This window comes from Methylocystis rosea SV97 (assembly GCF_000372845.1).
Lineage (GTDB): Bacteria > Pseudomonadota > Alphaproteobacteria > Rhizobiales > Beijerinckiaceae > Methylocystis > Methylocystis rosea.
The window spans coordinates 2,490,325-2,545,188 of sequence record NZ_KB889963.1 but is presented as its reverse complement, the minus strand read 5'-3'; the positions used below and the strand labels follow the sequence as shown (position 1 = coordinate 2,545,188).

Sequence of the window (54,864 nt, the reverse complement as noted above, 5' to 3'; positions counted from 1 at the left end):
TCCTCAAAAAGCGAGCGTCCGCTCGTCGGAGCGGACGCTCTTTTTTAGCTCCGCGGGCGAACTCTACGCGGCCCGGCGGATTGCTAAACTGATCACCACCAACCACCAAACAGGCCGCTTCCGAGACCTGCGCCGAGGCCAATGCCCGCGCCAACGCCGGCGCCGAGACCGCCCAATCCTGCGCCAAGCAGGCCACCGCCGCCATAGCCGTAATAGCCCGGGCTTCCGCCCCAACCATACGAACTGCCATAGGTCGGCCAAGTGGAGCCATAGCCGGCGCCAGAATAGCCATAATAGCCCGGACGGTAGCAGCGGGAGTAGCGCATCGGACGATACGCCGAACCCCAATAGGTGGGTCGCGCCGCGTAGCCCCAATAGCTGCGCACCGGACGCGCGTAACCCCAGTTGGTTCCGCCGCAGTGGCGATGCCAGCCGTAATGGGCACGGCAGTAATGCCTCGCCTCGGCGATGCTCGTGGAGCCGATCACGGCCGTCATTGCAATCGCGGACGTAAACGCCAAGGCCTTAATTTTGTTCGACGCCATTTTCACCTCCATACAGTTTAGACCGACAGCAACCTCAACCTGGACGCTAATTACCTCTTCGCCTTAGCCATAATTCTATTAAGCTCAAGATATGGCGTCGTCGGGGAAGCAACGATCTGCAGTGCCAACTTGTATCTATCGAGATCGTGTCAAGAGGGACGTCAACGAATTCTTAGAAATTTAATGGAACTATCTTTAGCGTTGCATTATTATACGTGAATTTGACGAAACAGCTAAGAATGATTGGTGTAAACCCTTTTCCAATCACAATTTTCGAACTTCCCGCCGTACGGCGGTATAAGCTCCGTTCCGCCGCTGAGAAGTTCAACGGCGCGGCTTTCTTGCGCAGGGAGTTCGCATGCGCGTTTTGGGCATTGAAACCACTTGCGATGAGACCGCGGTCGCGGTCGTCTCGGAGCGGCTGGGCGGCGAAGGCGGAGAGATCCTTTCCAATGAGGTGTTGAGCCAAATCGCCCGCCACGCCGCCTATGGCGGCGTCGTTCCGGAAATCGCGGCGCGGGCGCATATCGATGTCCTCGACCGGCTGATCAGACGCGCGCTGGAGCGGGCCAAGACCGAGGCGAAAGATCTGGATGGGATCGCCGCCGCGGCTGGTCCGGGACTGATCGGCGGCGTTCTCGTCGGGCTCACGGCCGGCAAGGCCATGGCGCTTGCCTTGGGCAAACCATTCATCGCCGTCAATCATTTGGAAGCCCACGCGCTAACCGCGCGTCTGACCGACCGCCTGGACTTTCCTTTTCTGGCGCTCCTCATCTCCGGCGGGCACACGCAAATCGTCGCGGTGAAGGCCATCGGCGACTACCGCCGCCTGGGCTCCACCGTCGACGACGCTGCCGGCGAGGCCTTCGACAAGGTCGCCAAAATGCTGGAGCTGCCATATCCCGGGGGACCGCAGATCGAGAAGCTCGCGCTTGAAGGCGACGCGCGACGATTCGACTTTCCGCGCCCGATGCTTGGCCGGGAAGGGGCCGACTTTTCCCTCTCTGGCCTCAAGACCGCGGTGCGGCAGGAAATCCTCAGACTGCCGACTCTGAGCGAAAAGGACGTCAGGGATCTTGCGGCCTCTTTCCAAGCTGCGATCGTCGACGTGATCGTGGACAGGGTGCGCTCCGGCGTGCGCCTCTTTACGGCAGGCGAGGGGCGAGCCCCGCAAGGCCTTGTGATCGGCGGCGGGGTCGCGGCCAACGGCGCCATTCGCCGCGCGCTCATGCGGCTTTGCGCCGAAAGCGGGCTGCGGTTCATTTCGCCGCCAGCGGCGCTGTGCGCCGACAATGGCGCGATCATCGCCTGGACCGGTCTCGAACGCTTAAAACGCGGATTGACCGATGACCTCGACTTTGCGCCGCGGCCGCGATGGCCGCTCGACGCCGCGCCGAGCCGATCACACCACGGCAAGGCCTAGGGCGGTTCGATGCGGCTCCTTTTTTCTGCGGCGCTTGCGGCCATGACGCTTGCGCCAACGCCGCAGCCGGCCGGACTGCTCGCCGAGGAGCCGACCTTCGCGGGCGTGCGCGTGTTCTACGGGCCCGGCGACGGTTTCGGCGCGGTCGATGGGCGGCTGATTAACGACGCGCGCCGCTCGATCGACATGGCCGCCTATGTTCTGACCGACCGCTCTCTGACGACGGCGCTCGGCCGCGCGGCCATGCGCGGCGTCAAGGTGCGGATCTATCTCGACGGGGAGGAGATGGGGCGCGGCGCGTCTGTGATCGAGGAAATCGCCGACGCCCCGAACGTCGAAGTGCGCCGCAAAGGCCGCGCGCGCGATCTGATGCATCTGAAATCATATCAGGTGGACGGTCGCGTCTTGCGCAGCGGCTCCGCCAATTTCAGCGTCTCCGGCGAAATCTATCAGGACAATGATTTGATCGTGATCGAGAGCCCACAGGCCGCCGCGCGGTTTCATCAAACTTTTGAAAGGCTATGGTCGCGTCCCGACAATCAGCGGATCGGCGTGCGATGACGCGCGCGACTGTCGCTGTTCTCGGCGCCGGCGCTTGGGGCGTCGCCCTCGCCAATGTCGCCGCGCAAGGCCGCGCGCGGGTGCCCTTATGGGCGCATGACCCTCAATCCGCCGACGCCCTGGCGCGCGACCGCGAGAATACGCGCCGGTTGCCGGGTCTGCCGCTTGCCGCAGCCGTCGCCCCGACGAGTGACATTTCCGTCGTACGTGAGGCGGACATCGTACTCGCCGTCACGCCCGCACAAGCGATCCGCATGACCGCGCGCGCCGCGCGGCCGCATATGCGCGAGCGCGCCGCCTTTGTGATTTGCGCCAAGGGCATTGAACGCGACCGGCGCATGTTCCTGAGCGAAGTCGCCAAAGAAGAACTGCCCCAAGTCGATGTCGCCGTGCTCTCGGGACCAAGCTTCGCGGCGGACGTGTGCAGAGGATTGCCGACGGCGGTGACTCTCGCGGCGCATGACGAAACGCTGGCGCGGCGCTTGAGTGAAGAGCTTTCGACGAAGACGTTTCGGCTTTATCGCTCGACCGACGTGCGCGGCGCCGAGATCGGCGGCGCAGCGAAAAACGTTCTCGCCATCGCCGCTGGAATGAGCCACGGCCGTGGGCTCGGCGCGAGCGCGCAGGCGGCGCTCATCGCACGCGGATTTGCCGAACTGATGCGTCTTGGGCGCGCGTTGGGCGCGCGTCAGGAAACATTGATGGGGCTTTCCGGATTGGGCGATCTCGTGCTCACCTGCGGATCGGCGCAGTCGCGCAACTTTGCGCTCGGACAAGCGCTGGGGCAGGGACAGTCGGTGGAAGACGCCACGCATGGCAAGCTTGCGGAAGGCGCCTTCACGGCGCGCGTCTTAGTTGAAATGGCGCGCGCGCATGACGTCGAATTGCCGATCGCTGAAGCCGTCGACTCCATTCTCTCCGCGCGGCTGAGCGTTGACGGCGCCATCGAAGCGCTGCTGATGCGCCCCCTTAAAGCCGAAAACTGATGGTCAGCGCCGCAACGAACGCTCGCTACTTCGAGTCAAGGATGTCGCGCATCTTTATCGCCAGCTGCTCCAAAGTGAACGGTTTGGTGAGCAGCTTGACGTCCTTGTCAAGAACGCCGTTGTGCACGATCGCGTTGCGCGTATAGCCGGTGATGAACAGAACGCGCAGGCTGTGTCTGCGAAACACCGCCTCGCGCGCGAGACGGGCGCCGTCCATGTCGGGCATAACCACATCCGTGACCATCAGCGCGATGTCGGCGCGACGGCGAATGATGTCGATCGCCGCGCGTCCGTTCTCGGCCTCCAGAACCGAGTAACCCAATTCCCGCACGCCTTGCGCGGTGACGCGGCGCGCCGTGTCGTCGTCTTCGACGATCAGCACAAGCTCTTCCGGTCTTCCAAGCGGAAGTTCGAGAGGTCTCGGACGCGGTAGGGGCAGTTCGGCGGCCGGTTCTACCTGATTGAAACGCGGCAGATAGAGCTTGATGCAGGTTCCGCGTCCCGGCTCGGAATAGATTTTGACCTGGCCGCCCGATTGTTTGACGAATCCATGGACCTGCGAAAGGCCGAGCCCGGTACCCTTGCCTGCGGGCTTGGTGGTGAAGAACGGATCGAACGCTTGCGACAAGACTTCGGGCGGCATGCCTTGTCCGGTGTCGGTCACGGCGATCATCACATACTGGCCAGGGTTCACTTCCATGTTTTCGCTGGCGTAGGCGTCATCAAGATAGCAGTTGGCCGTCTCGATCGTCAGCTTGCCGCCGTGGGGCATGGCGTCGCGCGCATTGACCGCGAGATTGACGATGGCGCTTTCCAGTTCGTGCTGATCGATTTTTGTCGCCCACAGGCCGCCGGCGAGCACAGTTTCGAGTTCGATCTTTTCGCCGAGGGCGCGGCGCACCATGTCTGAGACGCTGGAGACGAACTTATTGGGGTCGAGCGGGCGCGGCGACAAAGGCTGGCGGCGCGAGAATGCGAGAAGCCTGCGAACCATGGCGGCGGCGCGATCGGCGCCGTCCATCGCTGAATCGATCAGCTGAATATAATCGTCGCTCGAGTTCGCAAGCTTTCGCCGCAACAGATGCAGACTCGCGACGATGACGCCGAGCATATTGTTGAAGTCATGCGCGATGCCGCCGGTCAGGTGGCCGAGCGCTTCGAGTTTTTGCGACTGCCGTAACTGCGACTCGAGCGCTTCCCGGCGTGTCGTTTCCCCAATCAGCTGGTCATAGGCGGTCTTTAATGAGTCGCGTGACGTTTGCAGCGCGTGCATCTGCTTTTGCGCATTCAGAAATGAAAATGCGCCAAGCGCGAAGATGATGCCGCCGATCGCCCACACGGCCGCGTCGAATTCGCCGCCGGCGGCGTTGACTTCACGCTCTCGCGCATCGAACAAGTTTTGCTCATTTTCAATCATCGTGTCGATGATGGCGTGGAGCCGGTCCATCAGCGCCTTTCCGCGCCCGGACTTGACGAGCTGCACGGCCTCGTCGAGCCGGAGCGCGCGCGTATCGGCGATCGCCTCATTGATGATCTCGACCCTTTCGCCAAGCAGCGGCCGCATCTCCGCGACGATCTCGAGCTGCTTGGGATTGTCTCTCACGCGCTCCGAAAGGCGGTCGACGACGGCGGGCAATTTGCGCGTCGCTTCGGAGGAGGCATCCAGATAGCGTTCGTCCTGGGTGATGATAAAACCGCGTTGACCGCTCTCGGCGGCCTGCAGCAGTCCGTAAAGCTGATAAAGATCGTTTTGCACTTGAATGGTGTGGCGCAGCCATGCGCCAGCTTCACGGCGCTGCAATTCGGCGCGCAGGGCGACATAGCTGGCGAGCGCAAGCACCGCGAATCCGAGCGCTATGCCAAACAGTCCAGAAGCGACGAGTTTACGTGTCGGAGACATTTTGTTCCGGCGACTGGATGGACGCGCGCCACTCTACGACGCACGTCCCAAATGCGAAAGTTCAGGGGACCTGTCGCACCGCGCCTTTGGCCGCGCTCGTCGTCATTGAGGCGTAGGCGCGCAGCGCCGTGGTGATTTTGCGAGGCCGTGGCTTGGCCGGAGCGAAGCCTTTCGCGGATTGTTCGGCGCGCCGCGTCGCCAGTTCGTTTTCGCTAACGGCGAGCGTAATGCTTCGCGCCGGAATGTCGATTTCTATTCTGTCGCCGTCCCGGACCAACGCGATCGCGCCGCCCTCGGCCGCTTCGGGAGAGACATGGCCGATCGAAAGCCCGGCCGTGCCGCCGGAAAATCTTCCGTCCGTCACCAGCGCGCAGACCTTGCCGAGTCCCTTCGATTTCAGATAGCTCGTCGGATAGAGCATTTCCTGCATGCCGGGTCCACCGCGCGGGCCTTCGTAGCGGATGACGACCACCTCGCCAGCCTTTACGTCGCCCGTCAGAATGCCCGACACCGCCGCGTCCTGACTCTCATAGACCTTGGCGGGGCCGGCGAATTTCAGAATCGAATCGTCAACGCCGGCCGTTTTCACGATGCAGCCGTCGATGGCGAGATTGCCCGTGAGCACGGCGAGGCCGCCATCCTTGGAAAAGGCGTGCGCCGCGTCGCGTATCGCGCCTTTTTCGCGGTCGGCGTCGAGCTCCTTATAGCGGCGGTCCTGGCTGAACGCGACTTGCGTCGCCACGCCGCCCGGCGCGGCGCGAAAGAACGTGCGCGCGGTTTCGCTCTGCGTGACGGCGATGTCCCAGCGCGCCACGGCGTCGCTGACCGAAGGACTGTGGACGGTCGGAAGCTCGCCGTGCAGCAGACCGGCGCGCAGCAATTCTCCGAGAATGGCGAAGACGCCGCCGGCGCGATGCACGTCTTCAAGATGAACGTCGGGCGCGGAGGGCGCGACCTTGCACAGCACCGGCACCCGCCGCGACAGGCGGTCGATGTCGGCCATGGTGAAATCGACCTGCGCCTCGTGCGCCGCCGCGAGTAGATGCAACACGGTGTTCGTCGAGCCGCCCATCGCGATGTCGAGCGTGATGGCGTTTTCGAAAGCTTCAAAACTCGCGATCGAACGCGGCAGCACGCTTTCGTCGTCCTGCTCATAGTAGCGGCGCGCGAGATCCACGATGAGATGCCCGGCTTCGACAAACAGCCGCCGGCGATCCGCATGGGTCGCGAGGGTCGAACCATTGCCGGGAAGCGACAGCCCCAGGGCCTCGGTCAGGCAGTTCATACTGTTCGCCGTGAACATGCCGGAGCATGATCCGCAGGTCGGACAGGCGGAGCGCTCGATCGTGGCGACGTCCGCTTCGCTGACCGAGTCGTCCACGCCGGCGACGATCGCATCGACAAGATCGAGCGCGTGCTCCTTGCCGGCGAGCACGACCTTGCCGGCCTCCATCGGGCCGCCGGAAACGAACACCGCCGGAATGTTGAGGCGCAGCGCCGCCATCAGCATGCCGGGCGTGATCTTGTCGCAATTCGAAATGCAGACCAGCGCGTCGGCGCAATGCGCGTTGACCATGAATTCGACGCTGTCGGCGATGAGATCGCGCGAGGGCAGCGAATAGAGCATCCCATCGTGGCCCATAGCGATGCCGTCATCGATCGCGATGGTGTTGAACTCTTTCGCGACGCCGCCGGCCTTTTCGATCTCGGCGGCGACGAGCTGGCCGAGATCCTTCAAATGCACATGGCCGGGAACGAATTGGGTGAAGGAATTGGCGACCGCGATGATCGGTTTGCCGAAGTCCTCCTCCTTCATGCCTGTCGCGCGCCAGAGGCCGCGCGCGCCAGCCATGTTGCGGCCATGGGTCGTGGTGCGTGAATGATAAGGAGGCATTGAACTCTCGCCGTCGCGAAGGCTCGTCATTCGAGCCTTTCCAAAGACGACTATCGCAGCGAACGAACCGCCGCAACTGTGGTTGGAGCAGCCGAAGCCGCGGCTTTCGTGGTGTTTAGCCCTGCGCGTGCGCCGGGCGGGACACGATCAGCGTGGCCGCGAGTTTGGCGTAGATCCTACCTAAAACCCGCGCTGCTTAAGCGGCGCGGCGCTCCGCCGACGGCGCCAATTTGCTGACGCAGTCTCGAATGGCGGTGATTGAAGCGAAGCTTTGTCGCCGGAGCATGGAGACCGGGAACTCGACGTCGAAGGCTTCTTCCAGCGCGAGCATGGTGCGGATCGCGGCAAAGGGCGTCAGCCCTGCGCTGTAGAGATCGTCCGAATCCGACAAATGTTCCACAGGGGTATGCAGACGGCCGTGCTCTTGCAGCAAACGGCGTATCGTATCAATCATTGATCCAACTCCAGGAGCTCCGCCGTTGAGGCGGGCTGCAGCGTTGTTGTCGCGATAAGCGCGAGGGTTTCCTAACAACCTTAACTAGCGCGCAAAGGATTCGGGCGCCTCGCCTGAACGCAGGATGAATTCGCCGCGCGTGCGTCGAGTCGTGGCTTACAAATGGTTAATCTAATTCTCCGCTGCGCGCGGCGCTGTGGCCGTTTCTATTGATCTGCGCTATGTTAGCAGCAATGCGAACGCCGCTGCTTCTTCCGCTGACGATCGTGGTCTTTCTTGGAGCCCTGCCGGCCGGAATCGCGCTGGCTCAGGCATCGGAGACGCCTTCGATCGAATCATTGGGCGAGGAGGAGGGCGATTTCCTCTTCATCCCAGGGATCGGAAGGATTCCGCTGCCGCCTGGGACCCGCGCGCTCGGCCCGGGACAGGGCGGACGCGATGTTGATCCCGAGCGGCGCGCGCCGGCCGCCGCAGCGCCACCCCCACCCAAGGACCCCGCCCAGCAGCGCGCCGAAGAGATGGCGCGGCTTTATCTTCGCCTGGAGCAGGCCGAAGACGAGCGGGAGGCGAAAGGCGTTTCGGCGGCGATCCTGAGCCGCTGGGCGCATTCCGAGTCGGACACGATCAATCTGCTTGCGGCGCGCGCCCTCGCGGCGGATGCGGCCGGCGCGCCGCCTCTCGCCCTGAAGCTTCTCGACTATGTGGTCGCCCTCTCGCCGCAATGGACGGAGGGCTATGTTCAGCGCGCCAAGGTGCGGGCGGAGCAGGGGGACGACAGCGGCGCGATCGCCGACCTCGAGACCGCGGCGACGCTTGAGCCGAAGCGTTTTGACGCGCTCGCCGCTCTTGGCGCGCTCAAGGAGAAGACTGGCGACAAGAAAGGGGCGCTCGCGGCCTATCGAAAGTCGCTCGCCATCTCGCCCCAGCAGGAGTCGCTTCAAAAGATCGAGGAGCGCCTGCATATTGAAGTCGAGGGGCGCGACATCTGAACTTGCGGGGAATGCGATGACGACGACCGACAGGCAGGCCGCGAGCGCGGTTGCGCCCGAAGCGCTGGAGCAGCTCTTTACGGGCGCGCGGACGCACAATGGCTGGCTTCCCATAGAAGTGCCGGACAGCCTGCTTGAGCTCGCCGTGGACTACGCGAAATGGGGGCCGACAAGCGCCAATTGCTCGCCGATGCGCATCATTTTCGTGCGCTCGCCGCAGGCGAAGGCCCGGCTCGCCCCGGCGATGTCGGACGCCAATCGTCCGAAAACCATGGCCGCGCCCGCCACTGCAATCGTCGGCTATGATCTCGATTTCGCGGAGACTCTCCCGCACCTTTATCCGGCGACGGACGCGCGTTCCTGGTTCGTCGGCAATCAGACGTTGATCGAGGAAACGGCCTTTCGCAACGGCTCGTTGCAGGGCGCCTATCTTCTTCTCGCGCTGCGCGCGGTGGGTCTCGATTGCGGACCGATGAGCGGTTTCGACAGGGCGAAGGTCGACGCGGAATTCTTCCAAGGAACGCGGATAAAGTCCAATTTTCTGATCAACATCGGATACGGTGATCACGCAAAGCTCTATCCTCGCGGCCCGCGGCTCGCTTGTGAGGAGATCGCCAGTATTCTTTAGGAGGCCAATTTATGACTCTACGAATCATTCCCCAGCGCTTCGCCCCGCACGCCCAAGGGCTGCTGCGCATCGCCGCCGCTTTGCTATTCATGCAGCACGGCGCCGCCAAGCTTTTCGGCGTTCCACATGTCGCGATGTTCGACGACCTGAAGCTGTTCTCGCTCTTGGGCGCGGCTGGAGTCTTAGAGCTTTTCGGCGGCCTGCTGCTGCTGCTCGGCCTCTTCACCCGGCCGGTCGCCTTCATTCTTTCGGGCCAGATGGCGGTCGCTTATTTCTTTTTCCACGCCGGCCAGGATTTGTGGCCGCTCATCAACAAGGGAGAGCTCGCCGCGCTCTACTGCTTCGTATTTCTGTTCTTTGCAGCAGCCGGACCCGGCGCTTTCGCGATCGACCGAGAGTGACTTCGCCCTCCTCAAGCGAATCCCGGCGGCGACGCCCTTTCTATTGACATTGGGGACGGGGGACATATTCCCTTGCGGTATGTCCCAGACGGCCCTCACCGCCAAGCGTCGGTCCCAAGCCTTGGCGCTGCCTAATCTGCTGACCTATGGTCGCATGGCCGCCGTCCCCGTGGTGGCGGGGTTGCTCCTTGGCTTTACGGAGCACTGGGCGCGCTGGGGCGCGCTCGGCATTTTTATCGCCGCCGGGGTGACGGACTTTCTCGACGGCTATTTCGCCAGGATCTGGCAGCAACAGTCGCCGCTCGGGCGGATGCTGGACCCCATCGCGGACAAATTGCTCGTCGCGACGACCCTGATGGCGCTTGTCGCCGATCGAACGGTCGCTGGCTGGACGATCTGGGCGGCGATCATCATCCTGTGCCGCGAAATCCTCGTGTCCGGCCTGCGGGAACATCTGGCCGAGCTCAAGGTGCGCTTGCCCGTCTCCGCGATCGCCAAGTGGAAAACAGCGGCGCAGCTCGTGGCGCTCGGCTTTCTGATCGCCGGACCGGCCGGCGAAGTCGTTCTCCCCGGCACGGTCAAGATCGGCGCGGCGCTCTTGTGGGCCGCGGCGATTCTAACGCTGTACACCGGTTTCGACTACCTCCAGTCGGCGTGGAACCACTTTGGAGAAGACGAGGCGGCATGAAGGCGCTGTATTTCGCTTGGGTGCGCGAGCGCATCGGTCTGGCGGAAGAGGAGATCGCGCCGCCGCGTGAAGTTGTCACGGTCCGTGAGCTGATCGACTGGCTGTCGGCGCGGGACGAGGGATATGCGGCCGCTTTCGCCAACCCGGCGACGATTCGCGCGGCGCTCGACAAGACGCATGCGGCGCCTGACACGCCAATCGGCGCAGCAAGAGAGATCGCCTTCTTCCCGCCGATGACGGGCGGCTGAGATGGCGCCGCGGCCGACTCCGGCGGTGCGCGTGCAAGCGGAGGATTTCGACCTCGGGCGGGAACAGGCGCTGCTGACGCGGGGGCGGCGTGACATCGGCGCGCTCGTCAGCTTCGTGGGCCTCTGCAGGGACGAGGACGGCGCGCTCGAGGCTTTGGAGCTCGAACATTATCCCGGAATGGCCGAGGCCGAGATCCGTCGCGTCGCCGATGAAGCGCTCGAACGATGGCCCTTGCAGGCCTTGACCGTCATTCACCGCTTCGGCCGCATCCAACCGGGCGAACAGATCGTTCTAGTGCTCGCGGCGGCGCGCCACCGCGCGGACGCTTTCGCCGCCGCGGCGTTTTTGATGGATTTTCTTAAAACCCGCGCGCCCTTTTGGAAAAAGGAACGGCGCGCGGATGGCGCGCCCGGCGACTGGGTCAGCGCGAAATCCGAGGACGATGCGGCTGCGGACCGTTGGCGCTAGATCAGCTGCTGCGGCGCGATCAGATGCACGACCCACCCGTGGAGCGCGACGGTCGCGACGACCAGAAACAGCGTCGCGAGCGTGAAAACGTCGAGGTTTTCCCGCGGCACGCGCATCATCGTCGGCAGTCCGACGGAAAAAACATAGATTCCATAGAAGCCGAGCACGTCCAGCCATCGCAGGCCCGGAATCAGGCCAAACAGCGAGGCGAGCCAGACCGGCGTGTACGAATAGGCGGTCAGCATCAGAGCGCGGCGGTCGTCGGTCTTCCCGTCGAAATGCGGCGCAATGGCCGATATGACGAAGGCGACGATAAAAAACGCCGGCAGGCTCAACAGATACTGAACGAAGGCGCGATAAAGCCCGCCCGTGAACGTCGGGTGCATGATTCCCTGCGGGCCGTGGGAAAAGCCGAAAAGCCATGAGCTGAAGAAGCTCGCGAAGGGCGGAAGAAGCGCCAATATCGCAATATAATTGCGATAGAGATCGAGGACGGACGTCCCCTCTTCGGAGATTTTTGCCCATTCGCTCTGCGGCGCGAGGATTAAGCCCTTGATCCGCGATAGCAACTGCATTCCGGCCTCCATTGATTTGCCGCAAGCGCTAATTACCGAGGCGGTCATGGAGCCGGGCTTGCGGGCGCCGGGTCCTCCATGCGAGGGAGAGTGCGGCCAGCTGCGGCCGGTTTGATGATCGACGGTGAAATCTAACGCGACGGGCCGCATGAGAAAACTGCTGGAATATTTTTGGCCGCTCGTCGGCCTTGTCGCGGTCGTCGCCTCTTTTTTCCTTCTCTATCACGAATTCAAAGGAGAATCGGTCGGCGCAGAGGTTTGGGCCAATCTTCAGGCCATTCCGACGAGCCGCTATCTGTTCGCTGGCCTGTCGACGCTTGTCGCCTATGCGGCGCTCGCCTGGTACGATCGCATCGCGCTCCTGCACCTGGGCGTCAAACACATCAATTGGGTGTTTATCTCGGTTTGTTCGTTTACAACCTACGCCCTGTCGCACAACATCGGCGCAAGCGTTTTCTCGGGCGCCATGGTGCGCTATCGCGCCTATTCCACCAAGGGACTGACGGCGACGCAGGTCGCCACGCTGGTGGTGTTGTGCTCCTACACGTTCGGCTTCGGCAATGTGCTGCTCGCTGGCCTTTTGCTGACCTATGACCCCGCGATCATGCAAAGACTGTCGGGCTTCCTGCCGGACATCATTACAAACCCGAACACCGCGCTCGTCGTCGGTCTGTCGTGCCTGGCCTTCGTCGTTATCTACATTCTCGGATCGCTCATGCATTTTCGCGCGATCCGGCTGTTCGGGCGGTTCGAAATTCTCTATCCGCGCCCCGGCATCATGCTGCGCCAGCTCTTCGCGGCTCCCTTGGAGTTGATCGGCGCCGCCGGCATCATCTATTTCGCGCTGCCGGAGCAGGGCAATCCTGGCTTTCTCGTCGTGCTCGGCGCGTTTCTCTTGTCCTTTTCAGCGGCTTTGGTGTCCCATGCGCCGGGCGGGCTGGGCGTCTTCGAGCTGCTGTTTATCAATGTCATGCCGGATGTGCCGCGGCTGAAGGTCCTCGCTGCGCTGCTCGTCTGGCGCCTCTTCTACCTCATCGTCCCGCTGCTGATCGCGCTCGTCGTCGTCGCGCTTTTCGAACGCAAGAAACTCGTCGAGCGCTGGCGCCGGATAGAGGAACAGCCTCAAAAATAAAACGCCGGCCATCGCGGACCGGCGTTTCGAACGTCTCGGCGTCTGTCGCCGCGTTCACATACGATATTGCTGAAGGCGCGTGGTCCGCAGTCCGGCGAGGCCGTGCTGGTCAATCGACATCTGCCAGCTCAGGAATTCGTCCACCGTCAGCGTGTAGCGACTGCAGGCTTCGTCGAGCGAGAGCAGGCCACCGCGCACCGCCGCCACCACTTCCGCCTTACGCCGTATCACCCAGCGTTTGGTCGAAGCGGGGGGTAAATCCGCAATAGTCAGCGGACTGCCATCGGGACCGATGACATATTTGACACGGGGACGGTGCGTCTCGGTCATCTCACTCACTCGCTACTCAAACAGCCACGTTGTAGCGTCTTTATAAAGGCGCCGCTTTAAGAATTGCCTAAACGGATAGCCTCTATAAGCAATGGAAAATAAACTAAATTTTAGGAATATGCGGCGTTCAGAGACTTGGCGCGCCGCCCGCTCACCCGCCAATACCAGAGCCGCTTACGCTTTTGCCTGGGTTTGCTTGCATCGAGCGTCTTGCGCCTGCTCGGCAAGGTTAGCGTCTCGAGCATCGACCGTATTGATTTGTCGAAGCGCTAAAAACGCGTCGTTAACTGCGTCAACCATTCTGGCGAAGCCGTGACAAGCGCCGTCTCCAACGTCTTGTCGTAGCCCGACACGATCAACGCGCCAATCAGGACGAGCGACGCGCCGAGCGCTTGCTTCGCCTGTTTTCCAACGGTCAGCAGCCGGTCCCGCCAACGCGCCATCGCTTGCCGCGAGAGGGCTCCAAGCAACATCAGCGGCGCGGCCGCGCCGAGACCAAACGCGGCCATCGTCGCCGCGACGGCGCTCAGGTCTTCGCCGCGCGCCGCGAGCACCGATGCGGCGCCAAGCGTCGGACCCACGCAGGGGCTCCATACCGCGCCGAGCAGCAGACCGACGCCAAACTGACCGAACATTCCGCCGCGAGCCCCCTCTCCAAAGGCCGCGCTCAACCTGTCGCTAATCGGGCCCCCGGCGGCGGCGACGCGCGTCTGCAGCTCAGGCGCAAGCAGGATCACGCCCATTGCGATCAGCAAAGCCGCCGCGACGAGCCGCAGCGAGTCGCCATCGAGGCCGACGGCGAAGCCGATCGTCGCCATGAAAAGGCCGATCGCGACGAAGGACAGGGCGACGCCCAGCGCCAGAAGCGCCGGCGCGTAGCGATGCTCCGCCGCCGCGGCGCCGAGCACCAAGGGCAAAAGCGGGAGGACGCAGGGCGACAAAATCGAGAGCAGGCCGGCGACAAAGGCGACGCCGAAGGCGCCAAGCGCGCTCGCGTCCATCGATTTACAGAGCCTTCGAGAGAAGCGCTGAAATTTCGCCCGGATCGGTCACCCCGACAGAGCGCCCAACTTCCTTATCGCCTTTGAAGACGATGATTGTGCTTTGCCGGTTGGCCTTCAGCGTGCGGAGAGCGCTCTTTTGGCCGTCGAAATCGACGCGGAACATGGCGACGTCGGCATATTTCGGCTCGGCTTCGACGCGCTGCATCGCCGGCTCCTGCGCGCGGCAGGTCGGACACCACGGCGCGTAGACATGCACGATGATCGATTTGCCGGCCGTTTGCGCGGCGGCGAAGGCCTGCGGCGTAAAACTCTGTTCGGCGGCGCCGGCGGGCGCGGCCGAATAAAGGATCGCGGAAGCGAAAAGAAAGGCGGACACGGCGAGTCGGCGACGCGAGATCATGTGCTTCCCTCGAAAGGCTGCCCCTTGCGCGAGCGGCGCTCAGGATTATGAACGAACATAATGGCGCCCCTCATTGAAACCAAACCGGACAGCGCATGAACGACTGCATCGGCGTCATCCTCGCCGGCGGGTTGGCGCGGCGCATGGGCGGGGGCGACAAGCCGCTCGTCGAGATCGCCGGCCGGCCGATCCTTCAGCATGTGATCGACCGCCTGAAGCCGCAGTGCGGCCTTCTCGCGATCAACGCCAACGGCGACCCCGTACGCTTTTCCGCTTTCGGACTGCCCGTCATCTGCGACAGCGTTGAAGGTTTCGCGGGGCCGCTCGCCGGCATTCTCGCCGGCATGGACTTTGGCGCCGCGAAAGGCGCGGCGCATGTGCTAAGCGCGCCGGGCGACACCCCGTTCCTGCCCGCCGATCTCCGCTCGCGACTTCAATCCGCTCGGGTGAGTGCAGGCGCGACGATCGCCGTCGCCGCGTCGAATGGGCGAACCCATCACGCCGTGGCGCTGTGGCCGGTCGCGCTGCGCGAGGATTTGCGGCGCGCGCTCGTTGCGGAAGACGAGCGCCGAGTGTCGGCCTTCATCGGGCGTTATGCGAATACGGTCGTCGATTGGCCGATCGAGCCCTACGACCCTTTCTTCAACGTCAACCGACCGGAAGATCTGGCGCGCGCCGATGCGATAGCCAAGGAGGAGTCGCGCAGCTAAATTGACGCGCAGCCAAGGCTGAAGAGACCGGCGCAGGATGGGACATGAGCGAGCAGACGAAAAAGGGATTGACGAGCAAGGTGAAGGAGGAAGCCAGGGCCTTTTATCCGGTGTTCCTCTACGTGTGGTTCCTGCTCGCCGTGCTCGGCGTGCACAAATCGGTTGTCCTGTCGCAGGCGCATATCGTGCAGCATCAGGGCTTCGCCGCCGCCAAGGCGCTTGCTTTCGCGAAGGTGCTGTTTGTCGCCAACAAGTTTGGCATCTGGCGCGTCTTCGACAAAAAGCCGCTGATCGTGCCCATCCTGGCCAAGTCGCTGCTGTTCGGCCTGCTGCTCATCGGCATGGACGTCATCGAACAGGCGCTGCTGGAGCATTTTTGGCCGGCCCATGCGGACCATGACCCCGTGGACCTCCACAATCTGCGCACGCTCCTGTCGGTCGGATTGGTCACCTTCGCCGCGCTGATCCCGTTCTTTGGCTTCCGCGAATTCGCCAAGCTGGTCGGGGAGGCGGAGCTGCGAAAGGTGCTCTTCGTGCGTCGCGAGAATTTCGTACCGCAGCGCGAAGCCGAGCCTGCGGCGTCGCCCGCGCCCGCGGAACCCCTAGAGAGCTAAACAAAGCCTGGGTCCATCGCGACGGCGCCTTCGAGCCAGGGCGGCGTCGGCAGGTTTTGGCTGCGCAGGAAGTCGGCGTTGAAGAGCTTCGAAGCGTATCTTGCGCCGCCGTCGCACAGCACGGTCACGATCGTATTGCCGGGCCCCATATCGCGCGCCAGCCTGATGGCGCCGGCGATGTTGATTCCCGAAGAGCCGCCCAGCAACAGGCCCTCCTGCTCGGCGAGATCGAAAACGATGCGCAGCGCCTCGTCATCGGGGATGCGGTAGGCGACGTCGACCGGCGCCCCCTCGAGATTGGCGGTGATCCGGCCCTGGCCGATCCCTTCCGTGATGGATGAGCCCTCACCCTTCAACTCGCCGGTCGTGTAATAGGAATAAAGCGCCGCCCCGAAAGGATCGGCCAGCCCGATCTTCACGTCCGGATTTCTCTCCTTGAGCGCCATGCCGACGCCGGCGAGCGTGCCGCCGGTGCCGCAGGCGCAAATGAAAGCGTCCACCGCGCCCTCCAGCGCTTCGTAAATCTCGGGTCCGGTGGTGGTGAGATGCGCGACGCGGTTGGCGACATTGTCGAATTGGTTGGCCCAGACGGCGCCGTTCGGCTCTTCCCTGGCGAGGCGCTCGGCAAGACGCCCGGAAACCTTCACATAATTATTGGGGTTGGCGTAGGGAACCGCAGGCACTTCGACGAGCTGCGCGCCTTGCAGGCGCAACATGTCCTTCTTTTCCTGGCTCTGAGTCTCGGGAATCACGATCACCGTGCGAAAGCCGAGCGCGTTCGCGACGAGCGCCAGTCCGATGCCCGTATTGCCGGCGGTGCCTTCGACGATGACCCCGCCCGGCTTCAACAATCCTTTCGCGCGGGCGTCTTCGACGATGGACAGGGCCGCGCGGTCTTTCACGGAACCGCCCGGGTTCATGAATTCGGCCTTGCCGAGAATGCGGCAGCCCGTCGCCTTAGAGGCGCCGCGCAATTCAATGAGCGGCGTGCGCCCGATGGCTTCGATGACGCTGGAGGCGACGACAGTCATTGATGATTCCTGGCGAGTGGCGGATCGTTCCTAGCCGACCGGCGGCTCCCGCTCAAAGGCGAAAATCGCGCCATGCCGCGCCTGCGCGCCCGGCGCCAGAATTCGCATCGAGGGCTTTTCATAGAGGTCGCCGTAAAAGTCGTCCGGATCGCCATGGCCTGTCCATGGCTCTATGCACAGATAAGGGGCAGGCGGCAGCATCCAAAATCCGACATGGGGGAAATCGTCGAGCGTGACCGAAAGACGCGCGCCTTCGCCATTGTCGAAGACGAGGCTGTGGCTCGCAAGATTGAGAAAGCACAGCGCATCGCTCGCGAACATTCCTGGTTCGAGCGGCAGTCGCCGGCCGACAAGCGGCGTTTCGCGGATGGGTTTCGAGAAAAGCCCGCCCGGTCCGATGATGGGAACTTCGGCGCGCTCAGCCCTCTCGAATATGATCGCATGCGACGAAGAAGAGCCGGCGAGCGGCCAGCGAAAGGCGGGATGCAGTCCGCAAGCGTAGGGAAGGGGCCGCGAGTCGGCGTTGGTCACGATGAGAGCATTTTCGAGCGCGCCGGCGCGCAGCTGGAATTCCACTTCAAACCGGAAGGCGAAGGGATACAGCGCGCGGGTCTCGGCGTCGTCGACGAGCGCGAGGCGCAGATAGTCGTCACGCCGCTCGGCGACGTCGAAGCGCTTTTTCCAGGCGAAGCCATGGAGCGCCAGCGGATAGGTCTCGCCGTCGATGCGCACGCGGCCGTCGCGCGTCCAGCCGACGACAGGAAACAGCACGGGCGCGGTCTGGTCCCAGACCTTAGGATCCTTCGCCCAGATCATGTCGACTCCCCGCGCGCGCCAGCTCGAAAGCTCCGCGCCGAAAGCCAGGATCTCCGCGCCGTCGCCAGAGGAATGGGTGAGCTGAATCGCGTCGGTCATGGGTCAATTCCATTGTCGGACACAAGTCCAAGCGAAGCTTCGAATTCAGCGCGTTCCTCCAGTGCGGCGCTTGAGCGGCGGCGCCCGCCGCAATAAGGTCGCGCCGCCACGCCGCAGCACCCGCCACGCATGTTCGCGCAGCGCATCGCCAATGAGAAGGCCTTATGAACAGTAGTCTCGTCTCGGACATCGGCGCCGGAGCTTTCAGAACCGAGCTGACGCTCTTTTTCTCGACGTTCACGACGCTGCTCGCGGTCATCAATCCTTTTGAGGTGCTCCCAGTCTTCCTTCTGCTCCTGCGCGAGAAAAGCAACCAGGAGCGCGGTCGCGTGGCCTTCATGTCCTGTCTCTATGCGCTGCTGCTGATCCTCTTCTTCTTGTTCTTTGGCGCGGTGATCTTAAAAATCTTCGGCGTCTCGCTCAGCATGGTGCGCATCGCTGGCGGGATCGTGCTGATGAAGATCGGCTTTGAGCTTTTTTTACCCTCGTCGGACGGCGACGGAACGCCGGCGTTCGCCAGATCGACGGGCAATATCGCCTTCATGCCGCTTGCGATGCCGCTCATGATCGGCCCTGGCCCGATCGCCACCGTGCTCGGGATGATGGCCACCGTTGAGCACTCGTCCCATGAGGCGCTGGCGTTCGGAGTCATTCTCGTCGCGATCTTTCTCGCTGTGGGCGTCACTTACGCCTGCCTCGCCTTCGCGACGCGGTTGACCACAACGCTCGGGCCGCTGGGCATTGACGCGGCGACCAGGATCGTCGGCTTTTTCGTCTCGGCGATGGGCGTGTCGCTGATCTTCAACGGCGTCATGGACGCGCTGCGATCACAAGGTTTTGGCGGCATGCATTAGCCTTGGTCCCCGGTCGGGCTAAAGGCTGCGCAAGGTTTCGCCGAGCCTCAGATAGATCTCCCGATGCGCGTCGCGCAGTCCGGGCACCCATGGTTTGAGCTGCGCGCCGACGACAGCGTCGAAATGGTCGAACCGCTGGCCGATGGCCTTGTCGAGATATTCGTAATACCAGCGCCCCGGCTTAAGTCTTTGGCGTTTAAAGACGCCTTCGCCTCCCACCGGCTCTTCCCGCGCCGTGAAGGGATATCTTTGCGAGATGACGCTCACTGCGCCGTCGTTGGGCCGCCACTGCGGCAGCGAAAGGTCGCCGCCGCCCCAACCCACGATCGGCGCCTTGGCGAAGTTGGCCTCAAGTGCCTGATAGAGCGCCGGCTGCCAGAGAATGGGATGGATCGTCGGGTCGGGCCGCCAGGTCCTGCTGAAAAAGCCCGAAGCCCGAACATGCGTGGCGTTGGTCACCAGCGACAGATAATAGGTGCCCGGATGTGATCTGAACCGCGCGTTGGCGTTGCGGCAGCCCTGCAGCGTCATGTCGAAGGCGAGATTGTCCTCGCCCGCGACGAAGGCGCCGGCGTCCAGACGCGCCATCGCCGATTTCGCATCGGCTTCGCCGTTGGTCCATTGGTCGAGATGGAGATCGAAGGGCTTGCGCATGGCGCTCGGCACGCCGGCGGCCATTCCAAGAAAGTTGAACGACTCCGCGATAAGCCGGCTTGGTTTGCGGTTAAGCCGGCCATTTACCCGGTCGCATCCAAAGCCATAGGGAAGCAACGAGCCGTTGATGGCGCCGGCGACGCTGACCACACCTTCGACCCAGCCAGCGTTTGTCCCTTGCCCCCAGAAATCGCTGGCGAGCAGCGCCTGCAATTGCATGGCGGTCTGGGCGCCTGCGCCATGGCCGATAAGGATCACCGGGTTTTCCGCCGACCATTCCGGCGCAAAAGGGTCAGCGTATTCCCGCGAATAGCGGGCGTGGCGCGCCTCGCTGCTGTGCTGCGCGCCGTAATCGACCCTTCCGCCGGCAATCTGAGCGAAAAGCTCGCAGGCGCGATCATGGAACGAGCTGACCGGTCCCACCTTCGCTTCATGGACCGCGAAAGGTTCGCCGATCTGATCGAGCGCATCGCCCCAATAAGGAAGTCCGAATTCCTGAGGACCCCAGCCGAAGAAATCATGCACGAAAATAATATGAGTGGATTTAAGCGCCATCGCCGATCCGAATTCAATTGAAAATCAATAAGCTTTGGCGCTCAGGCGAGCGCGTCATATTCGTAGATCGCGCTGACGTCGAGCGTCTCGCGCGGCGTCGCGCTGCGGCCGAGCGGCGAGCTGATCGGATCGTCGATGCGATGACCTTTGAGATCCGCGCCAGCCGTCATGTCGGGAACGTAGACGCGCCCATTTCGGGACATCCAACTCTCCCAAAGGCGATCGATGTTGCAATGATTGAGAAAAAAAACCGGATCGTTGGGCGAGGAGCCAAGCAACATCTCTCCGCCAATCCAGACGTGGACGAGATTGTGCAGCCAGGTCGCGGAAACGCCGTCGTCGTTCATCCACCCTTCGATCCGATTACGGAAGCTGTTCGTGTCAGCGTCCCAGTCGGGCGAATCATAGGGCGACAGCGCCAGCGCATTCGTCACATGCGCCGTTCTCGGCAGCGCATCCGTGCTGACGCCGAAGGCGCGTCGGAGGCCGCGGTTCACCGAACGCAACTCTCCGGAGATATTCGTGGAGATGCGCACTCTGAACGCGGACGGATCGCTCGCGTGAAACGCGAAAGGGCCGGTAGCGACCGGATTTCCCTCGCCGCCCATGCAGTCCGCCCCCCAGATGGCGGCCGAGCTCTGCTCCTGCGGCGGCAGGTCGCCGTCTTCCGCCCAATCCCAGTAGGGCAGACCGAAATTCGCGTCGTTCAGAACCCGCTGGAGGTTCTGCTCGAAGACCATCAGCATCACGCGATGCCATGGCGCGAAAATTGGTCCGCGGTGCGCCGCGTTCCGCTGCGCGGGATTTCCTGGCGGCGTCTCGATCATCATTGCGGTGACATGCCAGACCACGAAAAGATCGTAGGTGCTCACTGAACGCGCCGCGCCGGGAATGCCGAATTCATCGGTCGTTCGGCCGGACGCCTCTTTTTTCAATAGTTTGACGCCCTCAATATATTGATCGCGAACCCCTGAATTCGTTGAAATATTGCTTCGGACGACGGCCATCGTCTCTCTCCTGAAAATCAATGTTCGCCTGAAAAATCAATGCTCGTGTTTTGAGCCTTTCTTCGCTGCGGGCTTGCTTTTGCGAGCAGGAGCGGGCCGGCGCTTGTGGCTTGCTGGAGGGCGGCTCTTGCTCGGCGCCGGCTTTCGCTCGAACTCCTCCGGAAAGCCGTCGATCAGCGCCCGCACCATGTCGACCGCCGACGCGGTCTGGTAGTTCGGCAATGAATGACAATGAACCTGGCCGGACGCGTCGACGCCGAGCGGCGCGCGAATCTTCTTTCCATCGACCAAAATCTGGTAAGTCGTGACGATTTCTATCTCATGGTCGCGGTAGCTGTCCTTGCGCACGGACTGTGCGCCGCCCGCGCCATGACCCGCATGCGCTGGCGCTTTATCGCGCGCGCGCGTGAGATAGTCGCCGAGTTTGCGAGGGGCGGCGCCCGTCTCGAGCTTCTTTGACTCCATAAGCTCTCCGCTCAATTTCTTTTATGCAGTCTGCTGCAAGGCGCTGGCTAAATGCACGAAAAATCTAAAGACTTCAGTCGAACGTTCGCCTCATCAAAACGGATTGGATCGAAGATTTTCCACCGAGAATATGACGTCGCCAATGGACAGAGATGTCAAGTGAATTCCCAGCGGGTCAAAAATTGATCGGCTGTTGCGCCACTCGGGCATTCCCGCCGTCATGGTCATCGAGCAGCTTGCGTCGCTCGCCGCCTACGCTTAGCGAATCTTTTGAGGCATCAATGTCCGATTCGATGGTTCCCGCCTTTCTTGGGGTCGAGCGCTCCGTGCTCGGTCGACGTTGGCGCGGGCGGCTGGACGCCAGAGGCGAGGCGCAGGCGCTTGCGCTGACCCAGGCGCATGGCATCGACGATTTTCTTGCGCGGGTGATCGCCGGGCGCGGCGTCACGGTCGCCGACGCCGCCGGCTATCTCGATCCCAAGCTCCGCGATCTTCTCCCCGACCCCTCGTCGCTGCGCGACATGGACGCCGCGACGCACCGGCTCGCAGACGCGATTGAAAAGTCCGAGCAGATCGCCGTTTTTGGCGACTATGACGTCGACGGCGCCTGTTCCTCGGCGCTGCTTATCGACTTTTGGCGCGCAGCCCGCGCGCCGGAGCCCTTGCTCCATATTCCCGACCGGATCATCGAGGGCTATGGGCCGAATGTTGAGGCGATCCGCGATCTCGCCGCGCGGGGCGCGACTCTGCTGGTCACCGTCGATTGCGGGACCTCGAGTCACGACGCTTTCGCCGCCGCAAACGCGCTAGGCGTCGATGTGATCGTCCTCGACCATCATCAGGCGCCGGAAATCCTGCCGGACGCGCTGGTCGTCAATCCCAACCGACTCGATGATCTTTCGGGGCAGGGGGCGCTCTGCGCGGCCGGGGTCGTTTTTCTTGTCCTCATCGGATTGTCGAGGACGCTGCGCGCGCGCGGCTGGTGGAGCGATGATCGACCGGAGCCGGACCTTCTCGCCGCGCTCGATCTCGTCGCGCTGGCGACAGTCGCCGACGTCTCCCCGCTGGCGCGGCTCAACAGGGCGCTCGTCGCCAAGGGTCTGATGGTGATGGCGGCGCGATCCCGTCCGGGGCTTGCCGCGCTGATGGACGCCGCCCGTTTGGATGGCCCGCCGCGCGCCTATCATCTTGGTTTCGCGCTAGGGCCGCGGATTAACGCCGGCGGGCGGATCGGCGACGCTGGCCTCGGCACAAGGCTTCTCACCCTCGCCGACGGCGTGGAAGCGCGTGGCATCGCCCTCGAGCTGGACCGGCTGAATGGCGAACGACAGGTCGTCGAAAGGATGATTCTGGAGCAGGCGGTGGCCGAGGCGGAAGCGCAAATCGCGGGATCCAATCGACTGTCGTGTCTCGTCGTGCATGGACAGGATTGGCATCCGGGCGTTGTCGGACTGATCGCATCACGCTTAAAGGAACGCTTTAATACTCCAGCATTTGTAATTGCTTTCAATGGAGAATATGGAACAGGTTCAGGTAGGAGTTTAAGTGGCGTCGACCTTGGAGCCGCCGTGCGGCGCGCGGTCGAAATGGGCCTGGCGGTCAAGGGGGGCGGGCATCCGATGGCCGCCGGCGTGACTTTGGCCCGGGGCAAGATCGACGAGTTTCGCGCCTTTCTCGATGAGGCGCTGGAGGCGTCCGTCGAAGCCGCGCGTCTCGACGATGCGCTGGTTGTCGATGCGGCAGTCGCCGGACGAGGAGTCTGTCTTGAACTGCTGCGACGGGTGGAGCGAGCCGGTCCATTCGGGCAGGGCAACCCCGAGCCCTTGTTTGCTCTCCCTGAGCAGCAGGTCACATTCGCCCAGACGGTTGGGGCCGATCATGTGCGCGCCCGCTTGCGTTCGCGCGACGGCGCGACGGTCGACGCCATCGCCTTTCGCGCCGTGCAGTCGCCGCTCGGCGAGGCGCTTTTGAGAGGAGACGGCGCACAGCTTCACGTCGCGGCGAAACTGTCACGCAATGTCTTTCGCGGCATCGAGCGCGTCGAGACGCGAATCGTCGACCTGGCGCGCGTTCAATGAAGCCGAGCAGACTGTGGCGCCCAGGCCACATCTGTTTTCAATCTCGATGAGCACACGCTTTTGGAGGGCATGTGTCGCATTTTGGTCTCATTCGCGACGCCTGCTGACGCCAGCGTAACTGCGTTTAACGACAACTTCACACATCAACGAGACACTCCGCAGGTTGTACCGCGCGGCGGCTCAGGTCGCGTCGAAAATGAAGGAAGCGCCGCCGCTTGTGGGGCGGGCTTCAGTGCAGTCGGCGGCGGATCGAAGTTGGTGGCAAGGACCGTCTGGATGCGATTTGTCGTCTTTAAAAACGCTGCTCATGCGCCGCGTCCGCTCGTTCGCTCCTCAATCATCCTTTCCAAACTGCTGCCTCTCGTCTGTCTCGGCGCACTCGCCGGATGCTCTTCGACCACGGGATCGCATAGAAGCGCCGGCCTCGGCGGATTTGGACAGATCGACCCGCGTTACGGGGTGCGTCCCAGCCCGCGGGTCATCGCCGATGGCGAAGAAGTGCCGAAGGGCGGCGGCGCCTATATGGTCGGCAAGCCCTATAAGATCGCCGGCCGAACCTATTACCCGAGCGAGAGGCCCTATTCCTCGGTCGGAACCGCTTCCTGGTATGGTTCGGATTTCCACGGACGTCGCACCGCCAACGGCGAAATATTCGACAGGGCGTCGATTTCCGCCGCCCACCCGACAATGCCGCTCCCCAGCTATGCGCGCGTCACCAATTTGCGCAATGACCGTTCCATGGTCGTGCGCGTCAATGACCGTGGCCCCTATCACGGCGGACGCGTCATGGACGTTTCGCAGCGCGTTGCGCATGCGCTTGATTTTCATGGCGTCGGCACAGCGCGCGTCAAGGTCGAATGGATCGGCCGAGCCGATCTTGCCGGCGACGACGACGAAAAACTGCTTGCGACCCTGCGCGACGATGGCCAACCCGCGCAGATCGACGCCCCGGTGATGACGGCGGCGAATGAGGATCCGGCGCCTGCGGCGCGCTATGATGAAAGGGCAGAAGTCGCCGAACTCGCGGCGCGCGTCTCCAATGAGAATGGGCAGGCGTCAGATGATCAGATGCGAGCCTATGCCAGGCAGGAGAGCGACGCGCCCCTGCCTCCCTCACGACTGCAAGCCAGCATAGACGAGGAACCCGTCGCTTCGACCCAGAAGGTTAGGAAAGCTGCGGCGCCGCTGCCGCCAGTGCGGCCCGCGCATCTTGGCGGCGCCCGTCAAGCTTCCGCTCACAACGCCGTCCGACAGGCGCTGAACTCCTCGGTTCGGACGAACTGAGCGGCCTCACGCCGCGATTGCAATTTTCGGCGTCGCGCGCCATCTTCTCCCGGCTTGCCGCGCTGCGGCGTAAATACGGGAGCGCGTCTTGCCGAAATTTCCCGGGCTTCACTTTATTCTGACGCTTTTCGCATTGTGTGCGCTTGGGGCAGCGCCGTCGCGCGCCCAGAATTTTCAAACAAGCGTCCCGCACGCCATCCTGATCGACGCTGGCACGAACACCGTTCTGTTCGAGAAAGGCGCGGACGACTACGCCAAGCCCGCGTCGACCGTCAAAATTCTGACGGCGGAGCTGATCTTTCAGGCTTTGGCGGAAGGAAAACTGAAGCTCGACGATGAATTCACCGTTTCCGAGCACGCCTGGCGCACAGGCGGGGCGCCGGCTGGCGGGTCGGCGATGTTCCTCGCCCTCAACAGCCGCGTTCGGGTCGAGGATCTCATCCGGGGCTTGGTGATCCAGTCGGGCAACGACGCGGCGATTACGCTCGCCGAAGGCCTCGCGGGCGCAGAAGAATCCTTCGTGACGCGGATGAACAAGCGCGCCGCCGAGCTTGGCCTTGTCAAATCGCGCTTCGGCAATCCCTGGGGCATGGACGGTCCTGACCAAAAGGTGACGGCGCGCGAAATGTCGAAGCTCGCGGCGCATATCATCAAGACCTACCCTGAGTATTACCGCTATTTTGGCGAGAAGGAGTACACCTGGAACAAGATTCGCCAACAGAACCGCAATCCGCTGCTAACGATGAGCATCGGCGCCGACGGATTGAAGACCGGCAATATCGATAAGGACAGCGGCTACGGCTTGGTGGGTTCCGCCACGCAGGACGGCCGACGCCTGATCGTCGCCGTTTACGGCGCGAAGAGCGCGAAGGAGCGGGCCGAAGAAGCGCGCAAATTGCTGCAATGGGGATTCCGCAACTTCGAAGAGAAGGAGCTGTTCAAGGCCGGCGAGCCGGTTGGGCCGGCGCAGGTCTATGGCGGCACGCAGGGCTCCGTGGAGCTGGTCGCCAAGGAAGACGTCAAAGTGCTCCTGCCGCGCGGCGCCAATGAGAGGCTGATGGGCAAGATCGTTTACGAAGGCCCGGTGCTGGCGCCGGTCGAGGCGGGCGCACCGGTTGGACGCCTCGAAGTGAAACGCGGAAACTCCGTCGTGCTCGAACAGCCGCTGCAAACTGCGGAAGCGGTCGAGCAGGGATCGCTGCCGCGGCGCGCCTTCGACGCTATTTACGAATCCGCCGCCGCGGCGATTCACCAGAAACTCTCCGGCAAGAAATGACCTTCCAGGCGACGCCCGAAAAAGGCCGCTTCATAACCTTCGAAGGCGGCGAGGGCGTCGGCAAGTCGACGCAGCTTGCGCGGCTCGCCGAGCATTTGCGCGATTGCGGTTTTGAGGTGGTGACGACGCGCGAGCCCGGCGGCACGCCAAAGGCCGAGAACCTGCGCGCGTTCCTGCTGTCAGGCCGCGCCGCGTCGCTTGGTCCGCTCGCCGAGGCCGCGCTGTTCTCGGCGGCGCGCGCCGATCATGTTGAAACCTTGATCGCGCCGGCCCTGAAGCGCGGCGCATGGGTGCTGTGCGACCGCTTCGCCGATTCAACCCGCGCCTATCAGGGCGCGCGCGGCGGCGTCGACGCCAAGACTCTGGCGCTGCTCGAAAGAGCGGCGGTCGGCGATACGCGGCCGGATCTGACGATCATGCTCGACCTGCCGGCGCAAGAAGGCCTCACGCGGGCGGCGTCGCGGCGGCATGGCGAAGAGGTCGATCGTTTCGAAAGCGAAGCGCCGGCCTTTCACGAGGAGCTGCGGCAGGCCTTCCTCGACATCGCCGAGAGCGAGCCGGAACGCTGCTGCGTGATTGACGCCGGCATGTCCATCGACGACGTCGCGCGAGCGGTGCAGCGTGTCGTTCACGACCGCTTCCTGGCGCACGCCGCACAAGCCGCGCAATGAGCCGCGAAGAGGGGAATCCGGAAAGCGATCGCTACGACGACGCCCCGCATCCGCGGGAGACCCTGGCGCTTTTCGGTCATGCCGAGGCGGAGCATGAATTTCTCGACGCCTACCGCCGCAACAAGATGGCGCAGGCGTGGATCATCGGCGGGCCGGAAGGCGTCGGCAAGGCGACGCTCGCCTGGCGCCTGGCGCGGTTTCTCCTGGCGCATCCCGAACCCGCCGCAGCGGCGGTTCAGTCCGCGGAGAGCCTCGCGGTGCCTGCGGACCATCCGGCGGCGCGTCGGATCGTCTCAATGGCGCTTGCCGATATTTTTCTGCTGCGCCGCGCCTGGAACGACAAGACCAAAAAGCACTTCACCGAAATTCGCATCGAGGACGTGCGGAAGGTTATTCAGGCCTTCCATCAGGCGTCAGGAACCGGCGGCTGGCGGATCGCCATCGTCGACTGCGCCGACGACCTCAATCGCGCCAGCGCCAACGCCCTCTTAAAGCTCATTGAGGAGCCCCCGCAACGCTCGCTGTTTCTGCTGATCGCACATCAGCCCGGCCGCATGCTGCCGACAATCCGTTCGCGCTGTCGCAAGTTGATGCTCGGCGCGCTATCGCCGGAAGACACGATCGCCGCCGTGAAAAATCTTGGGTCCCCTTGGTCCAACGCGCCTGAATCCGACCTGCTCGTCGCCGCGGCCCGCGCCGAAGGCTCGGTGCGGGAGGCGCTGCGGCTGCTGGGCGATGACGGCGTCGCCTTCGACGCCGCCGTGCGCCGGCTTTTCGACAGGTTGCCGCAGGTCGATTGGCTCGGCGCGCATATGCTGGCCGACAAGCTTACCTGCCGCGACAATGAAGCGGCCTACGAGACCTTCATGCGCGCGACGCAGCGCCATCTCGACTCCCGCGTCCGCGCGCTCGCGCAGTCCGGCGCCGCGCCTACGAGACTCGCCCGCTACGCGAGCGCCTGGGACGCCATTCGCGACGCCGCCAGGGAAACCGAGGTGTTCAATTTCGACAAGCGCGCGCTGGTGCTGGGGATCTTCGATCGGCTTGCTCAAGCCGAAGCCGGCTAGATCACGCTGCATTTGGGCGGCATCGCCCACATGCAGATAACGTGATCATTCCCAAAGTTTAGAGCGCGCTCTAGGCGAAAAAACCGGTTCCCGCTTTTTCGCAGCGCGCTCTCGTGGCGGGCCCTAGCGCGCCTCCCGGCCGCTGTTCGCCATGGCGTTTTCAAGAAGCTGCAGAACGACTGCGGGGTCGCGCGGGAAGCCGGCGCGTATCCATTCAGCTTGCAGCGTTCTAAGCGCGTCGCCCAATTGCTTGCCCGGCGCGACGCCGCGCGCGATGAGATCCGCGCCCTTAATGGGGAAGGCGGGCGTCGGCGTTTCCTCGAGATAGCGCGCCGCCTCCCGCCAATCCTGATTGTCCGCCGCCGCGGCGCTTTCCGCATGCGCCAGCGCTAGCGCATCGGCCGCCGCGCGCGCGCCGCACAGGAACAGCATCTCGCGCAGATGGGACGGTGGTGGCGGAGCCTCGCGTCCATGCAAAGGCGCAAGCGTTCGCGCCGCCGCCGCAAGCCGCGCGAATTCGTCGTTGGAGAGCCGCAGCCGTTCGCGCAGCCGCTCGGCGTCTTCGGCGGTCAGCACCGAAAGGGCCGCCAGCCGCAGCACCGCGTCCGCCGATTTGCCCGCAGCCGCTTCGCGGTCGGCGAGGCGCTGCAGTCGATAGGGATAGCCGATGCCGAGAATGACTTCGATGACGCCGGCGTGCGACATGGCGCGCAGCACGTCCGGCGACCGGCGCGCGAGCAGCAGCTTCATCAGTTCGGCGCGGATGCGCTCGCGCGACAGACGCGACAGATTTTCCCGCGCGACGATCGACTCATGCAGGCCCTCGCGATCGAAGGGCCCTTCGCCATGAGAGGCGTTGAAACGAAAGAAGCGCAGGATCCGCAGATAGTCCTCGCGAATCCGCGTCGCGGCGTCGCCGATGAAGCGGATGCGCCGCGCCTCGATATCGGCAAGGCCGTCCGTATAATCGTGAATCTCGCCATCGAAAGAGAGCGACAGCGCGTTGATGGTGAAGTCGCGCCGCTTCGCGTCCTGCTCGAAATCGCCGCCAAAGCGCACCTTCGCGAAGCGGCCGTCGGTCTCGACGTCCTCACGCAGCGTCGTGACTTCAAAGGGCGTACCCGCGACGACGATGGTCACCGTGCCATGTTCGATGCCGGTCGGCACGCCTTTCAGGCCGGCGTCGCGCGCGGCCGCAAGGACGGCGTCGGGCAGCGCCGTCGTCGCGAGATCGATCTCGTGAGGCGGCAGACCGAGCAGAGCGTCGCGCACGGCGCCGCCGACCACCCGCGTTTCTGCGCCCGTCTTCGAGAGAGCCGCAAACAGCGTCGCCAGCCGGGGATCGTCAAGCAGTCTCTGCGCCGCATTCATTGGAAGCGGCCCGGCTGCAATTTTCCGTTCTCCATGTGGGCGGGCACATAAGCGCCCTGGTGAAGCCGGCTGAAGCCGAGCGTCACGACCCCGATAATGGCGATGAGGAGACCCGCGATCGTCAGCAGCGATACGACCCTGCCATGCCAGAGCTCGCGCACGAAAGGCCAGCGAAGCTGCAACGAATGGAAAAGCGCATAGGCGACGAAGGGCGTGAGGAAGAGCAGGGCGGTTTCAACGATTGCGCGCCACATGGGCGGAAACGCCTTTCGTGAGGAGGAGTCCGACGAATATACTCCGACGAATATACATGGCGTCCGTCGAAGGGCGTTTAATGCGGGATGCATGAACAAACTGTCACGTCCAAATTGCGGTTTTGGCGGTAAAATGCCTCCCTAACGCGCCGGTTGCGCTTGAATTGCAGCGGCGGAGAGACGAAGATTGCGATTGGCCCTAATCCCCGCCGCTTCGCTTTTTATGCGGAGCCGAATGGCGCGGGGGCTTTGAATCGCGTGCGGCGAAACACGGCAGCGCCGCTACGATGCGCCGGATCCTCTTCATAGACAGGCTGCCTGAGCACGCTGAAATGACTTCATTCGACACCAGGACAACCTCGCTCGAATCAGCCGTCGTTCAATCCGCCGAACGCGCCCTCGACCATATCGGTCGCGCTCGCGCCGCGATCGGCGCCGTCATTTTTGGCCAGGACGAGGTCGTCGAACAGGCGCTGGTGACGATCCTCGCAGGCGGCCACGGGCTCCTCGTCGGCGTGCCTGGCCTCGCCAAGACCAAGCTTGTCGAGACGCTTGGCCGCGTGCTCGGCCTGGCGGAGCAGCGCGTTCAGTTCACGCCGGACCTGCTCCCCGCCGATATTCTCGGCTCTGAAGTGCTTGAAGAGGGGGCTGACCGCTCGCGTTCGTTCCGCTTCATCAGGGGGCCGGTCTTCACCCAGCTGCTGATGGCCGACGAGATCAATCGCGCCTCGCCGCGCACGCAATCGGCGCTGCTGCAGGCGATGCAGGAGCATCACGTCAGCGTCGCCGGAAAGCGCCACGACCTGCCGCGACCCTTCCATGTCCTCGCGACGCAAAATCCCCTGGAGCAGGAGGGCACCTATCCGCTGCCGGAGGCGCAGCTCGACCGCTTCCTGATGCAGATCGACGTGCATTATCCCGACCGCGCCAGCGAGCGACGAGTGCTTTTGGAAACGACCGGCGAGACGATGGCCGAGGCGAGCCAGGCGCTCGACGCCGAAGAGCTGATGGCGACTCAGCGGCTCGTGCGCCGGCTTCCGATCGGCGAAAAAGTCGTCGACGCGATCCTCGATCTTGTTCGTTCAGCCCGTCCAGACGAGGGCGACGCGGAAATCGCGCCGCATGTCGCCTGGGGTCCGGGACCCCGCGCCGCGCAGGCGCTGATGCTGGCGACGCGCGCCCGCGCGCTCGTCACCGGCCGGCTTGCGCCCTCGATCGACGACGTCGTGAAACTCGCCGCGCCGGTGTTGCGCCACCGGATGGCGCTCAATTTCGCCGCGCGCCGCGAGATGACCGTTTCGGACGTGGTTCAGACGCTCGTGGCGCGGATCGGGTGACGAGCCTTCGCTCGGCTCTTCCCTCTGACGGAGAAAATTGACGATGTTTGCCGACGTCGCCACGCGCGCCTACGATCCTGCACAGCGCAAGCCCGCAGATGGCGCCACGGCGGCTGATCTCGCGAGCCGGATGCCGAGGCTGGTGGCGCGCGCGCATGAGATCGCGGCGAGCCTCGCCTATGGCGTTCATGGCCGCAAGCGCGCGGGCGTCGGCGAGACGTTTTGGCAATATCGGCCATTTGCGTCGGGCGAGTCGGCGCATCGCATCGACTGGCGCCGCTCCGCCCGCGGCGATCAGCTCTATGTGCGCGAGCGTGAATGGGAGGCCGCGCACGACTATTTCCTCTGGATGGACTGTTCACCCTCCATGGCCTTCGGCTCGTCTCTCGCCTCCGACGACAAGCTGTCCCGCGGCGTGACCCTGGGGCTGGCGCTCGCCGACGTGCTCGTTCGCGGCGGCGAGCGGGCGGCGGCGCTGGGCCTGACCGCGCCGATCTCGGCGCGCGACGTGATCGACCGGCTGGCGCGCGCTCTGGCCGACAACGCAACGGAGTCGACGCGCGACGAGCTTCCGCCGCAGGCGCCGATCCGCCCCCGCGCCCGCGTCATTCTGATCTCCGACTTCCTCATCGATCCGGACGCGCTGGCCGCGCGCCTGCGGCGCTTCGCCGACGCCGGCGCCTCCGGCGCGGTCCTGATGGTGACCGATCCCAGCGAAGAAACCTTGCCGTTCTCCGGCGAAACCACTTTTCTCGACACCGACGGCGGCCCCGCCTTCTACGCAGGCGACGCGCGCAGTTTGCGCGCGGCCTATGCGCGCCGCTTCGAGGCGCATCGCGACGCCGTCCGGCGGGCCGCACAACGCGTCGGCTTTATCTTCTTGCAGCATCGCACCGATAGGCCAGCCTCCGAAGCGGCGCTGGCGCTCGCCATGGGATTGCTCGGAGCGGATGGAGTCAGCTTCGAGGAGCGGCGCTGATGTTTTCCTTCGCCGCGCCGCTTGCGCTGTTTGGCCTCATCAGCCTGCCGATGATCTATTGGCTGTTGCGGGTCACGCCGCCGCGTCCGCGCGAGATCGTCTTTCCGCCGACGAAAATCCTGCGTGAGCTCAAGCCCGACGAAGAGACGCCGGCAAAAACCCCTTGGTGGCTGATGGCGCTGCGGCTGGCGCTCGCGGCCGCGCTGATTTTCGCCATGGCGGGACCGGTCTGGGCGCCGAGCGGCGTCGTCGCGTCTTCCGCGCCGACGCTCGTCATCCTCGACGACGGCTGGACGGCTGCGCCGACATGGGAGCGACGCCTTGCCGGCGCGGCGTCGATCATCGAGTCGGTGGCGCGCGCCGGCGGTCCGGTCGCCGTCGCGCTTGCGTCCGAATCCGCCGCGCCGGTTCCAGGCGACGGGCCGCGCGCGATGGAAAAATTGCGTTCGGCGCGGCCCAAGCCATTTCTGCCGGACCGCAAGGCGATCGGCGAACAGGTCACGGCCTTCGCCCACGCCCATAAGGCGGCGCGCATCGTGTGGATCAGCGACGGCGTCGCGCAGGGCGACGCCGCAGGCTTCGTGCGCGCGGTGAAAGAGTCGGGCGCAGCCGGGGTCGAGATTTACGTCGAAAACCATGCGCCGCGCGCGCTCGCCGCGCCGACAAATGATGCGGCCGCGCTGAGCGTCGATGTGCTGCGCATCGGCGACGACGCGTCGGCGGTCGTCGACGCGCTCGACGCGAAAGGTCGGACGGTCGGCCGAGCCGCAGTGGATTTTGGCGGCGCGCGGCGCGTTCGGGCGAAAATCGAACTGCCGGTCGAACTTCGCAACGAGGTGAGTCATCTGCGCATCGAAGGGGAAAATTCCGCCGGCGCCGTCGCGCTTCTCGACGCGCGCTCGAAAGTGAAGCGCGTGGCGCTGATCGGCGGCGGCGGCGCCGATGAGGCGCAGCCGCTGCTCTCGCCGCTCTACTACCTCGAAAAAGCGCTTGCGCCCTTCGCCCAAATCCGCACGGCGCGTCCCGGCGTTGTGGATCCGGTGCAGGCGCTGCTCGCCGAACAGCCCAATATCATGGGGCTCGCCGATGTCGGGCTCGCGCCTGGCGAGACATTCGACGCGGTGTCGCGCTTCGTCGAAGAAGGCGGGACGCTCGTTCGTTTCGCCGGTCCGCGTCTCGCCAACGCCGACGATGGTCTGCTGCCCGTGCGCCTGCGCCGGAACGGCCGCGTGCTCGGCGGGGCCATGTCCTGGGAAGAGCCAAAGGCGCTCGCCGAGTTTGACGCCACGAGCCCCTTCTTCGGCCTGCCGGCTTCGAAAGACGTCACGGTGCAGCGGCAGGTGCTCGCCGAGCCCGATCCGGGTCTTGCGGACAAGACCTGGGCCCGACTGTCCGACGGCACGCCGCTCGTGACCGCGGAACGGCGCGGGAAGGGGCTGATCGTGCTGTTTCACGTCAACGCCGACGCCAATTGGTCGAATCTGCCAATCTCGGGACTTTTCGTTGACATGCTGAAACGGATCAGCGCCATGGCTGGAGAGTCGGCGCCTGCGAGCGGCGAACGGTCTGGCATGGTCGCCGATCCGTCGGCTTTCGCACCGATGCGCCTACTCGATGGATTTGGCGCGCTCGGCGCGCCGGGCCTCAGTGCGCAAAGCATTCCGCCGGGCTTCGACGGGCCTGCAAGCGCCGAACATCCGCCCGGGCTGTACGGCTCGGGGGAGGCTTTCGTCGCGGTGCAGACCTTGCGCCCGACTGACGAGATCAGCGCTTTCGATTTCGCCGGCGCCGGACTGAGCGCGGACATCCTGCGCGCCGGCGGCCAACTCGATTTGCGCGGGCCGCTGCTCGCCTTCGCGCTCGCCGCCTTCATCGCCGACGCGCTGATCGTTCTGGCGCTTGCCGGAAAGCTGCGGCTGCGGCCCCTCGGCGCCGCGACCGCCGCGCTGTTCTGCCTACTGTGCGCGACGGCGATGACGACCGGCGAAACGCGCGCCGAGTCCGCGCCGAAATCCGCCGCCACCCAGCGCGACAAGGACGCCGCGCTGACGGCCCGGCTCGCCTATGTGATCTCAGGCGACGCCCACGTCGACGAAATATCGCGGCTGGGCCTGGAAGCGCTCACCCAGGCGCTGAATGCGCGCACCTCTTTCGCACCGGGCGATCCGGTGGGCGTCGATCCGGCGAAGGACGAACTCGCCTTTTATCCCTTGCTCTACTGGCCGATCGTCGCGAGCGCGCCGCAGCCGCCCGCGAAGACGGTGGCGAAAGTCACCGCCTATATGAAGCAGGGCGGCACAATCATCTTCGACACGCGCGACGCGCTCTCTCAACGCGTCGGCGGCGCGCCGAGTCCGGAGGCGCAATGGCTGCGCGACCTGACGAAAGGCTTGGACATTCCGCCGCTGGAAGTGACGCCGCGCGATCACGTCATCACGAAGACCTTCTATTTGCTTGATGGATTCGTCGGCCGTTACGCCAATGGCGAGACCTGGGTCGAGGCGCTGCCGCCGGAGCCGAAAGACCAGGCCGCGCGTCCGGTGCGCGCGACGGACAGCGTCTCCGCGATCGTCATCACCTCGAACGACCTCGCGAGCGCCTGGGCGCATGACAAACGCGGCCAGCCGCTGTTTCCATTGACGCCGGGCGGCGCGCGCCAGCGCGAATTCGCGCTCCGCGGCGGCATCAATCTGGTGATGTATACGCTGACCGGGAACTATAAGTCCGATCAGGTGCATGTGCGCGACTTGCTGGAAAGGCTGGGCCAGTGAGCGACCTCACGCTCGCCTTTTCGCCGCTCGTTCCCTGGTGGGCGCTGATCGTCCTCGGCGTGCTTGGCGCCGGCGCGCTGGCGCTGATGGCGGCCAAACGCCAGCGTGGCGCGCCGCTCCGGGCGTTCGCTTTCGCCTTGCTGATTGCGGCGCTCGCCGACCCGTCGCTCGTGCGCGAAAAACGCGATCCGCAAAAGAGCGTCGTCGCGGTGGTTGTCGACAAGAGCGACAGCCAGAATTTCGGCGCGAGAAACGCGCAAACGGAAGAGGCGCGCAAGGCGCTCGACTCAGCGCTCGCCAAATTCGGCGACGTCGAGACGCGCACGATCACGGTATCGAACGACGCTTCGGGCAATGACGGCACCAAGCTCTTCGGCGCGCTCGCCGAAGTTTTGAAAGACGTTCCGTCGGAGCGCGTCGGCGGCGCGATTTTTCTGACCGACGGCGTCGTTCACGATATTCCCGCCAAGGCCGAAGCGCTCGGCTTCAAGGCGCCCGTTCAAGCGCTCGTAACCGGGCATAAGGGCGAGCGCGACCGCCGCATCGAACTCGTCGAGGCCCCGCGTTTTGGTATCGTTGGCAAGGATCAGATCATCCGCGCCCGCGTCGTCGATCTTGGCGGCGATGGCGCCCGCATACCGATTTCAGTGCGCCGCGACGGCGAAGCGCTGCCGACGTTCAGCCCCGTGCCGGGCGACATCGTCAGCATCCCGGTGCGCATCGAACATGGCGGACAAAATGTCGTCGAACTCGAAATTCCGTCCGCGCCCGGCGAGCTGACGCCGCTCGACAATAAGGCCGTGCTGACGATCGAAGGCGTGCGCGACCGGCTCAAAGTGTTGCTTGTGTCGGGCGAGCCGCATCCCGGCGAGCGGAGCTGGCGCAATCTCTTGCGCGCCGACGCCAATGTCGAACTGGTGCATTTCACCATTTTGCGGCCGCCGGAGAAGCTCGACGTCACGCCGGCGAGCGAATTGTCGCTGATCGCCTTTCCGACCGCCGATCTCTTCGGGAAGAAAATCAACGAATTCGATCTCATCATCTTTGATCGCTATTCGAGCCAGACGACGCTGCCCTCGATCTATTTCGAGAACATCGCCAATTACGTCGAGAATGGCGGCGCCTTTCTCGCGGCCGTCGGCCCGGATTACGCGACTTTGCGCGGTCTCTATTACTCGCCGCTGGAAAACATCCTGCCGGCGCGACCCGACGGCGCGATCGTCGAACAGGCGTTTCGCGCCCGCGTCAGCAAGGACGGCGAGAAGCATCCGGTGACGCGCGGCCTCGCCGGCGCCAAATCCGAGCCGCCGAATTGGGGCGAATGGTTCAGGCAGGTCGACGCCAATGTGGTGAAGGGCGACTCGATCATGTCCGGCGTGCGCGACAAGCCGCTGCTGGTGCTCTCGCACGAAGGCAAGGGTAGGGTGGCGCTGCTGCTTTCTGACCAGATCTGGCTCTGGGCGCGCGGCTTTGAGGGCGGCGGCCCGCATGTCGATCTGACGCGCCGCCTGGCGCATTGGCTGATGAAGGAGCCGGACCTCGAAGAGGAGGCGCTGCGCGCGTCCGCGCATGGCCGCGAAGTGAGCGTCGAGCGCCAGACGATGAAGGAGCGACCGGCGCCGGTAATGGCGACGGCGCCGTCGGGCGCGCGCGACGAGATCGCAGTCGCGCAAGGCGAGCCGGGACTGTGGCGCGCGCGTTTCGACGCCAAGGAAATGGGTCTCTGGCGCTTCCAGAGCGAAGGCCTCACCGCGCTTGTGAACGTCGGCCCGCCCAATCCGCGCGAGTTTCGCGAAGTGGCCTCGACGACGGAGAAACTGCAACCGCTCGTGGAAGCGGCCGGCGGCACGGTGCGACGTTTATCGAACGGCGGCGCCGACACCGTTTCGATGCCCCGCGTCGTCGAATTGCGCGACGCCAACCGCTATGGCGGCTCGGACTGGATCGGCATTCGCCAGACCGGCGCCTCGACGCTGGTCGGCGTTGAAATCGCGCCGCTGGGTTTGGGTCTATGGGCGATGCTGGCGCTGGTCGGCGCCGTCGTCGCGGCCTGGGGCTGGGAGGGCGGCGGTAGATTTTGGGCTCCGCCATAGTGACTCTCAACACGCTTTTCAGGTGATAGGACCCCACTGGCCGCTTCCCCCGCCAATGCCCGCAAACGGAATTCCTCCACCTTGATACATGCCATATACTTGACCGTTACGAATAAGATTTAGGTTGGCCCACGCGGTAGCAAAATTGCATTCAAAATCGCTCTGACCTGACAAATCAGAAAGGTTATTATAGTAAAAAGTACCCCATGACCGTGCGACAACGCCTCCGAACGCGCCTCCGCCTTCTCCCTTGTACTCTAGTCCAAGTGCAGGCAAATCCAGTTTGATATGGATAAGCGCGATGATGGCGTACGCGAAGAGAGTTGCTGGCGTACTGTATTTGAAAGCAGCGACATTTGGCGTCTCGGTGCGGCGGGCTCCGGCCGTGTTGTCAGTGAATTTCGAGAGACATGCTTTCAACCACGCCTTATCGTCGGTGGCGTCAAACAGCGCTCTGACGGAGTCTTCCGACGCAGCGGCGTCAACCTGTCTGAAATACTTCAAAAAACTTGAAAATAATTGATCGTCGCTATCAGTCATGGGAGCGCTCCAAAATGAAAATATGACCGCTTATTTTGCTAATTATCCTGCTTTTTGATGAGTTTAGCAGCACCGCAATCTTAATCAAGGCTGCTGTGTTTCCCTGACTGTCGACGCGTTTTGACGACATTATTGCGGGCGAAAGCCAAGGCGCGAAACGCCGGGCCTCTGGCCTCTCATTGGCAGACAAGCCAATTTGTTTGAAATCAAGAGAGACGCTGCGCAAGCTGCGCGTGATCTAATAAGGCTCCCATTGTTACTCTCGGAGCGATTCGCTTGCCCACCTACCGCTCAATTGGCCTCATGTCCGGCACGTCCATGGACGGCGTCGATGTCGCGTTGATCGAAACCGATGGCGACGCGACCGTCGTCTTCGGGCCGACGGGGCACTACCCCTATAGCGACGCCGACCGCGCCTTGCTGCGCAATGCGCTCGCCGAAGCCGCGACGCTCCAAGATCGAGACGCGCGGCCCGGCGTTCTCGCCTTCGCCGAGCGCATGGTGACCGACCGCCACGCCGAGGCGGTCGAGGCGCTGCTGCGGGATCATGAGATCGACCCGGCGAGCGTCAATATCGTCGGTTTTCATGGCCAGACGGTGCTGCACCGTCCCAAGCAAAGGCTCACGATCCAGATCGGCGACGGGCCGGCGCTGGCCGCGCGTCTCGGCCTCGACGTCGCTTATGATTTTCGCGCCGCCGACATCGCCGCCGGCGGCGAGGGCGCGCCGATCGTGCCCGTGTTCCATCGCGCGCTTGTCCTCGCCGGCGGCATGAAGGGCGAGGTGGCGCTACTCAATATCGGCGGCGTCGCCAACGTCACTTATGTCGCGGAGGACGAGCAGCCGATCGCCTGCGACACGGGCCCCGGCAATGCGCTCATCGACGATCTGATGCTTCAGCGCACCGGCGCGCCGATCGACCGGCACGGCCATATGGCGGCGCGCGGGCGGGTGAATGAGGCGACGCTACTCAAGATGCTGGCGCATCCCTTCTTCGATCAGCCGCCGCCGAAATCGCTCGACCGAAACGCCTTCGCGCTCGATGCGGTCGCCAAGCTCTCGACCGAGGACGCCGCCGCGACGCTAACCGCTTTTACGGCGTCTTCCGTGCTGCGGCTTTTTCCGCATCTGCCGAGCCAGCCGCAACTGCTGATCGTCTGCGGCGGCGGCGCGCGCAACCCGATCCTGGTTCGCGAACTCGTCATGCGGCTGCCGTGCAAGGTGACGACGGCCGACGCGGTCGGATGGTCAGCGGATTCGATGGAGGCGCAGGCCTTCGCCTATCTCGCGGCGCGCGTGCTGGAAGGGCTGCCGATCACCTTTCCGACGACGACCGGCGCGCCTCAAGCCATGCGCGGCGGCGTGCTCGCGCGAGCAACCGCGTAAGCGTCAAAGATCCCAGTGTCATTCCCGGAAGGCCGAAGGCCTGACCGCTTCGCGCGTCGGGAATGACAATGAAGCGTCAGTCGCCCCGCGCGGGAATGGCGATCCTCGGCGGATTGCCAAGACGCCTGTCGAGATAGGCGTCGACATGCGCGATCAGCGGCTCGATCCTGTTCTCGAAGAAATGGTTCGCGCCCTCGACCACGGCATGTTCGATGAGAATGCCCTTTTGCGTCTTGAGCTTCTCGATCAGCCCGGTCACTTCCTTGAGCGGCGCGACGCGGTCTTGGTCGCCGTGAATGAAGAGTCCCGAGGAAGGGCAGGGTGCCAGGAAGGAGAAATCGAAACGATTTGCCGGCGGCGCGATCGAGATAAACCCCTCGATCTCAGGACGGCGCATCAGCAGCTGCATGCCGATCCAGGAGCCGAAGGAGACGCCCGCGATCCAGCAGGCGCGCGCTTCCGGATTGACCGCCTGCGCCCAGTCGAGCGCGGCCGCAGCATCGGAAAGCTCGCCCGAGCCGTGGTCGAAGGCGCCCTGCGAACGGCCGACGCCGCGGAAATTGAAGCGCAGCACGGAAAAACCACGCTCCGCAAAGGCGTAGTAAAGGTGATAAACGATCTGATTGTTCATCGTGCCGCCGAACTGCGGATGCGGATGCAGAATGATCGCGATCGGCGCGCCGCGTGTGGCGGACTGATGGAACCGGCCCTCGAGCCTGCCGGCCGGACCGGTGAAAATAACCTCGGGCATTCGGAATCCCTTGCGAAACTGGCAGGCGCGCCTTCTACCACGCGGGCTACTGTAAAATGCAAGGAAATTCGGCTGCCCCCGGGCCACGGCGAAATTTCGCCGCTCCGACCCAAGGAATTGGCGGTCACACCCGTCAATAGTCTCGACGGGATTGAATAACGGGGGCGACTTGCCGGGCGAAGACACCGACGGCGAATTGGCGCGACGGGCGGCCGCCGGCGAGGCTGCCGCTTTCGCCGTGCTGGCCGAGCGCCATTACGACCGCGTCTATGCGCTCGCCTGGCGCTGGTGCGGCGCACGCGCAGAGGCGCAGGACATCGCTCAGGACGCAATGGTGAAGATGGCGATGGGGATGAGCGCCTTTCGCAATGACTGCGCCTTTACGACCTGGGCCTATCGCATCGCCTATACGACAGCGGTCGATCACATCCGGGCGCGGCGCAAAATTGTGGCGCTCGAACCGGCGCGAATGTCGGCGCTTGTGGACGGCGCATACGGCGACACCCCAGAGGATGAGATGATGGGGCAGGAACTCTGGCGCGTGGTGCGCGCCCTGCCGGATCAGCAACGCGACGCCGTGCTGCTCGTCTATGCGCAGGACCTTTCGCATGGCGAGGCGGCGGCGTTGATGGGTTGTTCGGAGAAGACCGTGTCGTGGCATCTGCATGAGGCGCGCAAACGTCTGAAGAACCAGTTGGAGCCCGCGCGATGATCGAACCGGATCTTACGCGCCTCAAAGACGCGCCCGTCCCGCCGCTCGAGGGCGAGGCGAAGCGCATGGCGCTCGCGGCGGCGATGGCCGCTTTTGAAAAAAGCGCAGCCGAAGCCCAAGGATCGGCCGCGCCGCAACGTCTCAGTTACGCATCCTCTCCATTGGAAGGGAAAAGAAAGATGCGTCAGACGTTCTATTTCAACCGCGCGCTCGCGGCCTCGATCGCCGCGCTGATGATCGGCGCGCCCGCCGCCTTCATGCTTTCGCGCAACTATGCGCCGGGCGGCGGGAGCATATCCAATCCTGTCGGCCCCATCTCGCCGCCGGCCGAGGTCGCCGTAGCGCCGCGCATGGAGGCGCCGGAAGCGGTCCCGCCGGCTTCCGCGCCTTCGGCGCCACGAGAAGAGCGAGCGAAGACGGCGACTGCAGCGGGCGCGCTCGGCGGCCGGCGCGAGGGCCTTGTTGCGCCGCCGCCTCCGCGCCTCGCCGGTTCGGTTCGAGACGGCGCCGCGCCGCGGCTGTCGCGATCTATTCAGCCCGCGAAACCGGTCGCCGCGATGAATGAAGGCGCTCGGCCGTCGCCGCCGATCGACACGAATGTCGCGCCGGAAAGCGAGTTTCGCGACAGGTTCGAGTCGAAGGAGACGAATCCCGTCAAGTCAGCGGCGACGGAGCCGGTCTCGACCTTCTCGATCGACGTCGATGCCGCCTCCTACGCCTTCGCGCGCCGCGCGCTCAACGCCGGGCGCCTGCCGCCGAAAAATTCGGTGCGGGTCGAGGAGTTCGTCAACTACTTTCCCTACGACTATCCGAAGCCCGAAAGCGCGCAAACGCCGTTCAAGCCGACGATCACGGTGACGCCAAGCCCGTGGAGCGCCGGCAATCGCCTCGTGCATGTGGCGATACAGGGCTATGCGCTGCAAAGCGCCGAGCGCCCGCGCGCTAATCTCGTGTTTCTCATCGACGTCTCAGGCTCAATGTCGCCGCAGGATCGGCTGCCGCTCGTGAAGAACGCGTTGCGGATGCTTGTCGACGAGTTGAAGCCTGAAGACACGGTCGCGGTCGTCACCTACGCTTCGGGATCGGGCGTCGCGCTGGAGCCGACGAAGGTTGCCGACAAGGCTAAAATTCTGGCGGCGATCGACGCCCTCGGCGCGGGCGGCTCGACCGCCGGCGCGCAAGGCATTCAGGACGCCTACCGCTTGGCGGAGAGCAACTTTGACAGGTCGGCGGTGAATCGCGTGATCCTCGCCACCGACGGCGATTTCAATGTCGGCGTCACCGACCAGAGCGAATTGAAAGGGCTGATCGAAAGGAAGCGCGAGAAGGGCGTTTTCCTGTCGATACTCGGCGTCGGCCAAGGCAATTACAACGACGCGCTGATGCAGGCGCTGGCGCAGAACGGCAATGGCGCGGCTGTCTATGTCGACACTCTCAACGAAGCGCGCAAAGCGCTGGTTGACGAAGCGTCGTCGACGCTCTTTCCTATCGCCAAGGACGTTAAAATCCAGGTGGAATGGAATCCGGCACGCGTCTCCGAATATCGCCTGATCGGTTATGAAACCCGTGCGCTGCGCCGCGAGGATTTCAACAACGACAAGGTGGACGCAGGCGATGTCGGCTCCGGTCACCGCGTCACCGCGATCTACGAGATCACGCCGGTCGGTGCCGAAAAGAAGCTGGTCGACGATCTGCGTTACGGCAAGAAGACGCCGGTCGCGGCGCAGGGTGCGGAAAGCGAACTCGGCTTCCTCAAGCTTCGCTACAAGCTGCCGAAGGAGGACGCCTCACGGCTCATCACGCAATCGATCGCGGAATCGCCAAGCGCTGAAAGCATCGCGCATGCGTCCCAGGATGTGCGATTCTCCGTCGCCGTCGCGGCCTTCGCGCAGCTGCTGAAAGGCGCGCCCTATCTTGGCGATTACGGCTACGATGATGTGATTGCGCTGGCGCAGAGCGCCAAGGGCGACGATCCGTTCGGCTACCGCGCGGAATTCGTCAATCTCGCGCGGCTGGCGAAGTCGGCGCGGCCGTAGGCCGGCGCGCGACGCCTTATCGTGAGGAGAGGCGCAAGCACGTGAACGCGCCTGCGCCGCCGCGCTCTGCTATAATGCGGCAACCGAAATCGAGGCTCATGTCCGCCCGCGTCTATCTCGACCACAACGCGACGTCGCCGCTGCGCCCGCAGGCGCGCGCGGCGATGCTCCATGCGCTGGAGACGCTAGGTAATCCTTCCTCCGTCCATGCCGAAGGCAGGGCGGCGAAGGCGCTGCTTGAAGACGCGCGCGCCGCGGTCGCGCAAGCGATCGGCGCGGAGCGGCGCAGCGTCGTCTTCACCAGCGGCGCGACAGAGGCGGCGAATCTCGCGCTTACGCCGGCGCTTCGCCGAGACGGCGACGAAGCGCCGATCGAGGCGTTACTGATCGGCGCCGGCGAGCATCACTGCGTCCTGCAGGGGCATCGCTTTCCGCCCGACGCAGTTGAAACCCTTCCGTTGACCCCGGCAGGCGTCATTTCGCTCGACGCGCTGGAAGAGGCGCTCGTGCGGCGCTCCGGCGGGCGCGTGATGCTCGCGCTGCAGGCCGTCAACAATGAAACCGGCGTCATCCAGCCCGTCGTCGAGGCTGCCGCGCTGATCCATGCGGCGAAAGGCGTCCTTGTCTGCGACGCCGTGCAGTCCGTCGGCCGACTGAAGACGACATTTGCGACGACCGACGCGGATATAATGTTCTTTTCCTCACATAAGCTGGGCGGGCCGATGGGCGTCGGCGCGCTCGCCTTTCGTGACGAGAGCCTGCATCTGGAGGCGCCGGCGCTGCGCGGCGGCGGCCAGGAGTTCGGACGCCGCGCGGGGACGGAGAATGTCGCCGGAATCGCCGGCTTTGCAGCGGCGCTGACGGCGGCGACCACAGATTTGGCAGGAGAGGCGTCTCGACTCGCTGATTTGCGCGACGCGCTGGAGCGGCAAGTCTTGAAAGTCGCGCCTGACGCACGATTCTACGGTTCAAGGGCGCCGCGCGCGCCAAACGCCAGCGCTTTCTCGCTTCCCGGCCTCGCCCCACGCACAATGTTGATGGCGCTTGACCTTGAGAATGTCGCGCTTTCAGCAGGCTCAGCCTGTTCTTCAGGCAAAATGACGGAATCGCACGTGCTTGCGGCGATGGGCGCGGCTGAAAGAGAGGCGCTGAGGGCCAGTTTCGGTTGGTCTTCGACGCAAGAGGATGTAGAACAGTTCGGAAAGGTTCTTGCACGTGTCGTGGATCGCATGAGGTCCCGGCATTTCGCCGCCTAGTCGACGCCTAAGAGGGCGCCAACGCGCAGGCGGCGGCGGAACGATCGGCCGGCGGGCCTTGAACCCGTCGTGACGAGGAGAAGGACAGATGGCGGCTCGTCAGGAGACCGTTGCGCGCGTCGAGTCAATCGACGTCGACGCTTATAAGTACGGGTTTTCGACCGATATCGAATCGGAAAAGGCCCCCAAAGGGCTGAATGAAGACATCGTTCGTTTCATCTCGGCCAAGAAGGGCGAGCCGCAGTGGCTCACCGACTGGCGCCTCGACGCTTACCGGCGCTGGCTGACGATGGCTGAGCCGCGCTGGGCGCGTGTTCACTATCCCCGCATCGACTTCCAGGATCTCTATTATTACTCGGCGCCGAAATCGACGCCCGGCCCGAAGTCGCTCGACGAGGTCGATCCCGAGCTCTTGCGCACGTATGAGAAGCTCGGCATTCCGCTGCGCGAGCAAGAAATTCTCGCCGGCGTCGAGACCCGCCGCGTCGCCGTCGACGCGGTTTTCGACAGCGTGTCGGTTGCGACCACCTTCAAGGCGGAACTGGCCAAAGCCGGCGTGATCTTCTGTCCGATTTCCGAGGCGGTGCACACGCACCCAGAGCTGGTTCGGAAATATCTCGGCTCTGTCGTGCCGGTGACCGACAATTTCTACGCGACGCTGAACAGCGCGGTCTTCTCCGACGGCTCCTTCGTCTATGTGCCGAAGGGCGTGCGCTGCCCCATGGAGCTTTCGACCTACTTCCGCATCAATGAGCAGAATACGGGACAGTTCGAGCGCACGCTGATCATCGCCGACGAAGGCTCCTATGTGAGCTACCTCGAAGGCTGCACGGCGCCCAAGCGCGACGAAAACCAGCTTCATGCGGCGGTCGTGGAGCTCGTCGCGCTCGACGACGCCGAAATCAAATATTCGACGGTGCAGAACTGGTATCCCGGCGACAGCGAGGGCAAGGGCGGAATTTACAATTTCGTCACCAAGCGCGGCGATTGCCGCGGCCGCAACTCGCATATTTCCTGGACGCAGGTCGAGACGGGTTCGGCGATCACCTGGAAATATCCGTCATGCATCCTGCGCGGCGACGGCTCGCAAGGCGAGTTCTACTCGATCGCGGTGTCGAACGGCTATCAGCAGGTCGACAGCGGCACAAAGATGCTGCACCTCGGCAAGAACACCAAAAGCCGCATCATCTCCAAAGGCATCTCGGCCGGACGTTCGCAGAACACCTATCGTGGCCAGGTTTCCGCGCATCGCAAGGCCGATGGCGCGCGCAATTTCACGCAGTGCGACAGTCTGCTGATCGGGCCCAACTGCGGGGCGCATACGGTTCCCTATATCGAGTCGAAGAATCCGAGCGCGCAGTTCGAGCATGAAGCGACCACGTCTAAGATTTCCGAGGACCAGCTGTTCTATGCGATGCAGCGCGGGCTTTCGGCGGAAGAGGCGACGGCGCTGATCGTCAACGGCTTCGTGCGCGACGTGCTGCAGCAGCTGCCGATGGAGTTCGCCGTCGAGGCGCAGAAGCTGATTTCGATTTCGCTCGAAGGAAGCGTGGGGTGATAGTTTCAGCGCGTCATGGCCGGGCTTGTCCCGNCCATCCACGCCAATCGCAGCGCGACGCTCGATGAGAGTTTTCGGAACAGCAAGACATGGATGGCCGGGACAAGCCCGGCCATGACGCCAGAGATCGAGAAGAGTTTTAAAGAAATGCTCGAAATCAAAAACCTCCACGTCTCCGTCGGCGAACGTGAGATTCTCAAGGGCTTGACGCTCAGCGTCAAGGCCGGCGAAGTCGCGGCGATCATGGGCCCCAACGGCACCGGCAAATCGACGCTCTCCTACGTCATCGCCGGCCGCGAAGGCTATGAGGCGACGACGGGCGACGTGCGGGTCAACGGGGAGAACATTCTCGACCTCGACCCCGCGGAGCGGGCCGCCAAGGGCGTCTTTCTCGCCTTTCAATATCCCGTCGAAATTCCCGGCGTCGCGACCATGACGTTCCTCAAGGCGGCGCTCAACGCGCAGCGGCGCGCCCGCGGCGAGCCGGAATTACAGACGCCGGAGTTCATGAAGCGCGTCAAGGAGGCCGCGGCGTCGCTGGGCATCGCGCAGGACATGCTGCGCCGGCCGCTCAACGCCGGTTTTTCAGGCGGCGAGAAGAAGCGGATGGAAATTCTGCAGATGGCGCTCCTGCAGCCGCGTCTTGCGATCCTTGATGAGACGGATTCGGGGCTCGATATCGATGCGCTTCGCGTCGTGGCGGACGGCGTCAACGCGCTGCGCTCGCCCGAGCGCGCCTTCATCGTCATTACGCATTATCAGCGCCTGCTCGAATATATCAGGCCAGATTCGGTGCATGTGATGGCGCAGGGGCGCATCATGCGGTCGGGCGGTCCGGAACTTGCTCTGGAGCTCGAAGAGCGCGGATATCAGGATTACATCGCGCAAGAGGCGGCTTAAGCGATGATCAAGCTGGCGAGCGAAGCGGAAGCGACGCTTTCCTCCTTTTACGAAGAGATGCGCGACAAGGGCGCGCCGCGTCTGCGCGCGGCCGGCTGGGCGGCGTTCTCGGAGTTTGGCGTGCCGAACCGGCGCGTGGAGTCGTGGCATTACACGGACCTGAAAACGGCGATGGGCAGGCCGGCGCCGCTCGCCACCGCCTCCCGCGCCGCATTGTCGCTGCCGCGCGCGCATGATTCTCTGCGGCTCGTCACGCTCGATGGCGTTTTCCGGCCAGATCTTTCGGATATCGCTCGGCTTCCTGACGGCGTCGTCGCGCAATCGCTGCGCGACGCGCTGGCGCAGGGAGAGCCGCATGTCCTATCAGCGCTCGCCAGCGCCGATATTGGCGCGCAGGATCCGATCCTCGCGCTCAATGCGGCGCTGATGCAGGACGGCGTCGTCATTCAGATCGCGCCGGGCGCTGCGATCGACCGCGCGCTCGAACTCGCGACGTTCGCATCGGCGGAAGCCGCACAGTCGACCTATACGCGTGCGCTCGTCATGCTGGGCGAGGGCGCTCGAGCGACAGTGATCGAAACTCTTGGCGCCCTTTCGTCGGCGCCGGCGCAGGACAATAGCGCCCTCGTGCTTCGATTGGCGCCAGGCGCGCGCCTCGACCTCGTCACTCATTTCTCGGGCGGCGTCGATCAGGCGATCCGCGTCGCGTCGCTGCTCGCGCATCTCGACGCGGGGGCCATGATCAATTCCTTCGCGCTGATCGAAGGCGAAGGGTTGAACCGAAGGCAGATCTTCGCGCGCCTCGACGGCGAGAACGCGAAGGCGGTCTTTAACGGCGCGACTTTGGGACGTGGCCGCTTGCACGCCGACACGACCCTCATCATGGATCACGCAAAACCATGCGGCGAAAGCCGGGAAGTTTTTCGTAATATCCTCGATGACCAGAGCGTCGGCGTGTTTCAGGGCAAGGTCATCGTGCGTCCGGGCGCGCAGAAGACGGACGGCGTCATGCAGTCGAAGGCGCTTCTGCTCTCCGAGCAGGCGGCGATGAACAACAAGCCGGAGCTCGAAATCTTCGCCGACGACGTGCAATGCGGCCATGGCGCGACCTGTGGCAGGCTCGACAAGGATCAGTTGTTCTATCTCACTGCGCGCGGACTGCCGCGCCGCGAGGCCGAAGCCTTGCTCATTGAAGGCTTCGCCAATGAGGCGATGGACGCAATCGAGGATGAACAGTTGAGGGCGTTTCTCAGCGATCGCGTCAGCGCGTGGCTTTCTAGAAGGATCAGCCGATGAACGAGATTACCCGCATTCAGACGGCTTATGACATTGAAGCGGTTCGGGCGGATTTTCCCATTCTTTCCGAGCGCCCTTATGGGAAGCCGCTTGCCTATCTCGACAACGCCGCCTCGGCGCAAAAGCCGCGCGCCGTGATCGATCGGCTGACGCATTTCTACGAGCATGAATACGCCAATGTGCATCGTGGACTGCATTATCTCGCCAACGCCGCAACCGAAGGCTATGAGGGCGCGCGCGAGACGCTGCGCCGCTTCCTCAACGCCGAATCGACGGACGAGATCATTTTCACCCGCGGCGCGACCGAAGCCTTGAATCTGGTCGCGGCTTCCTTCGGCCAAGCGCATATCGGCGAAGGCGACGAGATTATCCTGTCGATGATGGAGCACCACTCCAACATCGTTCCCTGGCATTTGCTGCGCGAGCGCAAGGGCGCCGTGTTGAAATGGCTGGAGGTCGACGACGATGGCCGCTTCGACCTCGAAGCTTTCGAGAAACTGTTCACCAAGCGCACGAAGATCGTAGCGCTCACGCATATGTCGAATGTTCTCGGCGCGCCGACCCCGATCGCCGAGGTCGCCCGCATCGCCCACGCGCATGGCGTGCCGCTGGTCGTCGACGGCTCGCAAGGCGCTGTGCATCTCGATGTCGACGTGCGTGCGCTCGACGTCGACTTTTATGTGGTGACCGGCCACAAACTCTATGCTCCGACCGGCATCGGCGCGCTTTACGGCAAGCGTAAATGGCTCGAAGCGTTGCCGCCGTTCTGCGGCGGCGGCGAGATGATCGAAACCGTGACGCTTGAGAGCGTTACCTATAACACTCCTCCGCACCGGTTCGAGGCGGGCACGCCGCCCATCGCGCAGGCGGTCGGGCTCGGCGCGGCGCTCGACTATATGGAGCGCATCGGCCGGGACGCGATCCGCGAGTATGAAGCTGGGCTGACCGCTTACGCGCATCAAAGATTGTCGCAGATCGAGGGGCTCAGAATTTATGGGCGGGCGCCGGATAAGGGGCCGATCCTTTCCTTCGACATGGCGGCGGCGCATGCGCACGACATCGCCACGGTGATCGATCGTTCCGGCATAGCCGTGCGCGCGGGGACGCATTGCGCCATGCCGCTTCTTTCGCGATTGGGCGTCACCTCCACCTGTCGCGCATCCTTCGCGCTCTACAACACGCGCGAGGAGATCGACCGGCTGGCGGAGGCGCTCGAAAAGGCCCGCTCTCTTTTCGCCTGAGGAGAATTTCGTGTTCATGAACGATGCTCCCAATACGAGCGAGACCCAGCGCTCCGCGACTGCGGATCGGACGTCGCAGGCCATTGAAAATGAGCGGCTGACGAACGACATCGTTAAGGCGCTCAAGACCGTCTACGATCCTGAAATTCCCGCCGACATTTATGAGCTTGGCCTCATCTACCGGGTCGACATCGCGGAAGAAGGCTTCGTGGAGATCGACATGACGCTGACAGCGCCTGGCTGCCCGGTCGCCGGCGAGATGCCGGTGTGGGTCAAAAATGCGGTCAGCGCTGTGCCTGGCGTCAGCGAGGTGAAGGTGAACATGGTGTTCGATCCGCCTTGGGATCAAAGCCGTATGTCGGACGAAGCGCGGGTCGCGCTCGACATGTGGTGAGCGGACACTCTTATGGGAACGATTTTGCGATGACTTCCATGCAGAAGATGAGCGTGATGAACGTCAGCCCGGCTGCGGCGGAGCGGGTCCGCAGCCTGCTGGCGACCGGCGCGGAGGGCAAGGGGCTGCGCGTCTCCGTGGAGAAGGGCGGCTGCGCCGGGATGTCCTACAAGATGGAGATCGCCGAGCCGAAGCGGGGCGACGAGGTCATCGACCTCGAGGGCGGTCGCGTGATCGTCGACGCTGCGGCGGTGCTGTACCTGCTCGGCACGACAATGGACGTGAAGACGACGCAGTTCTCCTCGACCTTTGTGTTCGAAAACCCCAATCAGACGTCGGCCTGCGGCTGCGGCGAGAGCGTCGAGCTGACGCCGGCCGACCCGGAAAAGGTCGGCGCCGCGTCGCAGGTGGGGAGTTCCTGATCGCGTCGAGGCCACTATGGACCGTGCGCGTATCGAGGAGCTTTTCGCGCCTTTTGCCGCTGTGTCCGTCAAGCGCATGTTCGGCGGTCACGGCGTTTACGCCGATGGCCTTTTCTTCGCCATTGAATCCGGCGGCGAAATCTATCTGAAAGCCAATCGGCATAGCGCCGTGCGGTTTCAAGAGGCCGGCTCCCGGCCTTTCGTTTACCAAGGCAAGGACCGACCGATCACGGTCTCCTATTGGAGCCTCCCTGACCAGGCGCTCGAAGACGCCGACGAACTGGTTCGATGGGCGAAGTTTGCGGTTGAAGCCGCGCGCCGGGCAGGCCCGAAACGGCGGATTCCGGCCGCGGGGAAGCGCAAGGCGCCAAATTCCACTGAGAAAGACTGCTAAGGCGCCAATAAGCATTTGAAAAACATCAATCTTCATAAGGCGCTAAGGCTGGCGCCGCGCGTTCGAATCGCCTATAGACATGTGAACTAGACGCTATCCTTGAACTGGCGCTCACTTGGCCGAAGACGATCCCAAAAAAAGCGATTCCGACAAGCCCGGCTCTGACATAAGGCCGGTTTCGATCGCCGACGAGATGAAGCGCAGCTATCTCGATTACGCGATGAGCGTGATCGTGTCGCGCGCGCTGCCAGATGTGCGTGACGGCCTGAAGCCCGTGCATCGGCGCATTCTGTTCTCGATGCACGAGAACGGCCACACGCCCGATAAGTCATATGTGAAGTCGGCGCGTATCGTCGGCGACGTGATGGGTAAATATCATCCGCACGGCGACGCGGCGATCTACGACGCGCTTGTGCGCATGGCGCAGCCCTTTTCGATGCGGTTGCCGCTCATCGACGGGCAGGGCAATTTCGGATCGGTCGACAATGATCCGCCGGCAGCGATGCGCTACACCGAGTCCCGGCTCGCAAAGCCTGCGCTCGCGCTGCTCGAAGATCTTGACGAAGGCACCGTCGACTTCCAGGCCAATTACGACGGCAAGGAAAACGAGCCGACGGTTCTGCCGGCGCGTTTCCCCAATCTGCTGGTCAACGGCGCAGGCGGCATCGCCGTCGGCATGGCGACGAACATTCCGCCCCATAATCTCGGCGAAGTCATCGACGCCTGCATCGCCATGATCGATCGGCCCGACATCACCATCGCCGAGCTGATGGAGATCGTGCCGGGACCGGACTTTCCGACCGCGGCGAGCATTCTCGGGCGTGGCGGCATTCGCAACGCCTTCACGACTGGCCGCGGTTCGATCATCATGCGCGCCAAGTCAGAGATCGAAACTCTGCGCAAGGATCGCGAGGCGATCATCTTCACCGAAATTCCCTATCAGGTGAACAAGGCGACGCTGATCGAGCGCATCGCCGATCTGGTGCGGGAGAAGAAGATCGAGGGCGTCGCCGATCTGCGCGATGAGTCCGACCGCGACGGCATGCGCATCGTCGTCGAACTGAAGCGCGACGCTGTCGCCGACGTCGTGCTCAACCAGCTTTGGCGTCATACGACGCTGCAGACAAGCTTTCCCGTCAACATGATCGCGTTGAACGGCGGCCGCCCGGAGCTGATGACGCTCCATGACGTGCTGCGCGCCTTCGTGGATTTCCGCGAGACGGTCGTCACCCGCCGCACGAAATTCCGCCTCAACAAGGCGCGCGACAACGCCCATCTGCAGGTCGGCCTCGCCATTGCGGTCGCGAATATCGACGAGGTCATTCATCTCATCCGCACGTCGCCCGACGCCACCGCGGCGCGCGAAGCGCTCATGGCGCGCGATTGGCCGGCCAAGGACATGGCGCCGCTCGTCGAACTGATCGCCGACCCGCGCCACAGGCTCAGCGATGATGGCGCCATCCGGCTTTCGGAGGCGCAGGCGCGCGCCATCCTCGAATTGCGACTGCAACGGCTCACGGCGCTCGGACGCGAGGAAATCTCCGAAGCTTTGAACAAGCTTGCCGTCGAGATCGCCGATTACCTCGACATTCTGCGCTCGCGCGAACGCCTGTTCGGAATCGTCAAGGACGAACTCCTGGCGGTGAAGGAAGCTCACGCCACGCCGCGCCGTACGCAAATCCTTGAGTCAGACGGCGAGGTCGAGGACGAGGACCTGATCGCGCGCGAAGACATGGTCGTCACCGTCTCGCACGCCGGCTATATTAAGCGTGTTCCGCTCTCGACCTATCGCGCGCAAAGGCGCGGCGGCAAAGGCCGTTCCGGCATGCAGACGAAGGAGGAGGATTTCGTCCACCGTCTGTTCGTCGCCAATACGCATACGCCGGTGCTGTTCTTTTCCTCGCTCGGCAAGGCCTATAAGGAAAAGGTCTGGAGATTGCCGCTCTCGGCGCCGCAGGCGCGCGGCAAGGCGCTCGTCAATCTGCTGCCGCTCGAACAAAACGAGCGCATCACCTCGATCATGCCGCTGCCCGAAGACGAGGAAAGCTGGGCGACGCTCGACGTCATTTTCGCGACCACGCGCGGCACGGTGAGGCGCAATAAACTCTCCGATTTCGTCGACGTTCGCCGCAACGGCCTCATCGCCATGAAGCTCGACGACGGCGAAGCCATTGTCGACGTCGCGACCGCGACCGAGCGCGACGACGTGCTGCTGACCACACGCGACGGCCAATGCATCCGCTTCGCCGTGCCGGAGGTCCGCGTCTTCCAGGGCCGCACCTCGATGGGCGTGCGCGGCGTCGCGCTGGGGCAGGACGATCGGGTGATCTCGCTGTCCATTCTCAATCATTTCGACGCCGCCGGCGAGGAACGGGCCGCCTATCTGAAGCGCGCCAACGCGCTGCGCCGGCGCATGGGCGAAGATGTGTCTCCCGAGGCGGGGACCGAGACGGAAGAGGCGGCGATCGCCGTGGAGCTTTCGGATACCCGCTTTTACGAGATGCAGGCGGCCGAGCAGATCATTCTTACCGTGTCCGAGAACGGTTACGGAAAGCGTACGAGCTCTTACGAATATCGTACGACGGGTCGTGGCGGCAAAGGCATCGTCGCTATGGCGGTGAACGCCAGAAACGGCAAGCTCGTCGCCTCATTCCCCGTCGGCCATGGCGACGAAATCATGCTGGTGACGGACGGGGGCCAGCTGATCCGCTGCTCCGTCGATGGCATCCGCATTGCCGGGCGCGGCGCTCAGGGCGTCATTGTCTTCGACACGGCCGAAGACGAGCGCGTCGTTTCCGTCGAACATATCGGCGATGTCGGCGAGGGCGAGGACGCCGAAGCCTAATCTGGACGCTCAACGATAGGGTAGACGCATGAGCGAGGGCGGCGACGACGCAGACGGCCCCGTGCTGGTCACGGGCGCGCCGCGTCGCATCGGCCTCGCCATCGCCGAGCGCTTCGCGCGCGAGGGGCGGCCCCTCGTGCTGCACGCCTCTCCGCGTTCGGCGGAGGAGGCGGAGCTTGCAGCGCACGCGATCCGGATACGCGGCGGGCGCGCGGCGACGGCGATCGCCGATCTTGCCGATGCGGAGTCGACGCAGCGCCTCATCGAGCAGGCCGGCGAAGCCTTCGGACCGCTGCGGCTCCTCGTCAACAACGCCTCGATTTTTGAAGTCGACGCGGCGCAGGACTTTTCGCTCGAGCTCTATGAACGGCAGATGCAGGTCAATCTGCGCGCGCCGCTGCTGCTGTCGCGCGACTTTGCGGCGGCGTTGCCGGCGAGCGTCGATGGCGCCATCGTCAATATCCTGGATCAGCGCGTTTTGCGTCTCACGCCACGCTACTTCTCCTACACGCTATCGAAATCGGCGCTGTGGGCGGCGACGCGCACCATGGCGCAGGCCTACGCGCCGCGTATTCGCGTCAATGCCGTCGGACCGGGGCCGGTCTTTGCAAATGCCGCGCTCGGCGAGCGGGAGTTTGAGATGGAAGCCCGGGGCGTGCCGCTGCAGCGGGCCGCCGACGTCTCCGGCGTGGTCGACGCCGTCGTTTACCTCAGCCGGGCGAAAAGCGTGACCGGGCAGATGATCGCCGTCGACAGCGGCCAGCATCTGGGCTGGCGCACGCCGGACGTCGGTCCCGAATAAGCCAGGACTGGCGCTAATCTGCGCTCGGAAGGCGGCGCATCGTGAACTCGATCCGCCCATCCTCCAGCTCGCGCCAGAACTCGATCTCGGTCATATAGGCGGCCTTGGGGAAGCGCTCGAACCACTCGCGCGCCTTCGCGCGCGCCTCGAGGCGCTCCAGCGAGAAGGTCTCGCGCCGCCAGCCATTTGTGTGACCGCTCCGCTTCTCGGCGAAGCGCGTCGCAAGATCCCTCGGCGCGTTTTTGGTTACGCTCATACTCATGCTCCGAGCGATCAATTTAGCGCATCGGAGCCGGGAAGGGGAGTCGCAGATCCGTCATGACCTATTCCGTCGGCTTCCCGCCTGCCGCGACTCGCAACGCAAAGCTCTTGATTCTTGGTTCACTTCCCGGCCAGCGTTCTCTGGAGCGCCAGCAGTATTACGCGCAGCCGCGCAACGCGTTTTGGACGCTGACGGGCAGCCTGTTCGGCTTCGATGCCGACGCTTGTTACGTCGATCGTCTCCTGAGCCTGAACGCGCACGGCGTCGCCCTCTGGGATGTCTGCGCAAGCGCCCATCGACCTGGCAGTCTCGACCAGCGAATCGAACTCTCGACTGTGCGCGCCAATGATTTTGAGCGCTTTTTCGAGATGCATCCAGATATCACGCTGATTTGCTTCAATGGCGCTACAGCGGCCAGTCTGTATCAACGGCTGGTTCTGCCCAGACTGTCGGTTCGCGCCGCGGCGATCGCTTCACGCCGACTGCCCTCAACGAGTCCCGCGCATGCATCGATGACATTCGCTAAAAAGCAGGAAAAATGGCGATCCGCTCTCGCCCCATTTCTCGAATAGCTCTAGGGCGCTTCCCCGCGCCCAAAAACCGCGCTAGACCCGAGCCATGCCTGAACGTCCCCCTTACATGATCTCGACGGCCATTCCTTATGCGAATGGCGCGCCGCATATCGGCCACGCCTATGAGCGTATCGCCACCGACGCCTTCGCGCGATGGAAGCGGCTCGACGGCTATGACGTGCTGTTTGTCACCGGCATGGACGAGCACGGGCAGAAGATGCAGCGCACCGCCGAGAAGGAGGGGCTGACGCCGGGGGCGCTCGCCGACCGCACGGCCGCGCAATTCGCCCGGATGGGCGAGGCGCTGAACGCCCGCGCCGACGACATCGTGCGCACGACGCAGGCGCGCCACAAGCAGACCGTGCTCGAAATGTGGCGGCGGATGGAGGCGAACGGCGACCTCTATCTCTCCAAATACGCCGGCTGGTATTCGGTGCGCGACGAGGCCTATTACGACGAGGACGAACTCACCGAGCGGGACGGCAAGAAATTCGCGCCCACGGGCACGCCGGTCGAGTGGGTGGAGGAGGAAAGCTGGTTCTTCAAACTTTCGGGCTATGCGGAAAAATTGCTTGCGCATTACGCGGCTTATCCGCACTTCATCACGCCCGAACACTACAGAAACGAGATCGTCGCCTTCGTGAAGCGCGGGCTCACGGACCTCTCGGTGTCGCGCACGACCTTCGACTGGGGCATCGAAATTCCGCCCAGCGCGCAGACCGCCGCGAAGCATGTGATGTATGTCTGGGTCGATGCGCTTACGAATTACGTAACGGCTACAGGATATCTTACGGAAGGCGGAAATAAAGCACGCTTCTGGCCGGCCGACGCGCATGTCATCGGCAAGGACATCACCCGCTTTCACGCCATCTACTGGCCGGCGT

55 protein-coding genes (1 of these 55 only partly in view) are annotated in these 54,864 nt (G+C 63.9%); 37 read left to right on the top strand and 18 right to left on the bottom strand.

Features of this window, described 5'->3' with window-relative positions; translation table 11 throughout:
* Nucleotides 1-92: 92 nt before the first annotated feature.
* The gene (locus A3OO_RS0113355; RefSeq protein WP_156824823.1) at nt 93-545 is read right to left on the bottom strand and encodes a hypothetical protein; all 453 of its coding nucleotides are present in this window, start codon (nt 543-545) and stop codon (nt 93-95) included.
* A 358-nt stretch (nt 546-903) separates the two neighbouring features.
* Here A3OO_RS0113355 and tsaD point away from each other — a divergent pair, with 358 nt between their 5' ends.
* Genes tsaD through A3OO_RS0113340 form a run of 3 tightly spaced genes read left to right on the top strand, consistent with a single transcriptional unit; the run spans nt 904 to nt 3,515 of the window.
* Nucleotides 904-1,968: a tRNA (adenosine(37)-N6)-threonylcarbamoyltransferase complex transferase subunit TsaD gene (gene tsaD / locus A3OO_RS0113350; protein WP_018408340.1), complete on the top strand. Its 1,065-nt coding sequence runs from the start codon at nt 904-906 to the stop codon at nt 1,966-1,968.
* Between the two features lie 9 nt (nt 1,969-1,977).
* A complete protein-coding gene (locus A3OO_RS0113345; protein ID WP_018408339.1) occupies nt 1,978-2,529 on the top strand; it encodes a phospholipase D-like domain-containing protein in 552 nt (183 codons plus the stop codon).
* The gene (locus tag A3OO_RS0113340; RefSeq protein WP_018408338.1) at nt 2,526-3,515 is read left to right on the top strand and encodes an NAD(P)H-dependent glycerol-3-phosphate dehydrogenase; all 990 of its coding nucleotides are present in this window, start codon (nt 2,526-2,528) and stop codon (nt 3,513-3,515) included. The genes A3OO_RS0113345 and A3OO_RS0113340 overlap by 4 nt, the downstream gene beginning before the upstream one ends.
* A 25-nt stretch (nt 3,516-3,540) precedes the next feature.
* On the opposite strand, the gene A3OO_RS0113335 is transcribed toward A3OO_RS0113340, so the two are convergent.
* The 3 genes from A3OO_RS0113335 to A3OO_RS0113325 all read right to left on the bottom strand — a co-directional run bounded on the left by A3OO_RS0113335 (nt 3,541) and on the right by A3OO_RS0113325 (nt 7,763).
* A complete protein-coding gene (locus A3OO_RS0113335; protein WP_018408337.1) occupies nt 3,541-5,415 on the bottom strand; it encodes a CHASE3 domain-containing protein in 1,875 nt (624 codons plus the stop codon).
* Between the two features lie 61 nt (nt 5,416-5,476).
* Nucleotides 5,477-7,309 carry a dihydroxy-acid dehydratase gene (gene ilvD, locus A3OO_RS0113330; protein WP_026222966.1) on the bottom strand — a complete coding sequence of 611 codons (1,833 nt, stop codon included), beginning with the start codon at nt 7,307-7,309 and terminating at the stop codon, nt 5,477-5,479.
* Between the two features lie 196 nt (nt 7,310-7,505).
* Nucleotides 7,506-7,763, bottom strand: coding sequence for an acyl carrier protein (locus A3OO_RS0113325; RefSeq protein WP_018408335.1), 258 nt, complete (start codon nt 7,761-7,763; stop codon nt 7,506-7,508).
* A 221-nt stretch (nt 7,764-7,984) separates the two neighbouring features.
* Here A3OO_RS0113325 and A3OO_RS0113320 point away from each other — a divergent pair, with 221 nt between their 5' ends.
* The 6 genes from A3OO_RS0113320 (at nt 7,985) to A3OO_RS0113295 (ending at nt 11,186) form a co-directional block, all read left to right on the top strand.
* Nucleotides 7,985-8,752, top strand: coding sequence for a hypothetical protein (locus A3OO_RS0113320; RefSeq protein ID WP_198008809.1), 768 nt, complete (start codon nt 7,985-7,987; stop codon nt 8,750-8,752).
* 16 nt (nt 8,753-8,768) lie between these two features.
* Nucleotides 8,769-9,380 carry a malonic semialdehyde reductase gene (locus tag A3OO_RS0113315; protein WP_018408333.1) on the top strand — a complete coding sequence of 204 codons (612 nt, stop codon included), beginning with the start codon at nt 8,769-8,771 and terminating at the stop codon, nt 9,378-9,380.
* 11 nt (nt 9,381-9,391) lie between these two features.
* A complete protein-coding gene (locus tag A3OO_RS0113310) occupies nt 9,392-9,781 on the top strand; it encodes a DoxX family protein (protein ID WP_018408332.1) in 390 nt (129 codons plus the stop codon).
* Between the two features lie 79 nt (nt 9,782-9,860).
* Entirely contained in the window at nt 9,861-10,469 is a 609-nt protein-coding gene (gene pgsA, locus A3OO_RS0113305; protein WP_026222964.1) for a CDP-diacylglycerol--glycerol-3-phosphate 3-phosphatidyltransferase, read from the top strand.
* Complete coding sequence (gene moaD, locus A3OO_RS0113300; RefSeq protein WP_018408330.1) at nt 10,466-10,717, top strand: molybdopterin converting factor subunit 1; 252 nt, start codon at nt 10,466-10,468, stop codon at nt 10,715-10,717. Before pgsA ends, moaD begins: the two co-directional genes overlap by 4 nt.
* A gap of 1 nt (nt 10,718) precedes the next feature.
* Complete coding sequence (locus A3OO_RS0113295) at nt 10,719-11,186, top strand: molybdenum cofactor biosynthesis protein MoaE (RefSeq protein WP_018408329.1); 468 nt, start codon at nt 10,719-10,721, stop codon at nt 11,184-11,186.
* Here A3OO_RS0113295 and A3OO_RS0113290 read toward each other — a convergent pair.
* Nucleotides 11,183-11,761, bottom strand: a complete 579-nt coding sequence (locus A3OO_RS0113290; protein ID WP_245257155.1) for a Yip1 family protein — start codon at nt 11,759-11,761, stop codon at nt 11,183-11,185. The two genes, A3OO_RS0113295 and A3OO_RS0113290, sit on opposite strands and share 4 nt — an antisense overlap.
* 148 nt (nt 11,762-11,909) lie before the next feature.
* Here A3OO_RS0113290 and A3OO_RS21690 point away from each other — a divergent pair, with 148 nt between their 5' ends.
* Entirely contained in the window at nt 11,910-12,893 is a 984-nt protein-coding gene (locus A3OO_RS21690) for a putative bifunctional lysylphosphatidylglycerol flippase/synthetase (protein WP_018408327.1), read from the top strand.
* Nucleotides 12,894-12,947: 54 nt separating this feature from the next.
* Here the strand turns inward: A3OO_RS21690 and sciP are convergent, their stop codons facing one another.
* The 3 genes from sciP to A3OO_RS0113270 all read right to left on the bottom strand — a co-directional run bounded on the left by sciP (nt 12,948) and on the right by A3OO_RS0113270 (nt 14,627).
* Nucleotides 12,948-13,223: a CtrA inhibitor SciP gene (gene sciP, locus A3OO_RS0113280; protein WP_014889772.1), complete on the bottom strand. Its 276-nt coding sequence runs from the start codon at nt 13,221-13,223 to the stop codon at nt 12,948-12,950.
* Between the two features lie 269 nt (nt 13,224-13,492).
* Entirely contained in the window at nt 13,493-14,224 is a 732-nt protein-coding gene (locus A3OO_RS0113275; protein WP_018408326.1) for a cytochrome c biogenesis CcdA family protein, read from the bottom strand.
* 4 nt (nt 14,225-14,228) lie between these two features.
* Nucleotides 14,229-14,627 (bottom strand): thioredoxin family protein, encoded by a 399-nt coding sequence (locus tag A3OO_RS0113270; protein WP_018408325.1) that lies wholly within the window; start codon nt 14,625-14,627, stop codon nt 14,229-14,231.
* Nucleotides 14,628-14,722: 95 nt separating this feature from the next.
* Between A3OO_RS0113270 and mobA the strand changes: the two genes are divergently transcribed.
* Both mobA and A3OO_RS0113260 read left to right on the top strand, forming a co-directional pair.
* Nucleotides 14,723-15,337 (top strand): molybdenum cofactor guanylyltransferase MobA, encoded by a 615-nt coding sequence (gene mobA / locus A3OO_RS0113265; RefSeq protein WP_018408324.1) that lies wholly within the window; start codon nt 14,723-14,725, stop codon nt 15,335-15,337.
* A 44-nt stretch (nt 15,338-15,381) separates the two neighbouring features.
* A complete protein-coding gene (locus A3OO_RS0113260) occupies nt 15,382-15,951 on the top strand; it encodes a hypothetical protein (RefSeq protein ID WP_018408323.1) in 570 nt (189 codons plus the stop codon).
* Here A3OO_RS0113260 and A3OO_RS0113255 read toward each other — a convergent pair.
* Together A3OO_RS0113255 and A3OO_RS0113250 are read right to left on the bottom strand one after the other, a co-directional pair.
* Nucleotides 15,948-16,982: a cysteine synthase A gene (locus A3OO_RS0113255; RefSeq protein WP_018408322.1), complete on the bottom strand. Its 1,035-nt coding sequence runs from the start codon at nt 16,980-16,982 to the stop codon at nt 15,948-15,950. The genes A3OO_RS0113260 and A3OO_RS0113255 overlap by 4 nt on opposite strands.
* Before the next feature lie 30 nt (nt 16,983-17,012).
* Nucleotides 17,013-17,897 (bottom strand): aldose epimerase family protein, encoded by an 885-nt coding sequence (locus A3OO_RS0113250; protein WP_018408321.1) that lies wholly within the window; start codon nt 17,895-17,897, stop codon nt 17,013-17,015.
* 164 nt (nt 17,898-18,061) lie between these two features.
* On the opposite strand from A3OO_RS0113250, the gene A3OO_RS0113245 reads away from it, so the two are divergent.
* Nucleotides 18,062-18,751 (top strand): MarC family protein, encoded by a 690-nt coding sequence (locus A3OO_RS0113245; RefSeq protein ID WP_018408320.1) that lies wholly within the window; start codon nt 18,062-18,064, stop codon nt 18,749-18,751.
* 18 nt (nt 18,752-18,769) lie between these two features.
* Here the strand turns inward: A3OO_RS0113245 and A3OO_RS0113240 are convergent, their stop codons facing one another.
* The 3 genes from A3OO_RS0113240 to A3OO_RS0113230 are packed head-to-tail and all read right to left on the bottom strand — an operon-like array spanning nt 18,770 to nt 21,432.
* Nucleotides 18,770-19,960 (bottom strand): lipase-like domain-containing protein, encoded by a 1,191-nt coding sequence (locus A3OO_RS0113240; protein WP_018408319.1) that lies wholly within the window; start codon nt 19,958-19,960, stop codon nt 18,770-18,772.
* 41 nt (nt 19,961-20,001) lie between these two features.
* Entirely contained in the window at nt 20,002-20,967 is a 966-nt protein-coding gene (locus A3OO_RS0113235) for a tyrosinase family protein (protein WP_018408318.1), read from the bottom strand.
* Between the two features lie 36 nt (nt 20,968-21,003).
* Complete coding sequence (locus A3OO_RS0113230; protein WP_018408317.1) at nt 21,004-21,432, bottom strand: hypothetical protein; 429 nt, start codon at nt 21,430-21,432, stop codon at nt 21,004-21,006.
* Nucleotides 21,433-21,713: 281 nt separating this feature from the next.
* Between A3OO_RS0113230 and recJ the strand changes: the two genes are divergently transcribed.
* From recJ to A3OO_RS0113205, 5 genes are all read left to right on the top strand, one after another.
* A complete protein-coding gene (gene recJ / locus A3OO_RS0113225; protein ID WP_018408316.1) occupies nt 21,714-23,510 on the top strand; it encodes a single-stranded-DNA-specific exonuclease RecJ in 1,797 nt (598 codons plus the stop codon).
* A 276-nt stretch (nt 23,511-23,786) separates the two neighbouring features.
* On the top strand, nt 23,787-24,794 hold the full coding sequence (locus A3OO_RS0113220) for a septal ring lytic transglycosylase RlpA family protein (RefSeq protein ID WP_018408315.1): 1,008 nt from the start codon (nt 23,787-23,789) through the stop codon (nt 24,792-24,794).
* An 88-nt stretch (nt 24,795-24,882) separates the two neighbouring features.
* A complete protein-coding gene (locus A3OO_RS0113215; RefSeq protein WP_018408314.1) occupies nt 24,883-26,070 on the top strand; it encodes a D-alanyl-D-alanine carboxypeptidase family protein in 1,188 nt (395 codons plus the stop codon).
* The gene (tmk, locus tag A3OO_RS0113210) at nt 26,067-26,741 is read left to right on the top strand and encodes a dTMP kinase (protein WP_018408313.1); all 675 of its coding nucleotides are present in this window, start codon (nt 26,067-26,069) and stop codon (nt 26,739-26,741) included. The genes A3OO_RS0113215 and tmk overlap by 4 nt, the downstream gene beginning before the upstream one ends.
* Nucleotides 26,738-27,808 (top strand): DNA polymerase III subunit delta', encoded by a 1,071-nt coding sequence (locus A3OO_RS0113205; RefSeq protein ID WP_018408312.1) that lies wholly within the window; start codon nt 26,738-26,740, stop codon nt 27,806-27,808. The genes tmk and A3OO_RS0113205 overlap by 4 nt, the downstream gene beginning before the upstream one ends.
* 123 nt (nt 27,809-27,931) lie before the next feature.
* Here A3OO_RS0113205 and A3OO_RS0113200 read toward each other — a convergent pair whose 3' ends face one another.
* Together A3OO_RS0113200 and A3OO_RS0113195 are read right to left on the bottom strand one after the other, a co-directional pair.
* Nucleotides 27,932-29,179 (bottom strand): CCA tRNA nucleotidyltransferase, encoded by a 1,248-nt coding sequence (locus A3OO_RS0113200; protein ID WP_018408311.1) that lies wholly within the window; start codon nt 29,177-29,179, stop codon nt 27,932-27,934.
* Entirely contained in the window at nt 29,176-29,433 is a 258-nt protein-coding gene (locus tag A3OO_RS0113195) for a DUF6111 family protein (protein ID WP_018408310.1), read from the bottom strand. Before A3OO_RS0113195 ends, A3OO_RS0113200 begins: the two co-directional genes overlap by 4 nt.
* A 332-nt stretch (nt 29,434-29,765) precedes the next feature.
* Here A3OO_RS0113195 and A3OO_RS0113190 point away from each other — a divergent pair, with 332 nt between their 5' ends.
* The 4 genes from A3OO_RS0113190 to A3OO_RS0113175 are packed head-to-tail and all read left to right on the top strand — an operon-like array spanning nt 29,766 to nt 36,613.
* Nucleotides 29,766-30,770: an AAA family ATPase gene (locus tag A3OO_RS0113190; RefSeq protein ID WP_026222962.1), complete on the top strand. Its 1,005-nt coding sequence runs from the start codon at nt 29,766-29,768 to the stop codon at nt 30,768-30,770.
* 43 nt (nt 30,771-30,813) lie between these two features.
* Nucleotides 30,814-31,749, top strand: a complete 936-nt coding sequence (locus tag A3OO_RS0113185; RefSeq protein ID WP_018408308.1) for a DUF58 domain-containing protein — start codon at nt 30,814-30,816, stop codon at nt 31,747-31,749.
* The gene (locus tag A3OO_RS0113180; protein ID WP_018408307.1) at nt 31,749-34,520 is read left to right on the top strand and encodes a DUF4159 domain-containing protein; all 2,772 of its coding nucleotides are present in this window, start codon (nt 31,749-31,751) and stop codon (nt 34,518-34,520) included. The genes A3OO_RS0113185 and A3OO_RS0113180 overlap by 1 nt, the downstream gene beginning before the upstream one ends.
* Nucleotides 34,517-36,613, top strand: coding sequence for a membrane protein (locus A3OO_RS0113175; protein WP_018408306.1), 2,097 nt, complete (start codon nt 34,517-34,519; stop codon nt 36,611-36,613). Before A3OO_RS0113180 ends, A3OO_RS0113175 begins: the two co-directional genes overlap by 4 nt.
* An 18-nt stretch (nt 36,614-36,631) precedes the next feature.
* Here A3OO_RS0113175 and A3OO_RS0113170 read toward each other — a convergent pair whose 3' ends face one another.
* Nucleotides 36,632-37,153, bottom strand: coding sequence for a VapA/VapB family virulence-associated protein (locus A3OO_RS0113170; RefSeq protein ID WP_018408305.1), 522 nt, complete (start codon nt 37,151-37,153; stop codon nt 36,632-36,634).
* Nucleotides 37,154-37,429: 276 nt separating this feature from the next.
* Between A3OO_RS0113170 and A3OO_RS0113165 the strand changes: the two genes are divergently transcribed.
* Entirely contained in the window at nt 37,430-38,539 is a 1,110-nt protein-coding gene (locus A3OO_RS0113165) for an anhydro-N-acetylmuramic acid kinase (protein WP_156824822.1), read from the top strand.
* A 76-nt stretch (nt 38,540-38,615) separates the two neighbouring features.
* Here A3OO_RS0113165 and A3OO_RS0113160 read toward each other — a convergent pair whose 3' ends face one another.
* On the bottom strand, nt 38,616-39,290 hold the full coding sequence (locus tag A3OO_RS0113160; RefSeq protein WP_014889742.1) for an alpha/beta hydrolase: 675 nt from the start codon (nt 39,288-39,290) through the stop codon (nt 38,616-38,618).
* Between the two features lie 169 nt (nt 39,291-39,459).
* On the opposite strand from A3OO_RS0113160, the gene A3OO_RS0113155 reads away from it, so the two are divergent.
* The 12 genes from A3OO_RS0113155 (at nt 39,460) to A3OO_RS0113100 (ending at nt 53,146) form a co-directional block, all read left to right on the top strand.
* Nucleotides 39,460-40,002: an RNA polymerase sigma factor gene (locus tag A3OO_RS0113155; RefSeq protein WP_018408303.1), complete on the top strand. Its 543-nt coding sequence runs from the start codon at nt 39,460-39,462 to the stop codon at nt 40,000-40,002.
* A complete protein-coding gene (locus tag A3OO_RS0113150; RefSeq protein ID WP_018408302.1) occupies nt 39,999-42,038 on the top strand; it encodes a vWA domain-containing protein in 2,040 nt (679 codons plus the stop codon). Before A3OO_RS0113155 ends, A3OO_RS0113150 begins: the two co-directional genes overlap by 4 nt.
* Before the next feature lie 98 nt (nt 42,039-42,136).
* Nucleotides 42,137-43,294, top strand: coding sequence for a cysteine desulfurase family protein (locus tag A3OO_RS0113145; protein ID WP_040573881.1), 1,158 nt, complete (start codon nt 42,137-42,139; stop codon nt 43,292-43,294).
* A gap of 88 nt (nt 43,295-43,382) precedes the next feature.
* On the top strand, nt 43,383-44,852 hold the full coding sequence (gene sufB, locus A3OO_RS0113140) for a Fe-S cluster assembly protein SufB (RefSeq protein WP_018408300.1): 1,470 nt from the start codon (nt 43,383-43,385) through the stop codon (nt 44,850-44,852).
* Between the two features lie 147 nt (nt 44,853-44,999).
* Nucleotides 45,000-45,752 carry a Fe-S cluster assembly ATPase SufC gene (gene sufC, locus A3OO_RS0113135; RefSeq protein ID WP_026222961.1) on the top strand — a complete coding sequence of 251 codons (753 nt, stop codon included), beginning with the start codon at nt 45,000-45,002 and terminating at the stop codon, nt 45,750-45,752.
* Between the two features lie 3 nt (nt 45,753-45,755).
* Nucleotides 45,756-47,048, top strand: coding sequence for a Fe-S cluster assembly protein SufD (gene sufD / locus A3OO_RS0113130; RefSeq protein ID WP_018408298.1), 1,293 nt, complete (start codon nt 45,756-45,758; stop codon nt 47,046-47,048).
* Nucleotides 47,045-48,289, top strand: a complete 1,245-nt coding sequence (locus tag A3OO_RS0113125; RefSeq protein WP_018408297.1) for a cysteine desulfurase — start codon at nt 47,045-47,047, stop codon at nt 48,287-48,289. Before sufD ends, A3OO_RS0113125 begins: the two co-directional genes overlap by 4 nt.
* A 16-nt stretch (nt 48,290-48,305) precedes the next feature.
* On the top strand, nt 48,306-48,683 hold the full coding sequence (locus tag A3OO_RS0113120) for an SUF system Fe-S cluster assembly protein (protein WP_018408296.1): 378 nt from the start codon (nt 48,306-48,308) through the stop codon (nt 48,681-48,683).
* A gap of 29 nt (nt 48,684-48,712) precedes the next feature.
* Complete coding sequence (locus A3OO_RS0113115; protein ID WP_026222960.1) at nt 48,713-49,105, top strand: HesB/IscA family protein; 393 nt, start codon at nt 48,713-48,715, stop codon at nt 49,103-49,105.
* 16 nt (nt 49,106-49,121) lie between these two features.
* Nucleotides 49,122-49,499, top strand: a complete 378-nt coding sequence (locus tag A3OO_RS0113110; protein WP_018408294.1) for a TfoX/Sxy family protein — start codon at nt 49,122-49,124, stop codon at nt 49,497-49,499.
* A gap of 115 nt (nt 49,500-49,614) precedes the next feature.
* Entirely contained in the window at nt 49,615-52,344 is a 2,730-nt protein-coding gene (gyrA, locus tag A3OO_RS0113105) for a DNA gyrase subunit A (RefSeq protein ID WP_018408293.1), read from the top strand.
* Between the two features lie 28 nt (nt 52,345-52,372).
* A complete protein-coding gene (locus A3OO_RS0113100) occupies nt 52,373-53,146 on the top strand; it encodes an SDR family oxidoreductase (protein ID WP_018408292.1) in 774 nt (257 codons plus the stop codon).
* 13 nt (nt 53,147-53,159) lie between these two features.
* Here the strand turns inward: A3OO_RS0113100 and A3OO_RS0113095 are convergent, their stop codons facing one another.
* Nucleotides 53,160-53,402 carry a hypothetical protein gene (locus A3OO_RS0113095; protein WP_018408291.1) on the bottom strand — a complete coding sequence of 81 codons (243 nt, stop codon included), beginning with the start codon at nt 53,400-53,402 and terminating at the stop codon, nt 53,160-53,162.
* Nucleotides 53,403-53,464: 62 nt separating this feature from the next.
* Between A3OO_RS0113095 and A3OO_RS0113090 the strand changes: the two genes are divergently transcribed.
* Together A3OO_RS0113090 and metG are read left to right on the top strand one after the other, a co-directional pair.
* Nucleotides 53,465-53,980, top strand: coding sequence for a DNA-deoxyinosine glycosylase (locus tag A3OO_RS0113090; RefSeq protein ID WP_018408290.1), 516 nt, complete (start codon nt 53,465-53,467; stop codon nt 53,978-53,980).
* Between the two features lie 46 nt (nt 53,981-54,026).
* A protein-coding gene (gene metG / locus A3OO_RS0113085; protein WP_040573438.1) for a methionine--tRNA ligase crosses the window boundary here: on the top strand, nt 54,027-54,864 show its 5' portion. Its footprint extends 722 nt past the window's final position; the window shows 838 of its 1,560 coding nt (coding positions 1-838); the start codon lies at nt 54,027-54,029; its stop codon lies beyond the right edge, outside the window.

Excerpts from the sequence above, each read along its gene's own strand:
- A3OO_RS0113355 (WP_156824823.1), bottom strand. The coding sequence starts at position 545 with ATGGCGTCGAACAAAATTAAGGCCTTGGCGTTTACGTCCGCGATTGCA.
- tsaD (WP_018408340.1), top strand. The coding sequence starts at position 904 with ATGCGCGTTTTGGGCATTGAAACCACTTGCGATGAGACCGCGGTCGCG.
- A3OO_RS0113345 (WP_018408339.1), top strand. The coding sequence starts at position 1,978 with ATGCGGCTCCTTTTTTCTGCGGCGCTTGCGGCCATGACGCTTGCGCCA.
- A3OO_RS0113340 (WP_018408338.1), top strand. The coding sequence starts at position 2,526 with ATGACGCGCGCGACTGTCGCTGTTCTCGGCGCCGGCGCTTGGGGCGTC.
- A3OO_RS0113335 (WP_018408337.1), bottom strand. The coding sequence starts at position 5,415 with ATGTCTCCGACACGTAAACTCGTCGCTTCTGGACTGTTTGGCATAGCG.
- ilvD (WP_026222966.1), bottom strand. The coding sequence starts at position 7,309 with ATGCCTCCTTATCATTCACGCACCACGACCCATGGCCGCAACATGGCT.
- A3OO_RS0113325 (WP_018408335.1), bottom strand. The coding sequence starts at position 7,763 with ATGATTGATACGATACGCCGTTTGCTGCAAGAGCACGGCCGTCTGCAT.
- A3OO_RS0113320 (WP_198008809.1), top strand. The coding sequence starts at position 7,985 with ATGTTAGCAGCAATGCGAACGCCGCTGCTTCTTCCGCTGACGATCGTG.
- A3OO_RS0113315 (WP_018408333.1), top strand. The coding sequence starts at position 8,769 with ATGACGACGACCGACAGGCAGGCCGCGAGCGCGGTTGCGCCCGAAGCG.
- A3OO_RS0113310 (WP_018408332.1), top strand. The coding sequence starts at position 9,392 with ATGACTCTACGAATCATTCCCCAGCGCTTCGCCCCGCACGCCCAAGGG.
- pgsA (WP_026222964.1), top strand. The coding sequence starts at position 9,861 with ATGTCCCAGACGGCCCTCACCGCCAAGCGTCGGTCCCAAGCCTTGGCG.
- moaD (WP_018408330.1), top strand. The coding sequence starts at position 10,466 with ATGAAGGCGCTGTATTTCGCTTGGGTGCGCGAGCGCATCGGTCTGGCG.
- A3OO_RS0113295 (WP_018408329.1), top strand. The coding sequence starts at position 10,719 with ATGGCGCCGCGGCCGACTCCGGCGGTGCGCGTGCAAGCGGAGGATTTC.
- A3OO_RS0113290 (WP_245257155.1), bottom strand. The coding sequence starts at position 11,761 with ATGCAGTTGCTATCGCGGATCAAGGGCTTAATCCTCGCGCCGCAGAGC.
- A3OO_RS21690 (WP_018408327.1), top strand. The coding sequence starts at position 11,910 with ATGAGAAAACTGCTGGAATATTTTTGGCCGCTCGTCGGCCTTGTCGCG.
- sciP (WP_014889772.1), bottom strand. The coding sequence starts at position 13,223 with ATGACCGAGACGCACCGTCCCCGTGTCAAATATGTCATCGGTCCCGAT.
- A3OO_RS0113275 (WP_018408326.1), bottom strand. The coding sequence starts at position 14,224 with ATGGACGCGAGCGCGCTTGGCGCCTTCGGCGTCGCCTTTGTCGCCGGC.
- A3OO_RS0113270 (WP_018408325.1), bottom strand. The coding sequence starts at position 14,627 with ATGATCTCGCGTCGCCGACTCGCCGTGTCCGCCTTTCTTTTCGCTTCC.
- mobA (WP_018408324.1), top strand. The coding sequence starts at position 14,723 with ATGAACGACTGCATCGGCGTCATCCTCGCCGGCGGGTTGGCGCGGCGC.
- A3OO_RS0113260 (WP_018408323.1), top strand. The coding sequence starts at position 15,382 with ATGAGCGAGCAGACGAAAAAGGGATTGACGAGCAAGGTGAAGGAGGAA.
- A3OO_RS0113255 (WP_018408322.1), bottom strand. The coding sequence starts at position 16,982 with ATGACTGTCGTCGCCTCCAGCGTCATCGAAGCCATCGGGCGCACGCCG.
- A3OO_RS0113250 (WP_018408321.1), bottom strand. The coding sequence starts at position 17,897 with ATGACCGACGCGATTCAGCTCACCCATTCCTCTGGCGACGGCGCGGAG.
- A3OO_RS0113245 (WP_018408320.1), top strand. The coding sequence starts at position 18,062 with ATGAACAGTAGTCTCGTCTCGGACATCGGCGCCGGAGCTTTCAGAACC.
- A3OO_RS0113240 (WP_018408319.1), bottom strand. The coding sequence starts at position 19,960 with ATGGCGCTTAAATCCACTCATATTATTTTCGTGCATGATTTCTTCGGC.
- A3OO_RS0113235 (WP_018408318.1), bottom strand. The coding sequence starts at position 20,967 with ATGGCCGTCGTCCGAAGCAATATTTCAACGAATTCAGGGGTTCGCGAT.
- A3OO_RS0113230 (WP_018408317.1), bottom strand. The coding sequence starts at position 21,432 with ATGGAGTCAAAGAAGCTCGAGACGGGCGCCGCCCCTCGCAAACTCGGC.
- recJ (WP_018408316.1), top strand. The coding sequence starts at position 21,714 with ATGTCCGATTCGATGGTTCCCGCCTTTCTTGGGGTCGAGCGCTCCGTG.
- A3OO_RS0113220 (WP_018408315.1), top strand. The coding sequence starts at position 23,787 with ATGCGATTTGTCGTCTTTAAAAACGCTGCTCATGCGCCGCGTCCGCTC.
- tmk (WP_018408313.1), top strand. The coding sequence starts at position 26,067 with ATGACCTTCCAGGCGACGCCCGAAAAAGGCCGCTTCATAACCTTCGAA.
- A3OO_RS0113205 (WP_018408312.1), top strand. The coding sequence starts at position 26,738 with ATGAGCCGCGAAGAGGGGAATCCGGAAAGCGATCGCTACGACGACGCC.
- A3OO_RS0113200 (WP_018408311.1), bottom strand. The coding sequence starts at position 29,179 with ATGAATGCGGCGCAGAGACTGCTTGACGATCCCCGGCTGGCGACGCTG.
- A3OO_RS0113195 (WP_018408310.1), bottom strand. The coding sequence starts at position 29,433 with ATGTGGCGCGCAATCGTTGAAACCGCCCTGCTCTTCCTCACGCCCTTC.
- A3OO_RS0113190 (WP_026222962.1), top strand. The coding sequence starts at position 29,766 with ATGACTTCATTCGACACCAGGACAACCTCGCTCGAATCAGCCGTCGTT.
- A3OO_RS0113185 (WP_018408308.1), top strand. The coding sequence starts at position 30,814 with ATGTTTGCCGACGTCGCCACGCGCGCCTACGATCCTGCACAGCGCAAG.
- A3OO_RS0113180 (WP_018408307.1), top strand. The coding sequence starts at position 31,749 with ATGTTTTCCTTCGCCGCGCCGCTTGCGCTGTTTGGCCTCATCAGCCTG.
- A3OO_RS0113170 (WP_018408305.1), bottom strand. The coding sequence starts at position 37,153 with ATGACTGATAGCGACGATCAATTATTTTCAAGTTTTTTGAAGTATTTC.
- A3OO_RS0113160 (WP_014889742.1), bottom strand. The coding sequence starts at position 39,290 with ATGCCCGAGGTTATTTTCACCGGTCCGGCCGGCAGGCTCGAGGGCCGG.
- A3OO_RS0113150 (WP_018408302.1), top strand. The coding sequence starts at position 39,999 with ATGATCGAACCGGATCTTACGCGCCTCAAAGACGCGCCCGTCCCGCCG.
- A3OO_RS0113145 (WP_040573881.1), top strand. The coding sequence starts at position 42,137 with ATGTCCGCCCGCGTCTATCTCGACCACAACGCGACGTCGCCGCTGCGC.
- sufB (WP_018408300.1), top strand. The coding sequence starts at position 43,383 with ATGGCGGCTCGTCAGGAGACCGTTGCGCGCGTCGAGTCAATCGACGTC.
- sufC (WP_026222961.1), top strand. The coding sequence starts at position 45,000 with ATGCTCGAAATCAAAAACCTCCACGTCTCCGTCGGCGAACGTGAGATT.
- sufD (WP_018408298.1), top strand. The coding sequence starts at position 45,756 with ATGATCAAGCTGGCGAGCGAAGCGGAAGCGACGCTTTCCTCCTTTTAC.
- A3OO_RS0113125 (WP_018408297.1), top strand. The coding sequence starts at position 47,045 with ATGAACGAGATTACCCGCATTCAGACGGCTTATGACATTGAAGCGGTT.
- A3OO_RS0113120 (WP_018408296.1), top strand. The coding sequence starts at position 48,306 with ATGAACGATGCTCCCAATACGAGCGAGACCCAGCGCTCCGCGACTGCG.
- A3OO_RS0113115 (WP_026222960.1), top strand. The coding sequence starts at position 48,713 with ATGACTTCCATGCAGAAGATGAGCGTGATGAACGTCAGCCCGGCTGCG.
- A3OO_RS0113110 (WP_018408294.1), top strand. The coding sequence starts at position 49,122 with ATGGACCGTGCGCGTATCGAGGAGCTTTTCGCGCCTTTTGCCGCTGTG.
- A3OO_RS0113100 (WP_018408292.1), top strand. The coding sequence starts at position 52,373 with ATGAGCGAGGGCGGCGACGACGCAGACGGCCCCGTGCTGGTCACGGGC.
- A3OO_RS0113095 (WP_018408291.1), bottom strand. The coding sequence starts at position 53,402 with ATGAGCGTAACCAAAAACGCGCCGAGGGATCTTGCGACGCGCTTCGCC.
- A3OO_RS0113090 (WP_018408290.1), top strand. The coding sequence starts at position 53,465 with ATGACCTATTCCGTCGGCTTCCCGCCTGCCGCGACTCGCAACGCAAAG.